This is a genomic window from Rathayibacter sp. AY1C4 (assembly GCF_002932195.1).
Lineage (GTDB): Bacteria > Actinomycetota > Actinomycetes > Actinomycetales > Microbacteriaceae > Rathayibacter.
Map to the genome: position 1 here is coordinate 1 of NZ_PSWE01000001.1, position 57041 is coordinate 57041.

A 57041-nucleotide genomic window follows, 5' to 3' on the forward strand; every position below is an offset into this window, starting at 1 on the left:
CGCCGCGCGCCCACTCCACGAGCCCGCCGTCGTCGACGAGCAGCGCCAGGGGCGGAGCGTCCGGGTCGCGCGTGGCCGCGATCGCGGCGTCCACCACCGCGGCCTGCTCCGAGTAGAGGGCGACGCCCTCCCCGGCCAGGATCACCGTGCCGGACATCGAGAGGTTGCCGATCGCGGCGATCATCGTCCCGAGCGCGTTGCCGGAGTCGGCGAGGATGCGCTCGGCACCGGGGTCGCCCGCGCGAGCGGCGGCGAAGCCCTCGGCCAGGGTCAGCTCGCGGCCGGTGGCGACGAAGAGCTGGCGGAGGAGCGAGGGCAGGCTGAGCATCGCGGTCGAGCAGCCGCGGTGGCCGGCCTCGCAGACGGGCCCGGTGGGATCCAGCGGGTAGTGGCCGCCCAGGCCGAGCCCCGCCTCCGGGGGCGCGACCACCCGGTCGTGCACCACCAGTCCGTAGCCCACGCCCGCGCCGACGGTGAGCACCGCGAAGTGCGGGATGCCGCGGCCTCGCCCGAACCAGTGCTCGGCTCCCGTGAGCGCGACCACGTCGTTCTCGAGGGCGACCGGCAGCCCGAGGGCAGCGGAGAGCGGAGCGGCGAGGTCGACGTCGCGCCAGCCGAGGAACGGCGCGCGGCTCACCCGGCCGTCGGCGGCGATGCTCCCGCCGAGCGTCACGCCCAGACCGGCGAAGGCGGAGGGGCCGCCGAGCTCGTCGACGACCGAGACGATCGCGGCGATCACGTCGGCGGGCTCCGTGCCCGGCAGCGGGCGGACCAGCTCCCGCTCGGTGCGCGCGCGTAGGTCGGTGCGGACGGCGAGGACCTCGGTGCCGGTGATCTTCACGCCCGCGAAGCTCAGCGCGTCGGCGCGGATGTCGAGCGGCCGGGCGGGGCGGCCGACTCCGGTGCTCTGCTCGGGGCCCTCGACGACCAGGCCGCCGTCGAGGAACGGGCGCGCGAGCCGGGTCAGGCTGGCGGGCGAGAGGCCGAGGCGGCGGCCGAGCTCGGCCCGCGAGACGGGACCGTGGATCAGGACCTCGCGCGCCAGGAGCTCGGAGGAGCTCCCGGAGGCGTCCTCGGCGACGATGGTGTCGGTCACGGGGCTCCTTCTTTCCGGCCTGGTAGAAAGCTACCGGTAGCGCGCCGCCCCAGGAACAGATCCGGCCACTCGCGCCGCTCTTGACACCCCTATTACTTCTGCTCTAGAAATAAGCCATGCACCGCAGCATCGCCCCCACGAACGACTCCGTGACCCTCTCCGGCCGGGAATCGCGCCTCTTCCACTTGCAGGACGGGGGCACCAGCGTCGTCGTCGACGCCCGCCTCGTCACCTTCCCCACTATCGTGCACTGGGGCGCCGCGCTCGGAGATCTTTCCGCCGCCGAACTATCCGCCCTGGCAGACGCCGCCCTCCCCCAGCGCGTCTCGGGCGGACTCGACGCCTTCGCGCCGTTCGGCCTCGTCGCCGTCGAGGCCGACGGCTGGCAGCACGCCCCCACCTTCGAGGGCACCCACGAGCGCGCGGCCGCGTCGGAGCGGTTCGAGGTCGAGAGCATCGAGGCGCTCGGCTCCGCCCTCCGGACCGTCGCCACCGGCGCGGGCGTCCGGCTGACGGTGGACCTCGAGGTCGATGCGGCCGGCCTGCTCACCCAGCGCGCCCGGGTCGAGAACCTCGACGCCCGCCCGTTCCGCCTCGAGCGCTTCGAGCTCGGCTTCCCGCTCCCCGCGACCGCGCGCGAGATCCTCGACACCACCGGGCACCACCTCCGCGAGCGCCACCCCCAGCGCCGCCCGCTGACCATCGGCGAGCACACCCGCCGCACCCGCCGCGGCCGCCCCGGCGCCGACGCGACCCTCCTCCTCGCCGCGGGCACGCCCGGCTTCGGCTGGGAGCGCGGGCTCGTGCACGGCGTCCACCTCGGCTGGAGCGGCGACAGCTCGCTCCGCGCCGAGCGCACCGTCGAGGGCGTCTCGCTCCTCGCGGCCGGCGAGCTGCTGCGGCCCGCCGAGATCGAGCTCGCGCAGGGCGAGAGCTACGAGACCCCGGTCGCCTACGGCTCCTGGGGCGACGGGCTCAGCGCTCTGCAGGCCCGGTTCCACGCGTCGCTCCGCGCCCGCCCGCAGCACCCCGTCGCTCCGCGGCCCGTCACCCTCAACACCTGGGAGGCCGTCTACTTCGACCACGACCTCGCTCGCCTCACCGCCCTCGCCGAGCGGGCCGCGCGGATCGGGGTCGAGCGCTTCGTGCTCGACGACGGCTGGTTCCTCGGCCGCCGCGACGACACCGCCGCGCTCGGCGACTGGACCGTCGATCCCGCGGTCTGGCCGGAGGGCCTCACCCCGCTGACGGACGTCGTCACCGGCCTGGGCATGCAGTTCGGCCTCTGGGTGGAGCCCGAGATGATCAGCCCCGACTCCGACCTGGCCCGCGCGCACCCGGAGTGGATCCTCGGCCCGGCCGGCCATCTCCCGGCCTCGGGGCGGCAGCAGCAGGTCCTCGACCTCTCGCAGCGCGGCGCGTTCGAGCACGTGCTCGGCGCCCTCGACGCGCTGCTGACCGAGTACCCGATCGCGTACCTCAAGTGGGACCACAACCGCGACGTGATCGAGGCGGTCTCGCCCGCCACCGGCCGCTCCGCCGTCCACGAGAACGTGCTCGCGCTCTACCGCCTGCTCGACGAGCTGCGCTCCCGGCATCCCGGCGTCGAGATCGAGTCGTGCGCCTCCGGGGGCGCCCGCGTCGACCTCGGGATCCTCGCCCGCACCGACCGCATCTGGACGAGCGACTGCATCGACCCGCTCGAGCGGCAGACCATCCAGCCCTTCACCCAGCTGGTGGTGCCGCCCGAGCTGATGGGGCAGCACATCGGAGGGCCGCGGTCGCACTCGACGCAGCGCACCCACTCGCTCGCCTTCCGCGCCGGCACCGCGCTGCCCGGCCACCTCGGCATCGAGTGGGACGTCTCGGATCTCGCCCCCGCCGTCGAGGAGGAGCTGACCGCCTGGGTCGCCTTCCACCGCGAGCACCGGGCGCTGCTGCACACCGGGACGGTCGTGCGCGCCGACCTCGCCGACGACGCCGCCTCGCTCTCCGGAGTCGTCGCCGCCGACCGCTCCGCCGCCCTCTTCACCTTCGCCCAGCTGCGCACCGGCGAGACCTACCCGCCCGGCCGGATCACGCTCCCGGGCCTGGATCCGGAGCGCACCTACTCCGTGGCGCTCGCCCCGGTCACGTCGCCGCTCGGCGGCCCCGGGCAGTCGCCGCTCGGCTGGGCCGAGCACGGGACCGCGCTCCGCGGCCGCGTGCTGGGCACCGTCGGGCTCCAGGCCCCCGTCCTCGATCCGGAGCAGCTCGTCGTGCTCGTGCTCACCGCCCTCTGACCCGCCCTCCCGGCTCCGGAGCCGACCCGCTCCACGGCCGCCGCACCTGCTCTCGCACCGCCCTCCGCGGTCGAGCGCGCCCTGAGACCTGTCCCCACGCGCAAGGAGGCGCCGCATGTCCGCTCATCCGCATCCCCCCGGGTTCTCCCGGCGGCTGTTCCTCTCGGTGCCGCTCGCCGCGGCGTCCGCCGCCGCCCTCGCCTCCTGCGCCTCCTCCGGCGCCGGCGACGGAGTGACCACGCTCGACTTCTTCCAGTTCAAGGCGGAGGCGGTGGAGGACTTCGCGCGGATCATCCGCGAGTTCGAGGCGGCCAACCCGGACATCCGGGTCATCGCCAACAACGTGCCCGACCCCGACACGGCCATCCGCACCCTGCTCGTCAAGGACAAGGTGCCGGACGTGCTGACCCTGAACGGCAGCGGCTACTACGCCGACCTCGCGAAGGCCGGCGTGTTCCACGACTTCACCGGCGACGAGCTGGTCGAGCGGGTGAACCCGGCGGCCCTCGACATCCTCGACGCCCTCGGCAGCTTCGAGGGGAAGGAGGTGAACGCGCTCGCCTTCGCGAACAACGCGGACGGGATCCTCTACAACCGCACGATCTTCGCCGAGAACGGGATCGAGGTGCCGACCACCTGGGACGAGCTGATCGCCGTCTGCGAGACGCTCACCGCCGCCGGGATCACTCCCTTCTACGGCGCCCTGCTCGACAACTGGACCGGCGCCCCCGCCTTCAACGCGCTCGGCGGGCAGCTGCAGCCGGACGGCTTCTTCGACGCGATGCGCGAGGAGGGAGCGGCGCTCGGCCCCGACTCCCCCGTCTCGTTCACGAAGGACTACGCGACGACGATGGAGCGGCTCGGGCAGCTCTTCTCGTACACGCAGGAGGGCTCGTTCGGCCGCGGCTACGACGACGGCAACCAGGCCTTCGCCGCGGGCGAGGCGGCCATGTACCCGCAGGGCATCTGGGCGATCAACCCGGTGCGCACGAACAACCCGGACATCGACCTCGGCGTCTTCCCCTACCCGGTGCTCGACGACCCGGCGGACACGCAGGTCACCTCGGGCGTCGACGTGGCCGTCGCCATCGGCCGCGGCACTCCGAAGCTCGACGCGGCCCGCCGCTTCGTCGACTTCCTGCTGACCCCCGGAGTCGTCGAGCCGTACGTCGCGAGCCAGGCCGCCTTCTCGCCGCTGGTCGGCGCCGCACCCAACTCGGACCCCACGCTGGCCGAGCTGCAGCCCTACTTCGAGCAGGGACGGCTGATCGGCTTCGTCGACCACCAGATCCCCGCGAGCATCCCGCTCAACCCCACGCTCCAGGCGTTCCTCGCCAGCGGGGACGCCGACGCGGCGCTCCGGACCCTCGACAGTGAGTGGCGCAAAGTCGCGGCACGCACGACCAGGAAGTGACCCCATGACCACGACCACGACGGCCGCCGCGCAGGCGGTGGCGACCACTCCTCCGCCGCCCGCGCGCCGCAAGCGCACCATCGGCCGCACCTCGAAGACCTTCTACTGGATGACGGTCCCCGCCGTCCTGCTCTTCTTCGTGCTCCACACGGTCCCGGTCCTCACCGGAATCTTCTTCAGCTTCACGGACTACGCGGGCTACGGCTCCTGGGACCTGATCGGCGCCTCGAACTACCTCGCGCTCCTCCAGGACGACCGCGTCTGGAAGGCCTACGGGTTCACCTTCGGCTTCGCGATCGTGGCGACCGTGCTGGTGAACGTGATCTCGCTCGCCATCGCCGTCGCCCTCAACGCGCGGATCAAGTTCCAGACGGCGTTCCGCGGGATCTACTTCATCCCCTACGTGCTCTCGACCCTGGTCATCGGCTACGTGTTCCAGTACCTCTTCGCGAACTCGCTGCCGCAGATCCTCGGCGCGATCCCGGTGATCGGCGAGAACATCCTCGCGAACGCCGACTGGGCGTGGGTGGCGATCGTGGTGCTGGCGGTCTGGCAGGCCTCGGCCTTCTCGATCATCATCTACCTCGCCGGACTCCAGACGATCCCGGGCGAGCTCTACGAGGCGACCTCGCTCGACGGAGCGGGGAGGTGGCGGCAGTTCACCTCGATCACGTTCCCGCTGATCGCCTCCTTCTTCACGATCAACATGGTCATCTCGATGAAGAACTTCCTCCAGGTGTTCGACCACATCATCGCCCTCACCAACGGCGGTCCCGGCACCTCGACGGAGTCGATCACGCTGCTGATCTACCGCGGCGGCTTCCAGGGCGGCGAGTACGCCTATCAGACGGCCAACGCCGTCCTCTACTTCCTCATCATCATCGTGGTCTCGCTGATCCAGTTCCGAGTCCTCAGCCGCAGAGAGGCGTCGTTCTGATGACATCGACCATCACCCCCACGACCGCGATCGCCCTCGGCGAGCCCGAGGGGCGGCGCCGGCCCTCCCGCGACACCTACCGGATCAACTGGTGGGCGACCGCGCTCATCGCGGTCTGCTCGCTGACGATCCTCCTGCCGCTCTACTTCGCCGTCGTGACCGCGCTGAAGACGCCCGACCAGCTCGGCGGAACCGGGTTCGAGCTGCCGACCTCGATCTCGTGGGGCAACTTCGCCGAGGCGTGGACGGCGACCCGCTTCCCGCAGGCCTTCGTGAACACCGCGCTGATCACGGTCGGAGCCGTCGTGCTGACGCTGTTCTCGAACTCGATGGTCGCCTACGCGGTCGCCCGGAACATGCACAGGCCGTTCTTCAAGGGCGTCTACTTCTACCTGCTCGCCGCGGTCTTCGTGCCGTTCCCGATCATCATGCTGCCGGTGGTGAAGGAGACGGCCCTGCTGGGCCTGGACAACCAGGCCGGGCTGATCCTGCTCTACGCCGTGTTCGGGCTCTCGATCAACACGTTCATCTACACGGCCTTCATCCGCTCGATCCCCATCGAGCTCGAGGAGGCGGCGCGCACCGACGGCGCCTCGACCTGGCGGACCTACTGGCAGGTGATCTTCCCGCTGCTCGGCCCGATGAACGCGACCGTCGGGATCCTGACCTGCGTGTGGGCGTGGAACGACTTCATCCTGCCGCTCGTGGTGCTCTCGGACCCGTCCGCCCGCACCCTGCCGCTGGCCGAGTACGTCTTCCAGGGGCAGTTCAACACGAACTACACCGTCGCCTTCGCGTCCTACCTGATGGCGATGGCGCCGCTGCTGATCGTGTACCTCTTCGCGCAGCGCTGGGTGGTCAGCGGAGTGATGCGCGGGTCGATCAAGTAGCGGTCGCGGCGAGCGCCGCCTCGAGCAGGTCCGTGAGCACGGTGCCTCGCGAGCCCGCGTCCTCCGGGTGCCACTGCACGCACCAGAGCGGCGCGGACTCGTGCTCGAGGGCCTCGACGGTGCCGTCGTCGGCGCGGCCGACCACGACGAGGCCCTCGCCGGGACGGTCGACGGCCTGGTGGTGGGAGCTGCGGACGTCGAGCTCGGCGGCGCCGAGGATGCGAGCGAGGGCGCTGCCCGGCTCGAGCGCCACGCGGTGGTCGACCATCCCGGACAGGTGCTCGCCGGGGACCGACCGGCCCACGTGACCGGCGCCGGGCAGGTGCTGCACGAGGTCGCCGCCGAGGGCGACGTTGACCAGCTGCATCCCGCGGCAGATCCCGACCAGCGGGGTCCGCGTCTCGACGGCACGGCGGACGAGCGCGATCTGCGCGCGGTCGGCCGCGGGGAAGGACTGGCCTCGGTGCGGGTCGTCGGACCGGCCGCCGTAGAGGGACGGGTCGACGTCCTCCCCTCCGGTGACCACGACGGCGTCGGCGGCGGCGAGCCGGCGCTCGAGCTCGGCGGCGCCGGCCTGCTCGGCAGGGACGCGGTCGACCACGAAGCCCGCGGCGGTGGCGGCCGAGACGACGCTCGCGGTCAGCAGCTGCAGCTCGATCTCGAACTCGGGATCCTCGCGGCCGCCGTCGGCGACGTCGACGACGAGCAGGACGGGGCGGTCGGAGGCCATGCGGACATCGTGCCACCCGGCCGGCTCCGGCAGAACGTCGGCGGAGAGCAGTGCCCCTCGGTCGAGAGGCGAGGAACCGCGCGTCCGGCCGGCGTTCTGCGCGAGCCCGCAGACCTCTCCCGGGGTCTGGTCAGGATCCGGTACCGCGATCTAGGATGTTCACTTTCACATCCCGTGCGAAGACGCACACCTCCGCGGCCCTGCGGATCGTGCCTCGACGCCGCACCCGATCACGAGGGCCTATCTGCATGAGACGATCACGATCGGCGGTGAGGACCGCTCTGGCGGTCGCGACCGTCGCCGCCACGGCGCTGCTCGGCGCCACGGTCCCCAGCTCCGCCTTCGGAGCCACCGAGACCCCGCTCCTCCACTACACGTTCGACACCGCCCCCACCGGCACCACGGTCGCCGACACCAGCGGCAACGGCTACAGCGCGACGCTGCGCGGCTCCGGGGCCCAGTTCCGCAACGGGCTCATCAGCCTCCCCGGCGGATCCGCCGCGGCCGCCCCCTACCTCGAGATCCCCACCGCCGGCCTCGTCGGCAAGAAGGACCTGACCTTCTCGACCTGGCTCGCCCACAAGGGCGGGACCGGCAACGTCGCCGCCGCGTTCGTCGGAGCGCCCGTCGCCTCCGGCGCCTCGTTCTCCTCCGGCTACTGGCTGCTCAACCCGAGCAACCTCTCCGGCTACACCAAGTCGGTCGTCACCAACTCGGTCAACGCGGGCGCTCCCTACAACACCGAGGTCGGAGCCGGAGCGACGGGCACCCCGACCGTCGGCGCGCGCACCCCCTCGGGCCTCTCGCTCTACACGACCGTCATCGACGGCTCGACCGGCAAGCTCACCGTGTACGTCAACGGCGCGCAGATCTCGCAGAGCACGATCGCCCGCGACGTCTCCTCGTTCGGCCCGTCGCTCGTCGCGTACATCGCGCGCTCGACCTACAACGACCCGGGCTGGAACGGCGAGATGGACGACTTCGCCGTCTACGACAGCGCCCTCAGCAGCAGCTCCGTGCAGGCGCTCTACTCCTCGCAGGCCCTCGACCGCGCCGTCGCGTCGGTCACGGTGCCCACGGAGGCGACCGCCGGCTTCACGGTGCCCACCACCGCCAGCGGCGTCGGCATCACCTGGACGTCGAACAGCGCGGCCGTGGCCATCACCGGCGGCACCGCGACCGTCACGCGCCCCGCCGCGGGGCAGCCGGACGCCACCGCCACCCTCACCGCCACCTACAGGGTCGGCACCGAGACCCGCTCGGTCGACTACGCGGTGCGCGTCGCCGCGCAGCTGGACGACGCGACGAAGGTCCAGCGCGACCTCGCCGCGATCGCCATCCCGAACGTCGGCGACATCCGGACGAACGTCTCGGTGCCCACCACCGGCACGCTCGGCTCGAGCATCGCCTGGAGCGTCGTCAGCCCGAGCGGAGCGACCGTCCGCGACGGCAGCGCCGCCGGCACCCGCACCATCGACGTCGACCGCCCCGCGACCGGGAGCCCCGCGATCGACGTGGTCGTCCGCGCGACCGCGACCAGCGGATCCACCACCCGGACCCGCGACTTCACCCTCCGGGTGCAGCCGCTCCCCGCCGGCACCGACGACACCGAGGCGTACGTCTGGGCGTTCTTCACCGGAGAGGGCGACGGCGCCGAGCGCATCAGCCTCGCCGCCTCGAAGGGCAACGACGCGCTGAGCTGGAACACGCTGAACGGCGGCAAGCCGGTCTTCACCTCGAACCTGGGGACGATGGGCCTGCGCGACCCGTTCATCATCCGCTCGCACGAGGGCGACAAGTTCTTCATGCTCGCCACCGACCTGAAGATCGACGGGCTCCCCGGCGGCTTCGACACCGCGCAGAAGTCGGGCTCGAAGTACATCGAGGTCTGGGAGTCGACCGACCTGGTGAACTGGTCCGCCCAGCGCCACGTCAAGGTCTCCACCGACTTCGCCGGCAACACCTGGGCCCCCGAGGCGTACTGGGACGACGAGCTCCAGACCTACGTCGTCTTCTGGGCCTCGAACATGTACCCGACCACGAACACGGCCGATCGCGCCTCCGTCACCTACAACCAGATGATGTACGCGACGACCGAGGACTTCACCTCCTTCTCGGAGGCGAAGCCGTGGATCGACGTCAAGCGCGGCGCCGGCAAGGGCACCATCGACTCGACGGTCGCGAAGGACGGCGACACCTACTACCGCTTCACCAAGGACGAGGCGTCGATGACCCTCCGCGAGGAGAAGAGCACCGACCTGCTGGCCACCGTCTCGGGCTCGCTGCCCGGCACCGGCGGACCGGCGGACGAGTGGTCGCTGGTCAAGGAGAAGGTGGCCTCGGGCCTGCCCAACGGCGAGCCCGGCAAGACCTTCACCAGCGGTGAGGGCCCCAACGTCTTCCCCGCCAACGAGGGCGACGTGAACGGCCTCGACTGGTTCCTCTTCATCGACCAGCCGAACTACCACGACGGGCCGAACCACTACATCCCGTTCGGCACCGACGACCTCGCGAACGGCGACTCCTGGCAGCCGCTCGGAGCGAAGCTCCGCACGGGCCTGCCGCAGAACGCCGACGGCGGCAAGCCGCGCCACGGCACGGTCATCCCGGTGACGCGCTCCGAGTACCAGAAGGTGCTCGAGGGCTACGCCCCCGGCCTGGCCGTCGCCTCGGTCGCTCCGCTGACCGCGACGACCGCGGCCGGCACCGCGCCGGTCCTGCCCCGCGCCACGATCACGACCGCCGCCGGCACCACCAGCACGGTCGACGTGGCCTGGGACGCCGTCGCTCCCGCCGCCTACGCCACGGCCGGGACCTTCACGGTCTCGGGCGTCGCGCAGGACGCGTCGCGCATGCCGGTGCAGGTCACGGTCACCGTGCAGTCCTCGCTGAAGGTGAGCGCGACCGCCACGTCGCGCTGCGTCGCCGGCAAGGTCGTGCTGACGGTCGTCGGCAGGAACGGCGACACGGTGCCGATGGACGTCTCGATCAGCACCCCGGAGGGCGTGAAGACGATCGCCGGCGTGAAGCCGGGCGCCTCCGGCTCCGCCGCGTTCACGGTGCGCTCGACGCAGCTCGCCGCGGGCGAGGCGACGGTCACCGGCACGGCCACGGTCGGCGGCAAGACCGTCACGGCCACGGCCACCGCGCCGTACAGCGCGCGCAGCTGCGGCTGACGCACGGCACTCCCCGGGAGCCCGTCGCACCTCACCGGTGCGGCGGGCTCCCGTCGTCGTGCGGGGGGAGCCGGGAAACCGCCCTGACGCCGAGACGCCGCCCCCTCGGCGACGCTTCGACGGACGGCGCGGCGCCTCGGTACGCGGGCGGACCCGGGACGGCCCGCCCGGCGTCATCCGGTGACGGCTGCCGGTCCGGCTTCGAGCAGGTCGCGGACGCTGCGCGGCTCGCGACCGAGGAGGCGCCCGAGCTCGGGGCCGGTGCCCGCGAAGAAGCCGTGCTCGGCCGCCCGGTGCATCCCGAGGGTGAAGCGCACGAGGAACTCGGGCCGACCCGCCGCGACGCGCGCGGCGACCCACTCGTCGTCGCCGAGGACGCGCAGCTCGACGGGCCGCCCGCCGACCTCGGCCGCGATCCCGGCGATCTCCTCGAACGTCGGAGCCTCCGTCGCGGTCAGCGTGATCGGCCCGTCGTGCGGGCTCCCCGAGAGGAGGAGCCGGGCGGCCGCCTCCGACTCGTCCTCGCGGGCCGTCCACGAGACGCGACCGTCCGAGGGGACCTCGATCACTCCGGTCTCCCGCCACGGTCCGAGGAAGAGGCCCAGGCTGTGCGCGTAGAAGCCGTTGCGGAGCGACGTCCAGGCGAGCCCGGACTCGGCGAGCAGGCGCTCGGTCGCCGCGTGGTCACGGCCCGGGCCGAAGGGGGTGTCGGCGGCGGCTCCCTGGTGGCTCGTGTAGAGGACCCGTCCGACTCCGGCCGCGACGGCCGCCTCGACGGCGGTGCGGTGCAGGGCGACGGCGTCGGCCCGCGGATCGCTCGAGGAGACGAGGAGCAGCTGATCCGCTCCGTCGAAGGCGGCCGGGAGGGAGGCGGGGTCGGCGTAGTCGCCGACGCGCACCTCCACTCCGCGCTCCGCGAAGCGGGCGGCCTTCGAGGCGTCGCGGGCGACGACGGCGATCCCGGAGGCGGGGACGGAGTCGAGGAGGTGGTCGACGGTGGCGCCGTTCAGAGCGCCGGTGGCACCGGTCACGATGATCATGGGGAGAGCCTTCCGATGAGGGGTATCAGCGATACCACGACGAAGATAACCACGGAATTCCCTTGATAGCAACCGTGCGCTACCGTCGATACGTGACCAGCTCCACTCCTCCGACCGACACGCGCCTGCGCATCGTCGAGGCGGCCGCCGGCCTCCTCCGCGACGAGGGCCACGCCGCCGTCACCACGCGAGCGGTCGCCCAGGCGGCCGGGCTGCAGGCCCCGGCGATCTACCGCCTCTTCGGCGACAAGGACGGCCTGCTCGAGGCGGTCGCGGAGCACGTGCTGGCCACCTGGGTCGACTCCAAGGCGCGGACGGTCGAGGCGGCCGTCGCCGGGGGCGTCGACCCGGTCGAGGACCTGCGCGCGGGCTGGGCCGCGCAGGTGGAGTTCGGCCTCGCCAACCCCGCGCTCTTCCGCCTCCTCAGCGATCCGGGCCGCGCCTCCGGATCACCGGCCGCCCTCTCCGGGCGGCGGGTCCTCGCCGCCCGCGTGCAGCGCGTGGCCGCCGAGGGCCGCCTCCGAGTGCCGGAGGAGCGCGCCGTCGGCCTCATCCAGGCGGCGGGCACCGGCGTGGTCACCACCCTGCTCTCCACCCCCGCCGCCGACCGCGACCCCGGTCTCGCCGACGCCGCGCTCGACAGCGTGCTCGCGGGGATCCTCACCGACCCGCCCTCCCCCGGCGACGGCGGGCGGCTCACCGCCCTCGTCGGCGTCCGGGCCCTCGCACCGGAGCTCGCCGGTCTCACCCCCGCGGAGCGCCTGCTGCTCGCGGACTGGCTCGACCGCGCCCTCGCGGCGGCCGCGCAGGAGTGACGGGCACGCAGGAGTGACGGGCGCGCTTCCACCACAGGAGCGACGAGCGCCGTCCCGCCGCGGAAACGAAGGCGCCTCCGTCCCGCAGAGACGCGGGCTTCGCGGCTAGGCGCGCTTGCCGTCGGGCGGGAGGATCGACGCCTGGATGAGCGGCACGGGGAAAGGAGGGCATGTTGAAGCTGTGGAGCGCGTCGAACGCGTTCCTCTACCTCGGCAGCGTCAAGGAGAACGACTTCCTGCAGAACGTCTCCGAGCTCGTCGGTGACTACGACCGCGAAACGACCTCCGCCAGCTATAACAAGGGCGTCCGCTCAACCTCGACCGCCTTGAAGCGCGAACGGATCCTGACCGTGGACGAGCTCGGAGCGATGCCCCGCGGCCGCGCCGTGATGCTCTCCACCGGATCCCGCGCCGCGCTGCTGCGCACCGTTCCCTGGTACGAGGGCACGAAGGAGAAAGTCGCAGCGATCAAGGCATCCATCGCCGCCCACGACCCCGCGACCGCCCCAGAACATGGCGCCGAGCCGACTCCCGTCGCGGCGACGTCGGCGCAGCCGGTCGTGACCGGCGCCGAGCCGGTCGGCGCGTCCGTCGAGCCGGACCCGGCGATTGATCTCGCGGCGTCGATGCGGGCTCTGATGGAGAACGAGGACGCCAAGCGAGCGGAGGCGCAGCGTGACTGACGACGATCCGCTCGCGGGCGGAGACGTGCAAGAGGCTGCGGGCCTCTCAGCCGCCGTCGACGGAGAGGGCGACACCGCGGCCGCATCGATGCTCGGCGCGTTCGACGTCGACGCGATCGCCGCGAGAGAGGTCGCGGACGTCATCACCGGGATCATCGCCGGGATGACGAAGGAAGCCTTGGAACGAGCACTGACGCCCGAGCGGGTCGAGCTGATGCAGGCCCGCGCCGAAGCGGCCGTGCAGCGCTCGTTCGAAGAGGACTCCGCCCGGACCCTCGTCTACGGCTCAGCGGACGAGTGGCTGCGGAAGTACTGGCGCTACACGTACCGCCGCCGCGTCTCCGCCAAAGGTCAGGGAACCGGACGCTGGCGCGCCGACTGGTGGACCGTCGATGAGGCCGTGCAACGCATCGAAGCGCTCTGGCGCAGCTGGGAAGCATCCCGCCTCGACGCAGGACTCGGGATCAGCGCCTGGTGGATCAACCACGCCGAACCACACATGGCCGCCCTGCTATCCACAGACGGACCGTTCACGGGAGCGACAGACGAGAACCTGCCGGGCGAACCGTTGCCTTACAGGACCCCGCCCGTCGGAATGTTCGACACCGATATTCAGATCTAGTAGAAGCGGTTCCAGCCCCTCCCCGAAGGGCATCGATCTTGGCAATCTGCTCACTTCCGGGCCGGTTCCGGCGCGGGGTGAGCGGGCGCGGCCTGCGCGACGTATCGGAGGCTCACGGCTACCGGACCAGCCACCTCGACATGCATGCGAAGGTGCTGCTCTCCATACGGATCCGTTCGCGACGTCACCGGCCAGTCCTCGCGCCGGGTCGCTGCGCCGGTGGGGCGTCGGTCAGTGGACGGGGCACGCCGAGCGGTGTGCGCTCGGAGACGTGTTCTCGGGCGCGGACCGGCTCGTCGCTGACGAATGTGCTTGTGCTACGCGCTGCGGCGGGAGATGAGCGAGTGCTCGACGACGATCTCGCTCGGGTGCGCCGGAGGGCCGTTCCGGATGCGCTGAGCGAGGAGGTCGACGGCCGTCTTGGCGATCTGGCGGCTGCCGGGATCGATCGTGGTGAGGGCGGGTATCGCGTAGGCGGCGGCGGTGACGTTGTCGAAGCCGACGACGGCGATGTCCTCCGGTACGCGGATGCCGCGAACGTGCAGTGCGTGCAGTGCCCCGAAGGCCAGGGTGTCGTTGAAGCAGAAGACGGCGTCCAGAGGGACGCGGGAGTCGAGCAGCTGCGTCATCGCGACGGCGCCGTCGGCGTGGTGCCACTCGGTGGCGACCGCGACGAGGGCGGGGTCGAACGGGATCGCGTTCGCCTCGAGGGCACCGCGGTATCCGTCCAAGCGGAGTGCTGCGGCGCTGACGGATCCGCCGGCGGGGTTGCTGCCGATCGCGGCGATGCGCCGGTGTTGGCGGTCGATCAGGTACTGCGTGGCGGTGGCCGCGGCGGCTGTGTTCGCCATGGTCACGTGATCGACCGGGCCGTCGAAGATCCTGTCGCCCAGGAGAACGAGTGGGCGGTCCCCGACGAGTACTTTCTCGTCTCCGGGGCCGAGTGCGTGGGGCTGGAAGATCAGTCCGTCCGACAGCTGGCGGCTGGAGCCGGAGAGGACGGCGATCTCGGCGTCTCGGCGCGCTCCGGTCTGCTGGATGATCACGGTCCAGCTGTGCCGCTCGGCCTCCGACATGATGACCGTCGCGAGCTGGCCGAAGTACTCGATCGCGAGATCCGGGATCGCGAGGGTGATGAGCCCGGTCTGGCCGGTGCGCAGTCCGCGCGCGGAGACGTTGAGTTGGTATCCGAGATCGCGGACTGCCTTGAGGACGAGATCGCGGGTCTCGGGTCTGACGTTGGCGTTGCCGCTGAGCACGTTGGAGACCGTGCGAGCGGTGACGCCTGCAGCAGCGCCGACATCGGCCATGGTCACCGGGCGGGTTCGCGATCGCGGCATCGGCATCATCCCTCCCATGAGCGTTCCCCGATCATCCCAGGTCGACGGTCGGCGAGAGGCGCACGGTCACCCAGGCGATGGCGGGGATCCGGAGCGAGAGGACGCCGTCGGTCAGCGCTACGGCGAGGGGCCGCGGAGTGACGGTGTCGGGGAGCTCCGCCGAGTTCGTCGCGAAGGGGTCCTCGTGTCGGAGGATCAGTGCCTCTGTCACCGTGAGGGTGGGGAACGACGTGAGGTCGACCGTGGTGTCCGTGACGCCGTCGGTCGCGCGGTTAACGATCATCAGGTCGAGCGAGCCGTCGGCGTGCGCCGCTGCGGCGAAGGCGAGGACGGGAGCGGAGTCATCGCCCGCTCCCGTGCTGTCCGCCTCGACGACGGTCCGGAGCGCGGTGGCGCCGGCGGAGCGCCGTGCCTGGGCGAACGGCCAGAAGGTGCTCTGCCGCCAGGCGGGGCCGTCCGGCTCGGTCATGATCGGACCGATGACGTTCACCAGCTGAGCCATGCTCGCTGCCCGGACGATGTCGGCTCTGTTGATCATGCTGATGAGCATGTCGCCCACGACGACGGCGTCCGCTGCCGTGTAGCGGTCCTCGAGGAGTCGGGGCGCCTCCTCCCATTCGAGCCCTCCGGCGACTCGTTCATCGTGTGCGACGAAGTCCCACACGTTCCACTCGTCGAAGGAGATGGCGATCGGACGCTCTGATCGCCTCTGTGCTCGGACCTGTCCGATCGTGTCGGCGATGGCGGTGATGAAGCGGTCCATGGCGACGCCGGAGGCGAGGAACGCGGAGAGGTCGCCGTCGTAGCGGAAGTACTGGTGGCACGAGACGAAGTCGACGTGCTCGACCGTGTGCAGCAGCACCTCCTGCTCCCAGGCTCCGAAGGTGGCCATCCGGTCGTTCGAGCTGCCGCAGACGATCAGTTCGAGGTCGGGGTCGAGTGCGCGCATGGCGGCGGCGGTGCGGGCGGCGAGACGCCCGTACTCGCCGGCGCTGAGATGGCCGATCTGCCACGGCCCGTCCATCTCGTTGCCGATACACCAGAGCCGGATGTCGTGCGCCTCGTCGGCGCCGTTCGCGCGCCGCTCGTCCGAGAGCGTCGTGCCGCCGGGGTGGTTCGCGTACTCCAGCAGGTGCAGGGCCGAGCGGATTCCGTCGGTCCCGAGATTCAGCGCCATCATCGGCTCGACGCGCGCCGCCCGGCACCAGCGGACGAACTCGTCGATCCCGAAGCGATTCGGCTCGACGGTGTGCCAGGCCGGATCGAGCCGGACGGGACGATTCTCGACCGGACCGATGCCGTCGCGCCAGTCGTACGCCGAGACGAAGTTGCCGCCCGGGTAGCGGACGGTCGTGACTCCGAGCTCCTCGACGAGCGCGAGGACGTCGGTGCGGAATCCGTCGGCGTCGGCGCTCTCGTGCGAAGGATCGAGCAAGCCGCCGTAGACGCCTCGGCCCAGGTGCTCCACGAACGATCCGAAGAGCCGCGAATCGATCGTCCCGACCGTGAAGGCGGGGTGCACGATGCCGTGCGCTCGGTGGACGGGGTGCGAGGTCATGGCCGTTCCGTTTCATCGATGAACTGGTGCGCACAGTATGCACGCCTCGACCAGCGCACCGCGATATGACCGGGTGAATCGCGGATATTGACGGAGGCCGCCCGGCGGCTCTACTATCGCCGACAGCGGTCCTCGATTTCATCGATGAAATACCTGGCACCAGGTGGCCGAGTCAATGAAGACAGTGAAAGCGAGGCACGTCGTGAGGCGTCACAGCACCCGGATCAGCATTGTCGCAGCGGTCACAGCCGCCACTGCGGCCCTTCTCCTCAGCGGTTGCACGCCGTCGTCCGCAGGAGGCGCCTCGGCCGGGAACGGCGGCGACACCCTGACCGTCTGGCATTACTACTCCGTCGACGGCCAGACCGCCGGACTCGAGGAGCTCGCGTCGGACTTCGAGTCGACGCACGAGGGGGTCGCAGTCGAGAACGTCTACGTTCCGTTCGACCAGCTGACGAACAAGCTCGTGCAGGCCGCGGGAACGGGCACCGGCCCCGATGTGGTCGTCTACAACGCCGCCGACACCTTCACCCTCACCGAGGCGAAGGCCATCGAGCCGATGAACGAGTGGTGGGACCAGTACGCCGACGCCGGGCAGTTCCCCGACGCCGTCGTGCAGAAGGTCGGTGACGACGTCATGGGCGTGCAGGGCTTCGTGAACCTGATCGGCCTCTGGTACAACCAGGACATCCTCACCGAGCTGGGTGTCGAGGCTCCCACCTCGTTCGAGGAGCTCGAGGCGGATCTCGCGTTGGCCACGGCCGCCGGGAAGGACGGCATCACGCTGACCGGCAAGGCGAACTCCGAGGGAGAGTGGCAGGCGTTCCCGTGGCTCTCGCGTGCCGGGTGGGACTACGCCGCACCCGAGCAGCAGCCGCTGCAGGACGCGTTCGCGATGGTGCAGGACTGGACCGAGAAGGGCTATCTGACCAAGGAGGCGGCGACGTGGGACCAGACGGTCCCCTTCCAGCAGTTCGCCGCGGGGAACACGGCCTTCGCCGTGAACGGCAACTGGCAGATCACCTCGGCCGAGAAGGACGCCGCGTTCGAGTACGGGGTCGTGCCGATCCCCGTCGGTGAAGACGGCTCCGTCTACCTCGGCGGTGAGGTGCAGAACGTGGGCGCCTTCTCCGAGAACAAGGAGCTCGCGCAGGAGTACCTCGAGCAGGAGTTCTTCTCGAAGCAGGGGCAGCTGACGCTGCTCGACGCCTTCGGCTCGATCCCCGCCCGCGCCGACGCGGCTGCCGACGACAAGGTCGGCAGCGACCCGATCCTTTCCCAGTTCGCGGCGATCCTCCAGGACGACGGCCACACCTCGCCCGACCCGGCGATCCCGTCCGAGAACGTCGCGAAGGTGCTGCAGACCGTCGGTGAGTCCTGGAGCGCGGCGGTCGCCGGCAGTGGGACCCCCGAGCAGCTCTCGAGCGACCTGATGACGACCCTGACGCCGCTGCTCCAGCAGTAGCAGACCCCGACGAGAGAATGGAGCGACCGTGAGCAGCACCTCGACCACGACCCGGAGACGATCCGGCGTCGGCGGCGGCCGACTGGGCTTCGCCGCACCGGGAGGAGTGCTGCTCGCGGCGCTGTCGCTCTACCCCATCTACCTGCTGATGAGGATGAGCGTCAGCGAGGTCAGCTCCGGAACCCTCAACGGGGACTGGCCGTTCGTCGGCGTCCAGAACTTCCTCGCGCTGCTCGAGGGCTCCGACCTCGGCGGCGCCACGCTGCGCACCGGGGCCTTCGTGGTCCTGGTCACGGTCGTCGGGGTCGTCGGAGGACTCGGAGCGGCGATCGCCCTCCGGTCCTCCCGACTGGGCAGTGCCTTCCTCCTCGGGATGATGGTGTTCATCTGGGCCATGCCGCCCGTGGTGAACGGCAGCATCTGGAAGTTCCTCCTCGCCGATCAGGGTCTGGTCAACACGCTCGTGCGGGCGACCGGCCTCTCGGCGGAGGGCGTCCCCTTCCTCTACGACGCGAGGTTCGCGCTGCTCTCGGTCGCGATTGTGAACGCCTGGGCCGTCATCCCCTTCAATGCGCTGGTCTTCCGGTCGGCTCTGCTGGGCATCGACCCCGAGATCCTCGAGGCGGCCTCGGTCGACGGCGCGAGCCGCTGGCAGGAGATCCGGAGCATCCTCATCCCCGCGGCGCGGCCGACCGCCGTCATCCTGGCGATCCTGACCGTCGTCTACGCCTTCCGCAGCTTCGACTTCATCTACGTGATGACCGCCGGCGGCCCCGGAGACGCGACGTCCACGCTGCCCTACCTCAGCTACTCCCAGGCCTTCGTCCAGCACGACTACGGACTTGGTTCCGCGACGGGCATCATCGCCCTCGCCATCGTGGCGGTCCTCGCCGTCGTCTACGTCCGATCGACCAGGAGCGAGTCCTGATGAGCACCCTCACCGCCCCCCTGACCCGCCTGCGAGGCGGCGCTGCGACCCGCGTCGCGCGACCGTCCCGCACCCGGGAGCCGGTCGCCTTCACCGTACGCGTGGTGCTCTACGTCCTGTACGGGCTGCCCCTTGTCTGGATCGTGCTCACCTCCCTCAAGCGCCAGGGCGACGTGGTCGGCGGAGCGATCCTCTCGGCGCCCTCCTTCGACGCCTATGCGGAGGCGCTCGCGAACCCCGCCCTCGCGACGGCGCTCGCCCAGTCGGCGCAGATCGCCCTCGGGACCACTGCACTGGTGCTCGCGCTCGGCGTCCCGTTCGCCTACGCGCTGCGCCGCGTCGACGGCGTCGTCGCCGGTCTCGTCCTCGGGCTGCTGATCTTCCTGCAGATGGTGCCGCAGACGGCGAGCATCATCCCTCTGTTCGCGATCTTCAGCAGGCTCGGTCTTCTGGACACCACCGCCGGTCTCGTCCTCGCCGATACGGCGATGTTGCTGCCGTGGGCCGTGCTGCTGCTGCGACCGTTCTTCGCCGCGGTGCCCGACGCCATCGAAGAGGCCGCCTCCATCGACGGGGCCGGTCGGCTGCGCACCTTCTTCGCCGTCGTCGTCCCGATCGTTCGAAACGGCATGGCGACGGTCGGCTCGCTGATCTTCCTCGTCGCCTGGGGCGAGTTCCTCTTCGCGATCAACCTCTTCCTCTCTCCGGTCAACTACCCGATCAGCGCTCTCATCGCGCAGCAGACGTCGGGGTACGGAATCGACTGGCCCGGGCTGATGGCTCTCGCGGTCATCTCCTCGCTGCCGCTGCTGGCCGTCTACGTGCTGTCGTTCCGGCTGCTGCGTGAGGGCCTCGCCGTCGGCAGCGTCAAGTAGCAGTCGTCCTTCCTCTCGTCCCGCGCCACTCGTGAAAGATCCCGTCATGACCTTCTCCCCAGCCCTGCCCGTTGACCCGGCCGCCGGGACCCTGACACCCCTCGCCATCGACCGGGTCCAGCTGGACCCGGAGGGGTTCTGGGGACGTCGGGTCGCCGTCAACGCGACCGCCACCTTCGAGCACAACCTCGGCTGGCTGGAGCGCGCCGGATGGCTGCGCAATTTCGAGCTCGCCGTCGGGGGCGGACTCGCCGAAGGCCGTCGCGGACGCGAGTTCGCCGACTCCGAGGTCTACAAGACCCTCGAAGGGCTCTGCTGGCACACCGCCGGACGTGAGGACCCGGAGACCGAATCGATCATCCGCGCTCTCACCGCCCGCATCGTCAGTGCGCAGGAGAGCGACGGCTATCTCGGCACCCGCTTCGGCCGGCACGGTCAGGCTGAGCGTTACAGCGACCTCGAGTGGGGCCATGAGCTGTACAACGCCGGACACCTCCTCCAGGCCGCGGTCGCGCGACTGCGTACCCACGGTGAGGACGGGTTCACGCAGGCCGCGCGCCGTCTCGCCGACCACATCTGCTCGGAGTTCGGGGCGGACGGCCGCCAGACGGTCTGCGGACATCCGGAGATCGAGGTCGCGCTCACGGAGTTCGCCCGCGCCACGGGGGAGGAGCGCTACCTCGAGCAAGCCCGCGTGTTCTTGGACCGCCGCGGTCACCAGAGCCTGGAAGACGTCGAGTTCGGTCGCGCCTACTTCCAGGACGACGTCCCGATCCGCGAGGCCAAGGTCCTCCGCGGACACGCGGTGCGCGCCCTCTACCTCACGTCCGCGGTGGTCGACGTCGCCGTGGACACTGATGACGCCGAGCTGCTCGCGATCGTCGAGCGGCAGTGGGAGGCCACAGTCGCACGCCGGACCTACATCACCGGTGGAATGGGCTCGCATCACCAGGACGAGGCGTTCGGCGCCGACTTCGAGCTACCCAACGACCGCGCGTACTGCGAGACCTGCGCCGGCGTGGGCTCGATCATGCTCTCGTGGAGGTTGCTGCTCGCCACCGGCCGCCCGCGCTACGCGGACCTGATCGAACGCACTCTGCACAACATCATCGCCACCGCCGTGTCCGAGGACGGCCGCTCCTTCTTCTACGCGAACACCCTCCACCGGCGCGAGCCGGGCGTCGCGTCCTCCCCGGAGGAGCAGTCCAAGCGCGCGGACTCCAGTCAGCGGGCGGCGTGGTTCGACGTCGCCTGCTGCCCCAACAACCTCGCCCGCACCTTCGCCTCGCTGTCCGGCTACCTCGCCACCACCGATGCGAAGGGTGTGCAGCTGCACCAGTACGCGTCCGCCACGATCTCCGCCGCTCTCCTCCAGGGAGACGTCTCGATGGAGGTCTCCAGCGACCTGCCGGAGCGGGGGCGAGTCGCCGTGACCATCACGCGCACACCCGTCGAGCCGTGGACTCTGACGCTGCGGATCCCGACCTGGGCGACGAACGCGGACGTCGTCGTCGTCTCCGCCGACGGGGATGCTGCCGAGACGCCGACCGGACCGTTCCACGGCACGCTCCACCTCGAACGGCGTTTCCGCGTCGGCGACCGGATCGAACTCGACCTCCCCTTCGAACCCGTCCTCGTGCAGCCCGACGAGAGGATCGATGCCACCCGCGGCACCGTCGCCGTCCAGCACGGACCGGACATCCTCTGCCTCGAGTCCGTCGACCTCCCCGCCGGCGCCCACGTCGACGACATCGCCCTGGACGCCGGAGCGGTCCCGATCGCACGAGAGGGGCGTGTGACGCTCGCCGGCAGCGTCGCCGAACGCGACGAGCACGAATGGCCCTTCTCCAGAATCCCTCGAACCCCGCACCGACGGCCGTTGACCGTGGCGCTCACCCCGTACCGGTCGTGGGGATCCCGAGGTCCCGTGTCGATGCGCATCTGGCTTCCCGTGAACCACTCCTGATTCCCGGGCGAGCTCCCACCGCCGGGCGGATCCTCGCTCCTCTGCGGCGGCCGCCGGTCACCGCATCCGCACTTCGACGAAGAAGGCAGGACATGTCCCTCCTCTCACGCAGAGCCTCTCGGCTGCTCGCGGCGCTCACGATCGGCGTCATCGCCGCAGCAGGATCGGTGGTGGTCGGCCAGACCGCCGACGCCGCCACCAGCTACCCCTACACGCTCGCCTCCGACAAGATCCGCGCGAGCTTCGCCGCGGACGGGTCGATGCAGTCGCTCAAGATCGTCGGCGACCTACACGACACCGACTACCTGATGAACCCGGACAGCGCTCCGGAGCAGGCCCGCGAGACGAACAGCAAGTACCGCCAGTGGTTCGGGAACCTGATGTTCTCCTACGCGAACGGCACGGGAGCAGTGTCGACCACCGGTGTCGGCGCGAACCCCTGGAAGACCGCGTGGACCTCCCAGTCGGCCGACGGCCGCACCGTCTCGGCGACGTCGAGCAGTGTGACGGTCACCCACCAGAACTCCACCAACGCGGAAGGCGTGAAGGGCTTCACCGTCACCGAGACGTACTCTCTCGCCTCCGACGGCTCCCTGGTCTGGAAGCAGGACGTCAAGAACACCGCGGCCACGCAGCTCGTCATCGGCGACTGGGGTGTCCCCGTTCCCGGCAACGAGCTATGGAGGCAGGGCGACTCGATCTACGAGACCCGGGTCCTCACACACTCCTACGTGGGTAAGAACGGCTCCTACGTCACTCTCGAGCGTCCCAGCGGCCAGGGCCCGTTCATCGCCATGACCGCCGACACCGCATCCGGCTCCGGCTTCGAGTACCAGGACCGCTGGCGCACCGAGGAAGTCGGCAACACCTCCTGGGCCTGGAACTCGGCGAACGAGAGCTCGAACATCAAGGGCCTCAACATCTACTACCCGCACTCCACCGCGATCCAGAAGACCAACCGCGGCTACCTCAGCTCCACCAGTGTCGCCATCGCGCCGGGCGCGACGAAGAGCTACACCTATCGCATCGGCAAGGTCGATGACGACGCAGCACTCAAGCAGACGATGTTCGATCGAGGGCTGCTCGACACCACGGTCGTCCCCGGACTCATCGTGCCCATCGACCGGCGCGCAGAGATGGCGTTCCGGATCAAGGGCACCATCACGTCAGTCACCGCGCGCAACCGCAACGACCTCAAGGGGTCAGCGCCCACGAACCCCGTCGTGACGTTCTCCCGGAGCAACGGCGACTACCGGATCTACGGGATGACCTTCGACCGCACGCAGCTGGGCGCCAACGACGTCACCGTCTCGTACACGGACCAGACCGGCGCCGCGCGGCAGTCCGTCCTCCAGTTCTCCGTGATCGACAGTGTCGCGGGACTCCTCGACACGCATGCGAAGTTCATGGTCGAGAAGACCCAGTGGAAGCCGTCCGACGGGCTCTCCGCGAGCGACATCCGCAACTACACCTTCGACGACTGGATGATGAACGCCCCCGACGGCAGCCTCGCCACCACGACGAACGCCCCTCAGGGCCGCCGCAACGAGTACGCCGGCTACTACGGGCTCGGCGACGACTGGGGACTCCCGCACGGCCAGTTCCTCGCGGAGAAGCTCGTCGCCCTGCCCGACGCCACCCAGATCAAGGCCCTCGACGACTACCTCCAGAAGGCCGTCTGGGAGAACCTGATGGGGAACACGTCGCCCAGCGCCGCGCCGAAGTACACCGTCTACGACTTCTGGGAGCAGGGGAAGCCCGGCAGCCTGAACACCACGCCCGGCTACCGCGGCTACGCCTACCCGCACGTCTACAACACGTTCTTCGGCATGTACAACATCGCCAAGCAGAACCCCTCCGCGATCGCCTACGCCCACCCCGCTCAGTGGTACCTGACGACGGCCTACGGGATCTTCAAGGAGCTCTACGAGGGACCCGTCGCCTACAACTGGGAGACCGGACTCATGGGTGAGCTCTCGACACCCGATCTCATCGCCGCATTGCGCGCCGAGGGACTGGACACGCAGGCCAACGACATCGAAGCGAAGATGGCGATCAAGTACGCCAACTTCTCCTCCAACGCCTACCCCTACGGCTCCGAGTACAGCTACGACAACACGGGGGAGGAGGCGGTCTACACCCTCGCCAAGCTCAATGTGAACGACGACAAGACGAACGCCCTGCGCGTCATGCGCGACATCGTCGCCAAGACGGAGGCCGCCCGCGGACGCATGCCCGTCTGGTACTGGTACTCCGACCCCACCACCATCACGGGCGAGAACTGGTGGCAGTTCCAGTACAGCGCCTCCCTCGCCGGCTACACGATGGACGACTACATCAACCACACCGCAGCACTCGAGACCGGAACCACGGCCATCACCGCCGCGCGCCGCGCCGAGCTGCAGCGCCTGAACTACGCCGGCAAGGTCGCAGGACTCGCGACCATCAACTCCGGCCAGATCAGCAACGCGCCGGCCAACATCGGAGCCGCATCGTGGTCGTACCAGGCCGAGCGCGGCAACCTCGGCACCCTCGGGGTCGGCGGAGGCGCGAACGTCAAGCTGAACAACGGCTGGCGGGGCATGACCGGCGAGAGCGATCTCGGACTGTGGGGCACCCTGCAGACCCTCAGCGCCGACGTCGTCACCGATGACCCGATCTTCGGAGTCGTCGGATACGGAGCGGACGTCTCGCGGGACGCCTACTCCACCACCGTCATCCCGAAGGACGGCCTGCAGCGCCGCCTCAACCTGGTGACCCAGCAGCTGTCGGTCGACCTCGAGAACGACGCCTACTCGCAGGCGATCGTCGGCTCGAACAGCGCCGACCTGCGCCTGGACATGCTCAACCGCACCGGCACCGCACACTCCGGCATCGCGGAGGTCAGCGGCCTCGCGCAGGGCAGCTACGCGGTCATCGTGAACGGCGTGCGCCAGCGCACCGTCAACGTCTACCGGCCCGCCTCTCTCGCGGGAACGCTTCCCGCGCCGGTCCGCGTCCCGTTCGATGCGCCCGCCGGCAGCACGTACATCGTCCACCTGGTCTCGACCGCCCCGGGCGCGAATGCGGCGCCGACCGTCAACGCCGGACCCGACCAGGCCGGGCTGTCCCTCGGACTCGATCCGATCCAGCTCAGCGGATCCGCCTCCGACGACGGACTCGGCTCGCCGAACGGAACCCTGACGACGCAGTGGAGCGTGCAGTCTGCTCCTGCCGGTGCCACCGCGACCTTCGCGTCGCCGACTGCTCGCCGCACGTCTGCGTCGGTGAGTACCGCCGGCAGCTACGTGTTCGCACTCCGGGCAAGCGACGGCGTCCTTGCGACCACCGACACGGTGTCCGTGACCGTTCAAGCCCTGCAGCCGCTCCCGGCCGACTGGGTGACCTACACCTTCGACTCATCGTCGAACGGCACCGTCCCCGACGCCTCCGGCAACGGCAACGCGCTCGCGCTCAAGGGGACGGCGGCAACCGCCACCGACGGCACGGCGAGCGTGCTGCGGCTGAACGGAAGCGACGGGGCCTTCGCCCAGCTGCCGTCGGACATCCTGTCACGCTCGAAGGACCTGACCATCTCGATGAGGGTGAAGGTCGATTCGATCTCCACCTTCAGCCGGCTGTTCGACTTCGGCAGCAGCACCCAGAAGTACGTGTTCCTCACGCCGAAGTCGACTGACGGGAAGCTAGGGCTCGCCCTCACGACCTCCGGTAATGGAGCGGAGACACGGATCTCGACGAACTTCACGATGCCCGCTGGGCAGTGGACCGACATCAAGGTGACCTTCAAGGCGAATACGAACGGCACGACGACGGGAACGATCTTCGCCAACGGAGTGCAGGTCGGGCAGAACACCGCCATGCCGCTCGCTCCGAAGGACCTAGGCCGCACCAGCGGCAACTTCCTCGGCAAGTCACAGTTCCCCGACCCGTACCTCGCCGGCAGCTTCGACAGCTTCGAGATCGACGGAGTCGTGCGCTGACGACACCCGAAAGACCAGCGCTGAACCGCTCGTCGCCCCCTCCTCACGCGGCGACGAGCGGTTCAGCACCTCTTCCCGCGCACAACTTCTGCGCATCAGCCCTCGCCCGCTGGCGCCACCGAGGGGCGAGCTGGTTGAGGTTGCTCGAGACGTACCCGATCGTGCTGCGGATGTTCATCAGATCCGCGGCAACTGACTTGAACTCCGCGTCCGTGATGACCGCGTCCTCGGCCGTCGCGGACTCGAACGGGGAAGTGCGACGCCCGCAGCGGGTCGAGCAGGCTGTCGCCGGCGACTACTCGCCGTCCTTCGCCCTCGCGCTGATGCAGAAGGACGCGGGGCTGATCCAGGCCTACGCGAACAGCGTCGGCGCGCCCGTCCCCGGCGTCGCGACGGCCCGCCACTACATCGACGAGGCGATGGCCGCCGGCTTCGGCGGGGAGAACGCCTCGGCGCTGATCAAGGCGATCGCCGCGGAGGCCGACGTCGACCTGACCCGGCGCTGACCCTCCGCCCCGGGGTGCCCCTGCCCGGCCGTGACGGCCGCCGCAGGGGCTCCCCCGGCACCCTCCCCGTCCCGGCCGCGCCGCGTGCTTCACTGGAGGGATGACCACGCGTGACGACCACATCGCCGACTTCGCCGAGTTCCTGACCGCCTCCCCCTCCTCGTACCACGCGGCCGCCGAGGCGGCACGGCGCCTCGAGGGAGCCGGATTCACGGGGCTGGACGAGACGCAGGCGTGGCCCGCGGGGCCCGGCCGGTACTACGTCGTCCGCGACGGCGCGATCATCGCCTGGCACCTGCCCGAGGGCTCCGGGGCGACCACGCCCTTCCGCATCCTGGGCGCCCACACCGACTCCCCCGGCTTCATGCTCAAGCCCCGGCCGACGATCGGCTCGAAGGGCTGGCTGCAGGCCGGCGTCGAGATCTACGGCGGCCCGCTGCTCAACTCCTGGCTCGACCGCGAGCTCGAGCTGGCCGGGCGCGTGGTCACCCGCGACGGCTCGACGCGCCTGCTCCGGACCGGCCCGCTGCTGCGGATCCCGCAGCTCGCGATCCACCTCGACCGCACGGCGAACGAGGGACTCACCCTCGACCGCCAGAAGCACACCGTCCCCGTGTTTGGCGTCGGCGACGCCTCCGAGGTCGACCTGCTCCAGCTGCTCGCCGCGCACGCCGGGCTCGACGACGCCTCCGACATCGCCGGCTACGACCTGCTCACCGCCGACACGCAGGAGCCGCGCCGCTTCGGCCTCGACGAGATGTTCCTCGCCGCCGGGCGGATGGACGACCTCAGCTCCGTGCACGCCGGCCTCGTCGCGCTCCTCGCGGCGAGCGCCGATCCCGCGGCGCCGCCCGCGCACATCAGCGTGCTCGCCGCCTTCGACCACGAGGAGCTCGGCTCGGCGAGCCGGTCCGGAGCGAGCGGGCCGTTCCTCGAGGACGTCCTCTCGCGCATCGGCACGGCCCTCGGCGCCGGTGTCGACGAGCGCGCCCGGGCGATCGCCGCCTCCTGGTGCCTCTCGGCCGACGCCGGCCACTCCGTGCACCCCAACTACTCCGAGAAGCACGACCCGTCGAACCAGCCGGTCGCCGGGAAGGGGCCGCTGCTCAAGATCAACGCGACGCAGCGCTACGCGACGGATGCGCGCGGTGCGGCGCTGTGGGCGGGCGTCTGCGAGCGCGCCGGGGTCGGGTACCAGGAGTTCGTCTCGAACAACTCGGTGCCGTGCGGATCCACGATCGGCCCGCTGACCGCGACCCGGCTCGGCATCTCCACGGTCGACGTGGGAGTGCCGCTGCTCTCGATGCACTCGGCGCGCGAGCTCGCCCACGTGGACGACCTGGTCGCCCTGACCGCGGCGATCGAGGCGTTCTTCACTCCCTGAGCCGGGTCCGGCGCGACCGGGGCACCGCGGCCTGGAGCACCCGCCGGACGAGCCCCTGCGGCTCCGCTCAGTCGCCGGGCGGCCGCCGGCGTTGCTGCTTCGTCTCGGAGCGCTGCTGCTTCGCGGCGAGCCGCCGGCGGGTGGAGCCGCGCGTGGGCCGGGTCGGGCGCCGCGGGGCGGAGGGAGGCGCGAGGGCCGCGGTGATGATCCCGCGGAGCATCTCGAGGGCCGTCTCGCGGTTGCGCAGCTGCGAGCGCTCCTGCGCCACCGTGACGGTGACCGCCCCGGAGACGAGCCGCCTCCCGAGGCGCTCGAGCAGGCGCGAGCGCTGCTCGTCCGAGAGGGCCGTCGACTCCTCGACGCTCCAGGTGAGCTGCACGCGGCTGTCGGAGGTGTTCACGTGCTGCCCGCCGGGCCCGGAGGAGCGCGAGAACCGCCACTGCAGCTCCGATGCGGGGACGACGAGCCCCGGCCGCACCTCGAGATCCATGCGGCAAGCCTGGCACGCGCCCGCCTCCGAGCGGGAGCGCCGGCGATCCGCTCCCGGGTGCGGTGTCCTCTTGCGGACGTGTCCGCTACAGGCTCTTGTCCCCGCCGTGGTCACGTCCCGACACTGGAGAGGTGCCCGGGCGGGCGCATCGGCCGACTCCTCAGGGCCACCCGAAGGCGTCGAGGGGTCGGCCGCACGGCTCGGTCCCGCGGGGGCTCAATCGCGCGGCACCGTCTCGGCGAGGTCGATCTCGCCGTCGTCCAGCGCTCCCGGCTCGAGCGCCTCCGGATCGACGAGCACCGACTCGCCGGCACCGGCGTCGCCGTCGCGGGTGCGCGAGTCCGCCGCCCACGCCGTGCCGAGCGCGAAGAGCGTCGCCACTCCGTAGTGCTCCATCGCGGCGGCCACGCGGCGGCGGCCGGTCCGAGGGTTCATGCCGAGCCGGTGCGACGCGGTCTCGAGCGTGACGCCCTGGCGCATCAGCCGGAGCAGCGGCAGCCAGCTCTGGTCGACGGCGCCGATCGGAGCGGCCTGCCGCCACAGGACCTCGAAGTACGACTCGACCAGCCCGGCCAGCGCCGCATGGCGCACGCCGAGCACGCTGGTCGGCTTCGTCTCGCCCCACTCGAACGGGACGGCGAGGTGGTCGCCGTCGACCCAGAACCAGCTCGGCGGGCTCTCGAGGAGCCGGTACTCGACGCCCGCCGCCTGGTACGCCTTCACCCGGGCGAGCACCCGCGGGTCGCGCGCGCCGGCGGCCGGCATGATGACGCGCACCCGGTCCTTCGCCGCGAGCGCGTGCCCGAAGCGGATCGCCCGCTCCGTCGGCGGGTCGAGGAAACGCTCCACGTTCGGGAGCACCGCCACGAGCGAGCCGGAGTCGCGGCGGACGAGGTCGAACCAGAGGTCCTCGGACGCGTGCGGACCGTGGCGGAGGAGGGTCGGCACGGGATCCGACGTGTCCTCGCCGACCCGCCAGGCGCCGAGCAGCATCGGCAGGCCCGCGACGACGCGCTCGATCCCGTCCAGGGACTCCCTGCCCGCCCGCCGCGCCGACTCGGTGTGCCGGGCGATGGCCGCGGCCGCCCACTCCATCGGCGCCGGGAAGTCGAGCTGCTCGCCCTCGCCGCCCATGAGCCCCCGGCCGCGGAGCCGCTCGATCGCCGCGGCGACCTCGGCCTCGTCGATGTGGGTCAGCTCCGCCGCGTCGGCCAGCGTCGCCGGCCGTCCCCGCAGCAGCGCAGCCAGGAGTCCGTCGTCGTCCATGCGTCTCCTTCGCCGTGGGCCGTCACCCGAGGGTGCCGTCTCCGCGGTCGAGGAGCAAGGGACGCGCGGCGGACGGCGGGGAGCGGCCAGGCGGGGGCGGGGGATGAACTCGTGACGAGCACGGACCTCGGCTCACCTGAGGAGACCGTCCGGAAGATCAGGGCCGTCCCTGGTTCTCCGTCTTGATGCCTCCCCAGGCCTACTGTTCTGCGACGTCCCGTACGCGACCGGACTCCGAGCCCTTGAGAGAGGAGACGTCTGGTCGACTTCAGACGCTCGGGCTCCCGTCGTCGAGGTCCTCGTGGTGGCGGTCGACGTATCCAGCCATGCCGGGGACCGTGAAGGCGATCTGGCCGTGCTCGGGTGAGTAGACCAGTCCTTTGCTGATGAGCGCGGCACGGTAGGGCCCGAGGCTGGTTGTCGGGATACCCATTCGCTGCGTGACGAGAGCGGTGGAGGAGGGTCCCTCACCGTCGGCTGCCATGGCGCGGAGCATTCGTCGCTCTGAGCGCGTGGCTCGCTGCCATCGTGAGCGGAAGAATCCGGCATCGAGCTGTTCGGTCCCGTACTGCACTGCTGCCGTGGCGTCGGCCAGAGTGACAAGACGACTGGAGAGGTTCCATGCGGCCTGCCCGTACTCCTGAATGAAGTACGGGTAGCCGCCTGCGGCTTCGAGGAGAATCTCGAGCGCATCGGGAGCGAACTCAGCGCCGAGCCGCTCCGCGGGCTCTCGGAGAGCGTGCGCCGCATCGTCGCGAGAGAAGGTGCCTATCTGTCGGTAGTTGAAGAGGCGCTCGGCGTACGAACGCGTCTCGGTGAGGACACGGGGGAGATTCGGGAGGCCGGCGGCGATGATGTAGAACGGCCACTCCCGCTGGTTCGCCGCATGCTGAGCGGCGATGAGCGCACCCATCGTCTCCGCATCGAGGTCCTGCATCTCATCGACGAACACACCGAAGGCACGACGACGCTCCCCCAGAGCGGTGGAAACGTCTTCGACGAGCTCGAGGAGGTCGACTTCAGCGTCGCCGGAGTCGGCACGTCCGTCGTTGAGTGCGACTCCGAGTTCGATCCCCGTTGCACCGACCTTCGCATTGAACGAGGAGATCGTGCCGAGTGCTTCTCGCATCAGCGCCGTCGGCTTCGAGCGGGTGAGCTTGCGAGCGGACACGACGAGCTCTCGAGCCAGGGCACGCCGTACGGCCCGCGCGCCGCCTTCATCCCGACGCGCCTCGAGGCGCACCGTGAGCCACTCGAACGACTCCGCCATGCGGTGCATCTCGTTCAACAGCACCGTCTTGCCGACGCCGCGGAGGCCCGTGAGGACGATGCCGCGATCGCTCATTCCATGCGTGACACGAGCGCGGATCGTGTCGAACGCTTCGAGCTCGCCAGTCCGACCAACGAGCTCGGGCGGCCGCCGACCGGATCCAGGGCTGTAGGGGTTCTGCTCAGGCAACATCTAGCCGATGATAGTCACCTCTAGCCGAAACCTAATTCATCGCTATCGACTGCAATCGTCCGCGCCGGCGCCACGTGGTGGCGACCATGCGATGCTGCGAACCCCCGTTCCAGCTTCCCTTCGAGTCGCCGCCGGGCAGCGCATCGGACCCTGCACGCTGAAGGGCGAGCGCGAGCCATGTCCGCTCCGACCGAGGATCGGCTCGCGCCGTCGATCCGGGTTCGGCCGGGCGCATGCTGCTGCGGTCACTCGGACAGCAGCGGGATCGAGCGGCCCACGCGCCTGCCGTACTCGGCGATGGCGCGGCCGACGGGGAGCCGCTCGGCCTCGTAGCGCTCGAGCGCCTCGTCGACCGGGTGCCGCGCGAGGGAGGCGGCGAGGGCCAGCGCGTCGCCCGCCGCCTTGGCCGCGCCCATGGCCGTGTGCGGCCGCACCGTCACGGCGGCGTCACCGAGGAGGGCGACCCGGCCGCGCACCGTCCGCGGCGGGACGTAGTCGACGATCGCCTGCAGGAAGGGCTGCGACTCGGCCAGGACGGCAGCCGCGAAGGGCGGCGGCAGGCGGTCGACCGCGTCCTCCTCGAGCCGGCGGCGGAGATCGTGGGCGAGATCGCCGGGCGCGAGGGACACGCTCTCCGGCGGACGGCCGGACGCCGTCATCACTCCGCGGAGGGCGTCCTCGGAGAGGGGCCGGTACCAGACCCAGTTGTAGCGCCGTCGGCCGGGCTCCACCTCGCCGGCTGGTCCGGGGACGAGGTAGCCGAGCATGTGCTCGCCGGGCGCGGTGTAGAAGGCGAAGCGTCCGAGCAGAGTCGCCGCGGCCTCGGCGGGGAGCGCCGACTCCGGGATCAGCCCGCGCCAGGTCGAGTAGCCGGCGTAGCGGTTCCCCGGCGCCTCGGGCGCGACCGCCGCGCGCATGACGGATCCGAGGCCGTCGGCTCCGATGACGACGTCGAACTCCAGGCCGCTCCCGTCGCGCAGCTCGACGACGACCGGGTCCGTCCCGACCGAGGGGCGCACCCCGGCGACGGCGTGGCCGAGGAGGTAGCAGTCGGCGGGGAGCCGCGAGCGGAGCGTGTCGTAGAGGTGGTCCCACGACACCTGCGTCTGCGGGGAGGGGTCGCGGCCGATCACGCGCCCGGAGCGGTCGAGGGTGATCCGCTCGTGCGCGACGACGCCGACCCGCGCCTCGTCGTCGCGGCCGATCGCGTGCAGGAGGTCGATCAGGTCCTGCTGAGCCACCAGCCCGGCGCCCCGCCGCGACAGGCCCGTCGCCGACCGCTCGAGGACCGTCACGCGGTGCCCGTCGCGGACGAGCAGGGCCGCGGCGAACAGTCCGCCGATCGAGCCGCCGACGATCCCGACGTCGAGCGGGCGCACCGCTCCTCCTGCTGCCATGAGCGCGACCGTACCGGCGAGCGCGCGGCGCCCGTTCCTACAGACGGCGGAACAGCGCGGCCTCAGGTGCGGTCGTCCGCGCGTAGCGACCGGATCATCCCGCGGAGCAGGCGCGCCGCCGCCTGCCGCTCCTCCTCCGTGAGCCCCTCCAGCATCCGCAGCTCCACCCCGCGGACGGCGGCGGACGCCTCGGCCAGGCTCCGGCGTCCGCGCTCGGTGAGCCGGGCGGGGAGCGCCTTGCCGACCGGAGCCGCGTCGGGGCGGATGACGACGCCGTCGCGCTCGAGGGTCTGCAGCAGGACGTTCATCGACTGCCGGGTGACGAAGGCGCCCCGCGCGAGCTCCGAGTTCGAGAGGCCCGGCCGCTGGGCGAGGAGCTCGAGGCAGGAGTAGTGGGTGACCGTCATCCCGAGCGGGCGGAGCACGGCCTCCATCGCCGCGCGCAGGGCGCTCGACGCCTCCTTGAGGAGGTAGCCGAGCGAGGTCTCGAGGTCGATGCCGTCTTGACTCATGTCAGTATTCTGACATACGCTCCTGTGTGTCAGAAAGCTGACACAACTGAGGAGGAACCCCATGCCCGTCACCGGCCCCGACTTCGTCTCGCTCCAGGTCCGCGACCTCGCGGCGTCCCAGGCGTTCTACGAGCAGTACCTCGGCCTGGTCCGCTCGCCCGCCGGCCCGCCGCACGCCGTCGTCTTCGCGACGACTCCGATCGCCTTCGCCCTGCGCGACCTCGCGCCCGGCACCGACCTCGACTCCGCCTCCCGCCCCGGCGTGGGCGCCGCGATCTGGCTGCACGCGACCGGCGTGCAGGAGATCCACGACGCGCTCGTCGCCGACGGGCACCCCGTCGTCGCGGCTCCGATCGACGGCCCGTTCGGGCGCACCTTCACCTTCGCCGACCCGGACGGCTACCACGTCACCCTGCACGACCGCGCCTGAGCGGGACGGTGCGGACCGCGCCTGAGCTGAGCGGGCAGAGCGGGACGGGACGGGGCAGAGCGCCTCAGCCCATCGCGCGCAGCTGGGCGGCGAAGAGGTGCAGCGACCGGTCGACCTCGGGCAGCGCCGGCGTCCGGTTGAGGTGCCCGTGGGGCATGCCGGCGGCCAGGTGCCCGGTCACGGCGACGCCCGCCTCCGCGAGCTGGCGCAGGAGCAGCTCCGCTGACCCGCGCAGCTCGTCGTACTCGTTCACGACAACCGTGACCGGAGGCAGACCCGCCAGCGGCGCGGAGCCGGGCAGCGCCTCGACGGGGAGGTCGGAGATCCGCCCGAGGTAGGTGCGCACCATGCCCTCGATGCTCGACGGAGGGAAGCGGAGGACCGGCGGCAGCTCGCGCAGCTCGGCCGCGATCGCGTCGTCGACGGCGGGGTTGGGGAAGTGGGCGAAGGGGTAGGCCAGGAGCACGTGCTCCGGCAGCCGCGCACCGGCGTCGCGCTCGCGGAGGACCGCACCGAGGGCCAGGGCCGCTCCCGCGCTCGCGCCGCCGATCGCGACGGGCGTGGATCCGGACTCCGTGCTGCGGAGGTGCCGCCAGGCGGCGTGCACGTCGTCGAGCGGGACGGGGTAGCGGACGTCGGGGCCGGCGAGCCGGTAGTCGACGGAGACGACCCGGGCCCGCGCCCGGTGGGCGAGCTCCGCCGCGACGACGTGCGACTCGCGCATGTCGACGCTGCCGGCGGCGAATCCTCCTCCGTGCACCCAGAGCAGAGCGCGCTCGGGCGCGGCGGGCGAGTACACGCGCAGCGGGACCGGTCCGTGCGGGCCGGACGCCGTCTCCGTGACGACGTCGATCCCCTCGGGCAGCGACCAGGGCCCCGGATCCTCCTCGAACGCGGCCATGCGGGCGGTCTGCTCGGCGTCGAGCGGATACGCGAGGCCGGCCAGGAGGGGCAGCCGGGCGGCGAGGTACGGATCGAGCGGCATCGGCGCCTCCTGCGGGGTCGGGGTCGCGGACCACGCTAGCCCGGCCGCGGGTCCTCGAGCGGCGCCTGCTCAGCCGCGTCGCTGCAGGAGCAGCACGCCGTCCAGGAGCACGGCTGCCGTGCCGTCGGGAGCGGTCACGGCGCGCTCCCTCGTCTCGACGAGCTCCGCGGTCCACTCGGCGGGGTCGAGGGCCAGCTCGGCGAGCTCCTCCTCGGGGCCGACGAGGTGCATCGCTCCGTGGCGGTGGTCGTCGCCGCTCGCCCACGGCGGGGGCGCGGCGTGCGAGACGACGGCGAGGCGGCCGCCGGGAGCGACGACGGAGGCCGCCCGCCGCAGCACGTCGATCCGCGGGAACTCGGCCATCGAGTGCAGGAAGCTCGCCGTCACCAGATCGAACTCCCCCACGACCGGCCAGTCCTCGGCGAGGTCGGCCTGCACGAAGTCCACGTCGGCGCCCCGCTCGGCCGCGGCCGCGCGCGCCCGGCCCAGCGCCGTCTCGGAGAGGTCGAGCCCGGTCACGCGCCAGCCGAGCGACGCCAGCCACAGCGCGTCCGCCCCCTCGCCGGCGCCGAGGTCGAGGGCGCGGCCCGGCGGCAGCGAGCCGACCAGCCCGACCAGCGTCGCGTTCGGCCGGCCCGACCAGATCCGATCGGAGTCGGCGTAGCGCGCCTCCCACTGCTCGCGTGCGGTGCGCATGCTGCTCCTCGTCCCCGGGCGCAGGGGCACCCGCGTCGAGGATGCCGCGCCGCCGCTCCGGCCGCCAGCGCTCGTGCCGAAGCGGCACGGGCACCCGTCCCCGCGGACGACACGGCCGGACGGAGCCGCGGCGCCGCGCGGACCCGCCGGACGTACTTCCCCGACACGCCCCACGCCGATTAGCGTCGGTGCATGGCCCTCCGACTCGAAGAGATCATCGTCGACTGCACCGACTTCCGGACCCTCGGGCACTGGTGGCAGGAGGCGCTCGGCTGGGACGTCGTCGACGAGGACGAGGACGGCATCGAGTTGCTCGCCCCATCGGGCCGCGGGCCGAGCCTGCTCTTCCTCGACGTGCCCGAGCGCAAGACCGTGAAGAACCGCCTGCACCTGGATTTCGTGCCGGACGACCAGGAGGCGGAGGTCGCGCGGCTGGTCGGCCTGGGGGCGACGCGGTCCGACGTCGGGCAGGGCGAGCAGTCCTGGGTCGTGCTCGCCGACCCGGAGGGCAACGAGTTCTGCATCCTCTCGGCGCGGGAGTGAGAGCGCTTCCACTTTCCGGGACGGTTGTCGGGAAAGCGCTTCCATGCGCACGCATCGAAAAAGAATCTGAGAAGTCAAGGGTAGAACGATCGTTCTCGACTCCCTAGCATCGCCTCCGACGCGTTTCCCGACCGGGAGCGCGCGGAGCCGAGGAGTCACCGTGACCACCTACGACAGACCCGTCGCCGCCGTCGGCATGACGCAGTCGCAGCAGCAGGGCGAGCTGCTCGCAGGCCGCGCCCTCGAGAACCGCGCCTTCGGCCTCTACGCGTACGCCTACCGCCTCACGCTGTCGGACTCCGCGGCGAGCGCCGCCCTCCGCCACGCGGCGGTCACCGTCCGCAGCGGACGGCCGCAGGGACTCGACGACACGGGCGCCCTCGACCTGATGCGCTCCGAGGTCGGGCGCGCGAGCGTGCAGCGCGGCGGCTCCGCGATGGAGCGCGCCGAGCAGGCCCCCGCGGCGATCCGCGAGGACGACCTGCTGCGCTCGGGCTTCCACCGCCGCCTGCACGCCCTGCCGACGCTCGAGCGCCAGGCCTGGCTGCTCCGGCACACCGGCGGCCACGACGTCGACGCGATCGCGGCGATGCTGCAGGAGCCGGCGGAGCGCATCCGCTCGGCCCTCGCCTCGGCCGCCCGCACGCTGGTCGAGGGCGAGCTGGCCGAGAGCGAGTCCGCGGAGTAGCGCGGCACGAGGTGCCCGAGAGACGCCGGGTCGAGCCGGCGGCGCCCCTCAGGCGTCTGGGACCCGGCCGCGACTCGGCGCGACCGGGAGGACGGGGTCAGTCGAGGTAGTCGATGTCGTCCCACGGCTGGTGGACGTCACCGGTGTCGCGGTCGTCGTCCGGCACCTCGAGCTCCTCGAAGATCACCGGAACACCCGTCGAGATCAGGACGCTGACCTGGCGGTTGCCCACGATCACGAAGTCGACGAGGCCTCCTCCGGCCTGCGTCGCCTCGGTCGCCGACCGCTTCAGCTCGGCGACGTCGGTCCCCTGGGACAGCCCGTAGGTCTTGCCCTCGATGGTGACGGTGGTGCGGATCATGTGGCGCTGCTGCTCCTCGGCTCGATGGGTTCAGCGTACGAATCGCGACAGAGCGCTGCCAGGCCTTGCGGTGGACGCCCGCGGCTGCCACGGGTGAAGTGGCCGGCTGAGGCGAGCGGCGTCCGGAGCCGAGGTCGGAAGCAGCGTGACGGGCCGCTCGGGCGGATCCGCCGCTCCTGACCTCGGTTCCGGACACCGGGCGGCGGAGTCAACCGGGCGCGCTCCACGGAGCTCCCGCCGTAGCGTGGAACCTGTCCGCACGTTCCGCATCCAGCGACAAGGAGGATCCGATGACCGAGAAGAACACTCCCGAGGACCCGCAGACCACCGACCCCGAGCACGTCGACCCCGAGACGGCCACCGACCCCGAGGGCGACCCGGTCGAGAACCCGTCGGGCTGACGCCCGCACCGGAACGGCCCGCGGCCACCGGGACACCGCTGAGAAGGCGGAGTCCCGGGGGTCGCGGGCCGTTCCCGTGTCCGGCGCCGCCATACTGACGGAGTGCAGGCCGAGGACGACGAGCGCAGGGATCTCGAGCGGATCCTGTCGGCCCGACCCCGCGACGACGGCGCCGACCGGGACGAGCGGCGCGAAGCGCTGCGACGGCTCGGCGAGCTGGAGGCGGAGGACGCGCCTCCCGGAGTGACGCGGTCCGGCGCGCAGACCGGCGCCGCGCCGTCCGGAGCGCAGCCGGGCGCGGCGCATCCCGGGACGGCGACCGACTCGCGTCTCCCCCTGCCCGCGACCGCACTCCCGCTGTCGGCGACCGCCGGCTCCGAGACTGCGGAGGCGCCCGCCGAGCACCCCGACCGGCCGGCCCCGCGGACGCCGCACCCGCGCCGCCGCCGCCTCGTGCTCGCTGCCGCGATCGTCGGCGGAGCCGCGGTCGGCGCGATCGTCCCCACCGCGCTCCTCCTCCCTCCGCCCGCGGACCCCGTCGCCCCGCCGACCGCCTCCGCGGATCCCGCCGACCGCTTCGCCGCGCTCGTCGAGGGCTGGGAGCCGACCACCGACGTCCCGCCGGGCCTCGCCCTGCTCGCCGGGGAGGCCGTCGTCTACGGCTCCGGGTTCGACACCGCCGAGAACGACCGCCTGCTGATCACCGAGCCGAACGGCACCACGGTGTGCCTCGCCGTGCAGCGCCCGGACGCGTCCTTCTTCGCCGGCTGCACCGGCTCGGAGGCGTTCTTCGCCGGGGAGCCCCTCCGGGTCAGCGGCACGACGCTCCGCGGCGGCGCCCCGGTGTACACGCAGATCCTGCTCCGCCCGGACGGGACGATCGAGGGCGGCTACCAGCTGGTGCCGGAGCCGCCGCAGCCCGAGGCGGAGGAGTCCGGAACGGTGGAGTCCGGGTCACCGGACCCCGCGACCAGCGAGCCCTGAACCGCCGGGCCCGCGACCAGCGAGCCGTGAGCCTGCGACCAGCGAGCCGCTAGGCGCGCGTCGCCTCCGCCGCGTCCGCGATCACCTCGGCCGCGGACGCCGTCCGCTCCCACACCGCGCGCTGCCGCTCGGCGCCCGTGCCCCGCGCCAGGACCCGCTCGACGCCGCACGCCGCGACCTCCTCGTCGCCCGACTCCGCCAGCGCCCGACCCGCGTGGTCGAGCAGGCGCGCCAGTACCGCGGAGGCGGGGGCCGGGCAGCCGTCGACCGGATCGATGAGGTCGCCGGTCGTGCCGTGGCGGCTCGCCAGCCAGGAGGAGACGGCGATCACCGGAGTCGGCAGCGGCACGGGCGGGACCCCGGCGCCCGCGTCGCGCACGGCCGTCTCGGCGAGCGCCCGGATCAGGACGGCGATCAGCGCCGAGTCCTCGGCGTGCAGCGGGACGTCGGCGATGCGCACCTCGACGGTCGGGTGAGCGCGGGAGAGACGGGCGTCGAAGTAGAGCATGCCCTCGTCCAGCAGCACGCCGCAGGAGGTGAGGGAGGCGACGACGCTCCGGTACTGCTCGAGGTCGCCCCAGATCCCGACCGGGCCGGCGGTGGGCCAGCGCCCCCAGGACTGGTAGCGCCAGCTGGCGAAGCCGGTGTCGACGCCGGCACTCAGCGGGGAGTTGGTGCTCAGGGCGAGGAGGGCGGGCAGCCAGCCGCGCAGCCGGTCGAGGACCGCGATCCCCTCCTCCGGCGACCCGATCCCGACATGGACGTGCAGGCCGCAGGTGAACTGCTCGCGGGCGACGAGGCCGAAGCGCTCGGCCATCCGGTCGTAGCGCTCGTCGGCCGAGAGGTGCGGCTCGAACGCGGCGGGGCTGGTCGCGACCGCGACGGCGCGGGCACCGACCTCGCGGGCGGAGTCGTCGGCCAGGCGGCGGCCCTCGCGCAGTCCGGCCAGCAGCGCGTCGTACGTGCGGGCGGGCGAGCCGACCGCCTCGATCTGCTCCGCCTTGAGCTCGGCGGCCAGGGCGACCGCCACGGAGCCGCGCACGGAGCCGAGCAGCAGCGGCGCCGCGGGCGTCGGGAGGAACGTACCGGCGTCGACGAGGAGGTACTCCTCCTCCACCCCGAAGGTGCGGGCACTCACCGGAGCGCCTTCCGCTCGAGTCCCCCGCCGCAGCCCACCCGGTCATCCCACCGTGCCGGGCGCCCGCCGGGCAACCGTCCTCGGCCGATGTTCAGCGTCGGGACGCCCGCGACGCCGGTCCGCGGGCGGGCTGTCAAGGCCGGGTGCAGCGGGGCGCGGAGCGGCAGGATCGGAGCACACCCAGAACCGGAGGTCCCCGTGCCCGACAGCACTCCCGAGCAGGCCGAGTACGACGTCGCCGTCATCGGCGCAGGACCCGCGGGGACGGCCGCCGCCCTCCGCGCCGCGGAGCTGGGAGCGCGCGTCGTCGTGCTCGAGGCCGCGCGCGTCGGCGGCACCTGCGTCAACACCGGATGCGTGCCCACCCGCGTCCTCGCGAAGACGGCGCGGATGATGCGCGAGACCCGCTCCGCCGGCGACTACGGGATCGAGATCGGCACTCCCGTCCTCGACTGGGCCGCGACCGTGCGCCACGTGCACGAGCGCGTCGACCTGGTGCGCTCGATCAAGCGCGAGGCGCAGCGGTTCGAGGAGGCGGGGGTCGACCTGATCCACGAGGGGCGCGCCCGCTTCGTCGACGAGAGCACCCTCGTGCTCGACAGCGGGCGGCGGATCCGCGCGCGCTCGATCATGGTCTGCGTCGGCGGGCACTCGCGGCGGCTGCCGATCCCGGGCGCCGAGCTCGCGACCGTGCCGGAGGACGTGCTCGGGCTGACCGAGCTGCCGCGCCGCGTCGCCGTGATCGGCGGCGGCAACACGGGCGCCCAGCTCGTCACCGTCTTCAACGCCTTCGGCTCGGAGGTGACGCTCTTCGACGTCGCCCCGCGGATCCTGATGACCTCCGACTCCAGCATCTCCGAGCACGTCGCGTCCGCCTTCGAGCGCCAGGGCGTCCGCGTCCGCACCGGGATCGAGACGGTGTCGGGCATCGAGCGGCAGGACGACGGCTCGCTCGCGATCGCGTGGCGCGAGGGCGGCGAGGACCGGACGGCCGAGGTCGACGTGGTGATCATGGCCACCGGCTGGCCCGCCGACGTCGAGGACCTCGGACTCGAGAACGCGGGCATCGAGGTCGTCCGCTCCGCGATCCCCGCCGATCAGTACTTCCGCACGGTGGTGCCGCACATCTTCGCGGTCGGCGACGCGAACGGGCGCGACATGCTCGTGCAGGCGGCGCAGTTCGAGGCGGAGGCCGCCGCCGAGAACGCGGTGCTCGGCGCGAACCGGCGCACGCCTCAGTTCCTCCTGCCCGCGGGCGGATTCACGGACCCTGACTACGCGGGCGTCGGCTTCACGCAGGAGCAGGCCCGCGAGCGCGACCCGCAGTGCGTCGTCGCCTCGGTGCCGTTCTCCAATTTGGACCGCGCCGTCATCGACGACCGCGAGAACGGGTTCCTCACGCTGATCGCCGACCGGCGCCGCGAGCTGCTGCTCGGCGCGCACGCGGTCGGCGAGAACGCGATCGAGGTCGTGCAGTCGGTGACCACGGCGATGGCGGCCGGAGTCGACCTCGCGACCCTCGCGAACGTCCGCTTCGCCTACCCCACCTACAGCGCGGTGATCGGGATGGCGGCGCGCGCCCTGCTGGCCGAGCCGGCGCGCCCGACCGAGCTGGACTGACGCGCTACCCGATCCTCGGAGGCGGCGCCAGCCCCGAACCGGCGGCCCGCCGCCTCCGAACAACTGGAGACGGGCACTCCGCCCGCCCCGCCGAGAGGAACCCCTGTGCCGATCCCCGCTGTCGACTACAACCACGTCCGACTCACCGTCCGCGACATCGCCGTCTCGCGCCCCTTCTACGACTCCGTCTTCGGCTTCGACGTCGCCTTCGAGGCGCCGCCGGCCGACGCGTCGCCGGAGGAGAAGGAGCAGCTGGCGTTCGTGTTCGGCGGCGTGATCTACCAGTTCCCGGGCGGACTGCTCGGCCTGCGCCCCGTCGCGCCCGGCGACGACCGCTTCGACGAGGACCGGGTCGGGCTCGACCACGTCAGCTTCACCGTCCCCGACCTCGACGCGCTGAAGGCCGCCGCGGCCGTGCTCGACGACCTCGGCATCGCCCACGAGCCGATCAAGGACGCCGGCGGCATGAGCCTCCTCGAGTTCCGCGACCCCGACAACATCGCGCTCGAGATCACGTCCCCGAGCTGATCGGAGCAGCGCGCGCACGATCGGGCGGGTCTCACCAGGCCTCCACGCTGATCGAGTAGCGCGCGTATCGAGATCCCCCACGCTCGAAGGGGCGGGTCTCGATCCGCCGTTGCGCCGCTACTCGACCAGCAAGGGTCCCCGCCGTGCTGATCGAGTAGCGCGCTCAGCGCGCGTATCGAGATCCCCGCGCACGCACGGAGAGCGGACTACGGATGCCGCCGTCGGTACGGAGTCGTCGTCGACACCCGGACCAGGCCCGCGCGCTCCAGGATGGGCCGCGAGTACTCGGTCGAGTCGCTGTGCACGAGGGTCTTCCCGAGGGCTCGAGCGGAGGCGGCGCGGGCGGCCGTGACCAGGCCGTAGAGCCCGCGTCCGCGGTACTCCGGCAGCGTCGCTCCGCCCCAGATGCCGGCGAAGGCGGTGCCCGGGACGGGCTCGAGCCGGCCGCCGGACGCCATGCGCCCGTCGACCTCGGCGACCCACAGCTCCATGCCGTCGCCGCGCGCCAGGCGGGCGACGAGCGAATCGGCGATCGACACGTCGACCTCCTCCTCGAAGGCGGCGTCGATCATGGCGCTGAACGCGCGGACGTCCGGCTCGTCGACGACCCGCCGCAGCACGACCCCCTCCGGGACCGGCCGGTCCGAGAGCAGCGCCTCGACCGGGCCGATCATGATCGATTCGGCCTCGTCCGGCGCGAAACCGTTCGCGACGAGCGCGTCGTGCAGGCCGGGGGCCTCGTCGTGGCCGCGGGTCTTCCACTCGACGCGGGTGATGCCGGGATCGGCGTCGAAGTGCGCGCAGGCCGCGGCGACCAGGCGGGCGATCTCCGCGGAGGAGGCGCCGGCGAGGTCGCGGTAGGTGACGAAGCCGCGTCCGCCGGCGAAGGTCACCAGACGCAGAGGCCCCTCGCGCGTCACGGAGACGGCGCTCGGGGTCTCGGCGTCGGAGCGGAGCTGGTCGTCGTAGGCGCGGAGGTAGTCGGAGCTCATCGCCCCGACGCTACCCCCGGACCCGGGCGATCAGGTCCTGGATGAAGGGGATGACGTCCTTCGCCTGGTCGACGCTGGCGAATCCGGTCGCGACGAGCGGCCAGATCGAGCCGATGAGCGTCGCGATGACGGCGGCCACTGCGGCGACCCAGGCGAGGGCCGCGTTGCGGGAGAGGAACGCGACGGCGAGGCAGGCCAGGCCGACCGCGTAGCTGAGGACGATCGAGAGGACGATCGCGCCGACCGGGACGTCGAGCGCCCCGGCCGTGGTGCCGTCGGCCGCGCCGATCAGCCCGAGGACGGGCAGCAGCACGGCGACGACGACCACGAACGAGAGCACGACGCCCGTGCCGAGCGCGATCCAGGCCGCGCGCGGCTTGCGTCGCGCGCCGTACGAGCGGGTGCGCACGGGACTACTCCCGACCGGCGGCGGACGACGCGCGGTCGTCCTCGGAGCGGTGGGCGTCGTCGGACGCGGCGTCGCGATCGGCCGCGGCCTCGTCGCGCTCGACGTGCTCGGACTCCTCCGCAGGAGCGACCTCGACGGTCGCGGTGCGGGGGTCGCCGTCGTCGTCGACCGGCTCGACCTGGACGCGGACCACGAACTCCGCGGTCTCGACGACGGCCGGAGCCGCGTGCGTCTCGACGCGGGGGTCGTCCTCGTCGCGCTCGGCGGCGCGCTCGTCGTCGGCCGTCTTCTGGGCGGCTGCGCGCTCGTCGCGCTCGTCGCGCTCGTCGCGCTCGTCAGCCGCGCGGTCCATCGCGTCAGCGGCGTCGTCGGCGGCGTCCGCCAGACGTCCGCGGGCGGAGTCGACGGCACCGGAGACGGCGTCGCGAGCGTTCCCGGCGGCCTCCACGGCGGAGTCGCGGGCGTCGGACACGGCGCGCTTGGCGGTGTCGACGAGCGGCTCCTCGTCCTCCTCCGGCTTCTCGATCGGGTCGAACGGGCCGTGTACGTCGGTCGCCTCGACGTTGACGACGACGTGGCCGCCGGCGACCGGCTCCGCCACGCGCTGCACCTGATCGCGCACGGCGTCCAGGACCTCGCGGACGGGGTGGGGGTACTCGACGACGAGGTCGATGTCGACGGTGGTGACGCCGTCGGCCTTCGAGACCGTGACTCCGGGGACGGTGCTGGTGCCCAGCACGCGGCGGGAGGCGCGGTCGAGGCCGCGGGCGACGGCTCCACCGAGGTGGTGGACGCCGGCCACGCGCTGGGCGCTCTCGCCGGCGGCGGTCGCGACCCGGCTCTCGGTCGACTCGGGCTCGGACGGCTTCCCGTCGCGGCGGGCGGACTCGCGCCGGCTCTGCTGGTTCGGGGTCGGCTGCTCATCGGTGCGGATGCGCTCGACGGTGCCGGGCTCCATCGGATCGGACATGGGGTGCTCCTTCAGAAAGACTTCCATCCCGCCTGAGCGGGGCTCTCCGGCCCTCCCGATCGGGAGGGCCGGACGGTGGTGCCGGCGGCTACTGCACGCGGGCGGTGCCGCTCATCTTCGTCCGCAGACCGCTGACGATCTGGATGACGACGGGCGTCTCCTCGCCGAGGAGGGCGTCCCACTGGCGGACGGCCTGGTCGACCGTCTGCCGGGTGCGGGCGGGCGAGGCGCCGCGGCGGGTATGCGCGGTGACGCGCAGCACCTTCTGGTGCTTGATCTCGAACGCGGTCACGTCGACCGCGACGATGGACGGCTCCTGCGACAGTGCCTCCTCGAGGACCTGCTCGGCGACCTTCGCGTCGATGGTGACGGAGCCGCCGGTGGGCGTCCCCGCTCCCTCTCCGGAGCCGACGCGCAGCAGCGTGGCGGTGCGGCCTCGGCCCTGGCGCACGATGAAGCGCACCAGCAGCAGGATGAGGACGAGCGCGACGACCGCGATGACCCAGAGGATCCACGGGGTGCCGCCCGATAGGGCCTGGCTCGTGGGGTCGGCCGCGTCCTGCGCGGCGGTGGACACGTTCTCCTGCACCTGCGGGAGCAGCGACCCCACCGCGACGGCGCCGCCGGCGAGGAGGAGGACGAGGCCCACGACGAACAGGAGCAGCCGGTTGAGGAATCGGTTCGTGGTGGTCATCAGCGGACCGTTCCCTTCTCGGACAGGCGCACCTTGGAGCGCAGGCGCGGGGTGCAGTCGAACGTGGCGAGCTCGGCGTCGACGGCCTCGCGGATCGGCGTGACGTCGATGCTGCGGCCGGAGGTGCGGGAGACCGTCACGTCGACGACGCGGGATCCGACCGACACCGACACGTTGTCGGGGTCGACGTCACCGGCGTAGCCGGCGGTGCGGGCGACGGCCTGCGCGATGACGCGGTCGTCGACGATGGCCGCGGTGCGGTCGGTGCTGACGGCGCGACGGCCGCGCCGGCCGGGCTTGAGCGACACGACGATCAGGACGAGCCCGATCAGCGCGAGCACGGCGCCGGCGGCGGCGGTCAGCGCGATGGGCGCTGCGGCCGCGTTGAGGAGCGAGGACGCTCCGTCCTGCGGGGCCACGAGCAGCGCGGGCTGGCCGAGGACGGCGAGGACCGCCTCCGTGCCCAGCCACGCGAACAGGAGGATGAGCAGGACGGCGAGGACGATCGCCGATCCGGAGCGGGACGAGTGCGTCTCGCGCCGCACCAGGCGCGGGTAGAGCGCCCGGCCGACAGTGGTGGGAGTCGTCACGACACCCTCCTTCGTTCTCGGAGGTCGGCACCGGTGATCCGGAGGTCGACCCGGCCGATCGTGGAGCCCGTCAGTTCGAGGCAGCGCGAGCGGATGGTCGTCTGCGCCCGGCTGAGTCGGTCCAGCAGCGTCCCGGAGGAGCGGCGGCCCGTCTCGCCCAGGGGCGTGACGTGGATGGGGGCGTGCGCGACGACGTGGAGGCGTCCTCCCTCGTCGTCGAGCTCGACGGACACGTCGGACGAGTTCACGTCCAGCGCCTCCGCGGTGACGGCCGACACGACTCGGCGCACGGCGCGCGAGCTGATCGTCGTGCGGCCGTGGCTGGCCTCGTCGGCCATCACCGCCGCGGTCACGAGGACCGCCGCCCGCGGAGGGTGTCGCCGAGGGAGCGCAGGTCGAGCTTGCCCTCGACGACCCGCCCGACGCCGTAGCCGATCGCCATGGCGAGGGCGACCCAGAGGAGCGCCCAGAAGCCGAAGACGAGGGCGGTCAGCGCGAGGACCGCGCCGAGCACCAGGCCGATGTGGGACGGAGTCACTTGACGCGGCTCTCGGTCTCGTCGTCCTTGTCGTCCGAGGGGATGAAGACGTCGGAGATGGTGACGTTCACCTCGGCGACCTCCATGCCGACGACCGAGGAGATGGCCTCGGAGACGGCGGAGCGGATGCTGTCGGCGAGCTTCTGCAGCGCGACGGGGTACTCGGCGACGACGGTGATGTCGGCGGCGACCTGCTTCTCGCCGACCTCGACGGAGATGCCCTGGCCGCGGTCCTGCGCGTTGATCGCGTTGCGGATGGCGCCGATGGCGCGGGCGGCGCCGTTGCCCAGGTCGTGCACGCCGGGGACCTCGCGGGCCGCGATGCCGGCGACCTTCTCGACGACGCCGTCGGCGATCGTGTTCTTGCCGGCCGAGGTGGCGGTGCCGTGCTTGGCCGAGGAGGCGTTGGCGAGGCTGGTGGGGGTGACGTTGGTCATGATCTTCTCCAGATGGTCAGAGGTCGTGGCCGGGGCCGCGGTGCTCACGATCCGTGGCACATGATGAAGACGTGGTCCGGGGCTCGGACGTCCCGGTGGCTCAGCCAAGGTGCAGGGAACGTCGAGCGGAGATGCGTTTCGCGGCCACCGGCGTCCACAGGCTCCTTCGGCGCACTCGCTGAGCGGCCAGCGGAGTGCACAGCCGCGTCAGGCCGCGGTCGCCGTCCCCGCGGGGAGCCGGCGGTCGCGCCGGCGGGTGAGGGCGCGGCGCCAGGCGGGGCTCCACCGCTCCTCGGCGACCGCGTTGAGGCCCCAGGACAGCAGGAGGACGACGACGAAGGCGACGAGTCCTGCTCCGTCGCGGCCGATCAGCGGCCAGAGCGCGCTGACGATCGCGCTGCCCACGACCAGATGGAGGATGTAGAGCGAGTAGCTGATCCGCCCGAGCCAGAGCAGCGGCGCCCATCGCAGCACGGCGGTCCGGCGCCGCATCGCGACGACCGCGACGGCCGCGCAGACGCCGAGGACGACCGCTCCGTCCGGCCCGCCGTGGAGGAGCTGGGCGTTCAGGGCCGCGATCAGAGCCGCCGGCACGGCGAGGAGCTCGAAGCGCCCCTGGCGTCGCGAGAGGAACAGCAGCATCCCGACGCAGAAGAGCGGTCCGTACTCGGCCAGCGTCAGGTTCGCCAGGACCCGGACGGCGACCGGCGCCGAGACGACGTCGACGCCTCCCGAGGCGAGGTGAGCGGCGACGGAGGCGGTCGCGGCGACGCCGAGCCAGACGACCACCAGCACGCGGACCAGCCGATCCGTGAACCGGCACTTCGTGAGGACGAGCACGAGCAGCACCAGCAGGTAGAACTGCATCTCGACGGCCAGCGTCCAGAACGCGCCGTTCACGTTGGGCACCAGCAGCAGCCGCTGCACCATCGTGAAGTTGAGCAGCAGCTCCAGCGGCGTGAGCTCGGTGCCGGGGACGCGGGCGAGAGCGCCGACGACGATCGAGACGACCACCGCGATCCAGTAGGCCGGGTAGAGGCGGCTGACGCGGGAGATCGCGAAGTCCGACGGCCGCCGCGCGCGGTCCGCGGACATCAGGATCACGAAACCGCTGATGACGAAGAAGAGCTGGACGCCGAACTCGCCGAACGGGAGCGCGAAGGATCCCGGCGGTGCACCCGGATGATCGAGCGAGAACGCGGTGGTGAAGTGGTAGACGACCACGCCGAGGGCGGCGAGGCCGCGCAGACCGTCGAGCTCGACGAAGCGTGACGCCACGGCTCCCCCGCTCCGGAGCCCCCGCCCCTCGCTCGAGTGTTCCAGAGCGCTCCGGCCGCCCGCGCGTCGGCCGTCCGTCGTTCCGCGCCGCGCCCGGCACCCGCCTCGACCCGCATCCCACCGGCGGAGGCGCGGGGAGGGCGGCGCTACGCTCCCGGGATGGATGCGGAGCGCGCGGGCGAGGGTATGCCGACCTGACCGAGCGGTTCGTCGCGGATGCGATCGCGTCGGCCTCGCGCATGACCGAGCGCGGACTCCTCCCCGCGGAGGAGCAGCGCGTCAGGCCGAGTGCAGGTGGCGATCGAGCGTCATCCAGTTCTCGCGGCTGAGGCGGGCGGCACCGTCCGTGTCGCCCGCGCGGAGGGACTCCACGATCGCGCGGTGCTGCTCCACGGATCCACGGGCCGCGAGGGAGGCGAAGCGCTGGCGCTCGGCACGGCGGATGAGCGGAGTGGCCTGCTCGAGCACGTCCTCGATCATCCCGTTGCCGCTGAGCCCGGTGAGCACCGCGTGGAACGCGTCGTCGGAGCGCAGCGCCAGCTCGACGTCGCCGTCCGCCAGCGCCCGCGCGAAGTCGTCGTTCGCCGACTCCATTGCGGCGAGCGCCTCCGGAGTGACGGCCGGGCCGGCGAGGCGCGTGGCGAGCTCGTGCATGGCGGCGGCGATCTGCTGGGCGTCGCTGATGCTCTCGGCCGTGGCGGGGGTCACGATCGTCGCCCGGCCGGGCTTTGCCGAGACGAGGCCGACGCGGGCCAGCCGGAGCAGCGCCTCCCGGATCGGCGTCCGGCTGACCCCGAGCCAGGCCTCGAGCTCCTGGTCGCGGAGGCGCTCCCAGTAGGCGCGCGAACCTGATGCCCCCACCGGCGCCGGAGAAGCCTCGCGCTCCTCGATGAGCGAGAGGACATAAGCTCCCACACGTGGCAGCCGGCGCAGTGATGTACAACTTCGCGATACAGCTGGCTGATGTGGACCGCGGCGTCTACGAGGACATCACCTTGCGAGCCGCTCGGCACCCCTCCGAGACCGACGCGTACATGATGACGCGCGTGCTCGCGTACTGCCTCGAATACGTGGAGGGCATCACCTTCAGCGAGGGGATCTCGTCGACGGCGACCGAGCCGGCGGTGCTGGTCCGCGATCTCACCGGCAGGCTGACCACGTGGATCGAGGTGGGCGCGCCAGATGCCGAGCGACTGCACTTCGGGAGCAGACTGGCCGACCGCACGACGGTCTACACGCATCGCAACCCGGAGAAGGTGATCGCGGCGTGGTCCGGCAAGCGCGTCCACCAGCTCGAGCAGATCACCGTGCAGAGCTTCGACCAGGGGTTCCTGGATGCCGCGGTCGCGGTACTCGAGCGCCGCAACACGCTGACCGTGTCGGTCGTCGAGGGGCAGCTGTATCTCGAATTCAACGGCGTGACGTCGAGCAGCGACATCCACGTGCATCAGCCGGGCTGAGCCGGCGCCGAGTGTCACGAGGTCCGTGTCCGGAAGACCGGTCGGAGGACACGATGGAGCAAGACGGCAGAGCACTCGCCGCCGACGAGACCGATGTGCATCACCGGCCCTCACCTGTCGCGAGCGTGCACGTCGGGGCGGTGGTGACCTGGCTGGCGATCTCTCCTCTGGTCACCATCGGGATGACAGTGCCGGCCCTCGTCGCGGACGAGTGGCCTCCTGTTCTGCGGGCCTTCGTCCTGACCGCCGTCGTGGTGCCGCTCGCCGTCTACCAGGTCGTGCCGCGGCTGCTCCTCCTGCACGGCCGGATCGTCGCCTTCCGCGGACGTCGCCGAGCGGCCCGAGGCTGAAGTCGGACGCTGACGACCCTGGGCGCCCAGGGGCTCGAGGCCGCTCCTCGTCGAGTGGGGTCCCGGAAACCAGTCGCGGGCGATGGTCGCGGGGGATGCCTGCTCCTCGACGCTGCGGGTGTTGAGTCCGAGGAGTCCCTCGGGGGGTGAGTTCGGCGCTGATCGAGTCGATGATCCTTCGCTAACGCCGAGGGCCGCTTCCCTGAGGAAGCAGCGTGAGTGGCGGCGGAGTACCGGGCGCTGTGCCGCGGGTGAATGAGACGCTGCGACGACTGGCCGACCAGTGATCCCCAACGTCACGTACGGCGGGGACATGGGCGGTCTCGTGCGCTACCTCGCGGGCGAGGGGCGCGCGAACGAGCACACCGAGCAGCACTTGATCGCGGGGAACCCGGCGATCATGGCGATCATGGCGATGCACGGTGAGAGCGTCCTCGACCAAGCCGAGGCCGCCGCGATCGCGGCAGAGTTGAACGAGTACAAGAACTTCTTCGGCGTCGAGGTGACCCGCCACGAGAAGGTGTTCGACAAGGACTCCGGCGAGTAGATCGGCAGCAAGCGCGTCGCCGCTGACGTCTGGCACTGCTCCCTCTCGCTGCGTGCGGAGGAGGGGCAGCTCACCGATGAGCAGTGGGGACGGATCGCGACCGATTTCGTGGACCGGATGTGGTCCGCCGGCGAGTCCTCCGCAAAGGCGGACTGCCGGTGGATCGCCGTGCGGCACGGGTTGTCGAAGAACGGCAACGACCACATCCACATCGCTGTCTCCGCGGTGCGCGCCGACGGGACGAAGGCGCACGTCGCGTACGACAAGGCGCTCTCGCAGAGAGTCAGCCGGCAGTTGGAGAAGGAGTACGGTCTCGAACCGTTGCACGCGCCCGAGCGTGAGCTGGGGGAGCGCGGCGTGCAGCCCGGCGCGCGCGAGTCAGCGCAGCGCCGCGGCGCTGTCGAGGTCGACGCTCACCGGCTCGTGCGCGCGGTCCGCTCGTCGGCATCAGCGTCAGCGGACGAGGAGGAGTTCGTGCGCCGGATGCGCCAGGCCGGCGTGCTCATCCGCCCGCGCTACGCGGCGGGCCGCGACGACGTCGTCGCCGGCTACTCGGTCGCCTTGCGTCCCGAGAAGGGCACGCCCGTGGTGTGGCACGGCGGCGGGAAGCTCGCCCGAGATCTCACCCTCCCGGAGCTACGGAAGGGCTGGCCGGACTCACCGCAGTCCGCGCAGACAGCGGTCGATGAGTGGCGCGCGACAGCGAAGAACCCTTGGCGCTACCAGCCCGTCGCGCCCGGCCGCGAAGCGACCGAACTCTCCAGCGACCTCTACTCCTCCTACGCCGAGGACATGGGGCGGCTGCACGACTACCTGAGTCGAGTGGACCCCTCCGATCGCGCGACCTGGGCACACGCAGCCCGCGAAGCATCCGGAGCCTACGCCGCATGGTCGAGGCGCCTCGAGTCGACACCCGGGCCGCTGGCCGAAGCGTCACGGACCCTCGCCCGCTCCGCGCATCTGCGCGCGCACGAGTCGACGCCGCGGCCGGCAGGGATGCCGTCGACGGCCGGGACGACGATGCTGATCCTCGCGACAGCCGGAAAGCGAAACAAGGCCGCCAAGGAGGCCATGCTGCTGCGCCAGATCGTGCGCACCACGCGAGCGATCATGGACGCCCACAAGGCCGCCGGCGACGCCCGCCGTACGCGCGAGCTCGCCGGGACGATCCAGAACCAGCTGAAGACGGTCCACGAGGGGTACAGCGCGCAGATCCAGAAGAACGCCTGGGACGCCCTTCCCGAGGACACCCGCCGCGCGCGCGAGACGGTGCAGGCGAGCTTCGCGACCGGGACTCCCGTCCCGACGAAGCTCACGAAGGCTGAGCCGAACGTCACCACGACCGCTGCCCCACAGCGCGGCACCGAGCCGCGCGAGCGCGACGGCCACAACCGCCAGACCGACACCAGTGAAGGGGAGGAATCACTATGACTGACGACGACGGAGGAGTGGAGGAGTCCATCAACTCGTCCGCACGGATCGCGCTCACCATCGCGATCCAGCTCGGCGAGAAGCTGGCCCGCGCATACCAGGAAGCGATGCGCGAAGCGCAGCAGCGCAGCGCCATCGAAGCACGCGAGCTCGCGACCCGCTACGAGGGCGAGCGAGCGTCCGCGCGACAGACGGTGTCCGTCGTCAACGATCCCCAGTGGTGGAATCAGGCGAGCGTGCGCGACGTCGCCCGCGTCGCGGAGACGGCGACCGCGTGGAAGCACGCGGACCCGCAGATCGCGTCCGCCAGTGCCTTGATCGCGTCGGAGGAGAAGGAGCGGTACGGCGTCGACGTCGCCACGCTGCAGGTCATCGCACGCGACACCCCGACCGAGCTGGACCTCGCGAAGCAGTGGGCATCCGCCTCGGCGCCCGAGGGGTACCACCGCCACGACGACAACCGGCTCACGATGCCCGTCGGCGACATCCGCGAGCCCAACCCTTCGGCGGAACGAGCGCTCATCGCGGACTACCGCGCGGCGGTCGCCGGCGACGTCCCCGCGCTCGAGCTGAGTGTCGCGGAGGAGTGGAAGCGCGCCAACGATCCGGTCGGCTACCAGGACTACCGCGTTTGAGACAGCCGTCGCCTTCGATGACCATGGCCGCGCGCGGCCGGCGGAACCAGCGGTGGCTGAAGCCGCGCGCGCGGCTCTCGTGCAGGACTGGCGCACCGACCATAGTCGTGCCATCTCCCGCCACAATAAGACATGAAAACAAAGCCATACACCAGTTGCTACCGCGGCAGGTAGCAACGCTGCAAGCGAGGCCAGAAAACTGCTGGCCGCAACAATCATGATACGACGGGTGAGATCCGGACGCTGTTGGACTATTTCTTGAGACCGCCGTAGATGCGCTCGGAATCTTCCTTGCGCTATCTACTCTTGCGTACTCATTACCTGCACTTTGGGACGGGATGAGATCTACGTCGACTGCAGGCCTGAGCTTGCTTGCTCTCGCCGTGAACACAATCGAAGCCGCAATTTACTTTGTGGGAGGCATTGGCGGTGGGGGCATTGTTCCAGCTGGGCAGGTGGTTCCCGTGTATATCGTTTTTGGTGCGATCGCCGCTCTATCCAATTTTCCACGTTTTCTTAGGGTCGCCTTGCGCCGAGTTCGGAAGCTCGACGGAGGTTGACAGGCTTGACTGTCATCCTCAAGACGCAGGTATTGGTGAGCTATTTGAGGTTCTCAATGACCTCGCGTGTGTAGCCGTTGGGTGCCTCGCCCGTCCACTTCGTCGCGACCAAAGTTAGACCGCGCACGAAGTAGCTTTCGCCGAGTTCGGTGTCGACTCCGTACGCAGCCTGCTCTGCGGGGATGATTTCCGTGAAGTAGTATCTTGTGCCTTCCAAAAACTGTTCGCTCTCGAACTGTGGACTTGAGAAGATGCCCTGCACGGTTGCCATTTCGTCAGGGGTCAACTCGGAGATTTGAGTTCCAATACCGTTGTGCACGCCATCGGAGAACCAGCGGCACTGAAGGTCGTCGCCATGGGCGTCCAAAATCGCTCGCAGTCCGTCGTCTCTGACGCCGATTCCCTCGAATGTGCTCATCGGTACTCCGTCGGGCGGGACGTTCAATTGCAGTCCTAGGACTTCCATCTGAGTGGTCATTTCCGGGCCGTACAGACCTTGGCATGCCGAGGCCTTGAGGGTCAGGATCGCGGAGGCCACGATGGAGGCGGCACGCTCATCGGCCCAAGCGGTAGGCAGCATTAAGGCGAGCGTTGTCAGATGACTAGGCGCACAGGATGACAACGGTGCCACTGCGGTGTTTGCGGCTGACGCCCAATTCTCGAATTGCCAGAGTTCCTTTGATGTCTCGGTGAACTCGTCCTGCAGAGCGAGGTTGCGGTAGAGCTTGTCCGAGTCAGCTGACGTGTCCGTACAGGTGGGAGTCCACGTTCCCAGGGGCTTAGTTGCACCACGTCCTGACACGGACCACGCAAGCGGCCCGACGACCGAGTTCGCGAACTGGTCCGACGCGTAGAAGGCGACGTCGGCAAATTTGAGAATCTTGAACGCTGATGCGACCGACCGAGCGGCACGGTTCAGCTGGATCGCGGCGGCCTGACTGGCGCTGGCCTTCGCAATCATCTGCCGAGACAGCGATTCGAATCGGGCTCCAAATTCGCTATCTGGTCGAAGGGCCTCGTCGGCGCAGCCGCCGATCGTATCCACAACCGCCCGTGTCTGTTCCGCTGTGGTTCTGGGCGTGGCCAACACGAGTTGCTTGCCTCCGCACTCAAACAGGACCTGAATCAGCGCATCGAGGGCCGGGTTGTTGGTTCCGCCAATGCTTAGGGAGTCGAAGCTGAGTGCTAGAACGTCCGCGAGGATCGACTGCCAGCCGACGCTCGACGAGCCCATCACCATGCTCGACCCAGGCGCCGTCGGCCGACCAATTCCGACAGCTTGGGTCGAGAGAGGCGGCAACACCATCGTGTCGCCGTCGTCCAACACAGCGTGCGCGGCGTTGTACACGACCGCGGTGATGTCGTACTTCTCGTCTCCGTTCCATCTCCACGCGAAGTCGTCCGCCGCGTCGTCGAGCTGCATGACCTGCGCGAAGGAGCGATTGTTGCCTACTCGCACCGTGACGATGCTGTCGCGGCTGTCCGGCTCAAAACACACTCGCACGGCGGCATTCGGTTCGTTCTCGTCGGGATCCACAGTGTTGTCGACCCAGTCCGGAAGCACGTCGCCCGTGCACTCCGGCTCGTCGATTCGCTTGCCGGTCAGTTCACCGACCTTCTGCGCGAGGATGCTCGTCCATGCGACGGTGGAGAACTCTTGCACCTGCACCGAGGCGACGCCGTCTGCGACCGTGACAATCTCCTCGCTTGGCTGCCAAACGCGTAGCTCTTCATCCCAACGCACGAGGCTCAGATGCTTCTGTGGCTCCTCGAGGTCGCTGATGTCCCACGTGATAGTCAGCGGCTTGGACAAGTCCACGGTGTGATCGACCTGGACCGGCTCGCTGAACAGCTCGGTGGCGTACTCGTTCTCGACCTGGCCAATCTCGTCGCCGATCTCGACCTTGAGCTCGGAGCCGTCAGGAGTCGCCTCGACCGGCACCGACACTCGCACACCGCCATGTTCGACGGTGCCTCCCTCGACCGACAATGAGGTCGATCCCGAGCTGAATTGAGGCGCCGGATCCACCTCCGTGCTCTGCGCCGCTGACTGCTCTCCTGGCACGCACCCTGCGAGGCAGAGCAGGACTACTAACGCAGCGCTCAGATTGCGTGGGACGGAACTAGTGGAACGCATGTCGGCCTCGCTTCGGGTCGGCGACCAAGCTGTCGTGCTGCCAACCTAGGACACGGCGACTCAACCTGGGGCAGTTGCCAGCACATCTGGAACCGTTGCTTGGTGCGACGGCCTGGCATAACCGAGATCTGTCCGTGCCGCGGGAGCGTGCTGAGACTGCACGATTGCGTCGCAGGTGCAGAGGGATCACGGGATGTATGGGTGCTGTGTGTGGCTGCCCACGGTCCGCGACTGCTGGTTAGGCGCTCGAGTCGCGAGGCTTTTTCGGTGGGCGCTGCGTGTAGAGCGGCGGTTGCAGATCGGGCGGGAACGCACCCGCGGCCGGTGCTTCGTAGGGCCGATTCACCGATTCGGTTCTCGTCCGCGGAGTACGCGAACGGCCCGTCCGGGGAGAGCAGGACACTCATGTGCGGGTCGCAGTGGTTGATCCACCATGCGCTCATACCGGCCTTCGGGTCGGCGCGTGCGGCCTCCCAGGCCCGCCACAGCGCCTCGATGCCCTGCTGCGCTTCCTTGGACTCCCACCAGGCCGCTTTCCACCGCAGACCACCACCGGAGCCCCGCGACATGACTCGGCGCCGGTAAGTGCTGATGAGCTGCTTGCGCACGAACTCATCCGCCGATCCGAAGTGCGTCGTCAGCTCCTCCTCCGCGTCGACGTCAAAGCTCACCGCCGCGGTGGCGGGCTCGTCAGCGCCGAACGGGTCGTCATCGTCGTAGCTGCTCATGCGTGAGGTCGTGTCCCTGCTCGGAAGCCTGCGTCGGCGCCGGCGTTGCACCTGGGCGGTGGTTCGCGACAGAAGTGTTGATCGCGGCGACGAGCGGCTTGGGGCCGTCGAACCATGGGACTGTGCGCAGGATGGCGGCACGGGAGCCGGAGGACATCAGGATCGCGCGTCCGATCTTGCGTCCCTTCTTCGGGGCGGGGAGGTTCGCCAGCTCGGCCACGTCGAGGATCAGTTCGCGCTTCAACGCGCTGGTGGTGGAGCGCACGCCCTTGTTCATGCTCGCAGAGGCGGCGAGAGCGACCGCCGATCAGCGAGCGTGCAGCCGCGAGGGGATTTGGTGCGATCGGAAAGAGGTCGTCAGTAGTAGATCGTCTCGACTCCGACGTACTCGACCGGCTCGTTCTCGGGGCGGACACCGACGCGCAGGTAGCCGTCGGGATCCTCCGTTAGGAACAGCCAGTCGAGAAGCCTCGTGTCGACGTCGTCGATCGGGTCCGACCACAGCACGTCGTACTCGCCGTCCGTCCGCCTGCAGCCGCCGGCCCAGGTCTCGAATCCCTCCGGCGGGAAGGGGCCCGCCCCTGTGGAGAACGCGCAACTCGAGCCGTCCAGGAGGCGGAGCCGGAACGGTCGCAGGTCGGGCGACTCGAAGTCGTACTCGCTCCTCTCGACCCGGGCGCGGCTCCAGCTTTGCACGTCGACCGACGGGCAGAGCGCCTCGGCGCCGTCGGGCGACGCGATGCACTTCGCGCTCGTTGCGCACGAGAGGGCTTCGGGATGGAGGGTCGACTCGGCGCTGCACCCGGTGATGAAGCTCTCGGTCGGGCCGGCCTCGGCAACGATCCGGGGGTCCGACCACGGATCGAGCCGCACGAGCGCGGTCGATCCGACGAAGTCGGGAACCTCGCGAGCGCGTGCATCGATGTCGTCGATCACGTAGCTCTGCATGGCGACGACGAGCTTCTGGGTGCGCATCAGCGCGCCGTGGAAGCACGGCGATGAAGTCGCCGTATCGCTCACGACGCCTGCCAGCTCGAAGAGGTTGCGGCCCGCTTCGTCCTTCGTGATGAGCCTCATGCCAGTGAGGAGGTCCTCCCCGATCCCGTGCACCGCGCTCATGGTGTACCGGCAGCGCGCGTAGTCCTGCGTCGTCGAGCCGTCCGTTGCCGAGTCATCGCCCACGACGAGGTCGCCCATGCGGACGTCCTCGGAGCTGAACGAGAGTCCGAGGAAGCCTGCGCGGGGGATGGTCAGCGCGGTGTCGCCAGCCAGCGCATGAACCGGCAGGCCCTCGGGCCACGGCGCGAGTGCCTGCAGCTGTGCGGAGCCCGACTGCAGGGCCAGGTGAGCGCGTCGAAGTGACGGCCCAGGGAGCGCTCTCCGCTGTGCGGTGACGTACATGGGGTACTCCCCCGCGTCCGTGGGGAGAAGGATGCGCATCGTGAACGCGCCATCACCGTCTCGGATGGTCGTAGCGCCTGTGATGCTCATGCAGGGCACGCTCGCAGGGTCCAACGTCCTGTAGGCCACTACTGGCCCGCGAACGGGTAGAGCTCGCCGATCCAGGTGTCGTAGGCGAGCGTTGCCCGGCAGAACGCCACCACTGCTTCCGTCGCTATCGCGACGGCTCCACCCACCAAACACGGTTCTGGGGACGGCGCTGCATCGACCGGATGTACGCCCTCGAGGGTCGGCGTCGGCGATGAGGGTCTGGTGCTGAGGAGAGGTGAGGCGATCTTCGGTGACTCGTTCTCGTGTGGCGCCTCATCTGGCGACGTCGATGAGCAACCGCTCACGAGGAGGCCGGAGCGGCTGGGCGGCCTCAGACCGTGCGGGCCGTGCCGCCGTCGGCCACCATCTCCGCGCCCGGGACCGAGGCGGCGGCATCCGAAACGAGGAGGCCGATGACCTCGGCGGCCTTCTCGGACGCGGCCGGTCGGCCGAGCGGCACGAACGCCCGGCTAGCCGTGGAACCGGTTTCCGAAACGGCCCCTCGGGACGCACCCGGAGACGACGAGGGCCCGGCACCGCCGTGAGACGGTCCGGGCCCTCGGGCACGCAGGGGCTGCGCGTCAGCGGCGCAGCGTGTGGCTCGGC

The 57041-nt window shown here is 71.1% G+C and carries 56 protein-coding genes (1 of these 56 running past the window's edge); 26 read left to right on the top strand and 30 right to left on the bottom strand.

The genetic code is table 11. From position 1 onward, the window contains the following. Positions 1-1096: ROK family transcriptional regulator (locus C5C99_RS00005; RefSeq protein WP_104339377.1), on the bottom strand; the 1096-nt coding region annotated here is incomplete at its 3' end. A gap of 116 nt (positions 1097-1212) precedes the next feature. Here C5C99_RS00005 and C5C99_RS00010 point away from each other — a divergent pair. The 4 genes from C5C99_RS00010 to C5C99_RS00025 all read left to right on the top strand — a co-directional run bounded on the left by C5C99_RS00010 (position 1213) and on the right by C5C99_RS00025 (position 6619). Next, the gene (locus C5C99_RS00010) at positions 1213-3378 is read left to right on the top strand and encodes an alpha-galactosidase (RefSeq protein ID WP_104339378.1); all 2166 of its coding nucleotides are present in this window, start codon (positions 1213-1215) and stop codon (positions 3376-3378) included. Positions 3379-3493: 115 nt separating this feature from the next. Next, positions 3494-4792: an ABC transporter substrate-binding protein gene (locus C5C99_RS00015; RefSeq protein ID WP_104339379.1), complete on the top strand. Its 1299-nt coding sequence runs from the start codon at positions 3494-3496 to the stop codon at positions 4790-4792. A gap of 4 nt (positions 4793-4796) precedes the next feature. Beyond that, entirely contained in the window at positions 4797-5729 is a 933-nt protein-coding gene (locus C5C99_RS00020) for a carbohydrate ABC transporter permease (protein WP_104225874.1), read from the top strand. Continuing rightward, positions 5729-6619, top strand: coding sequence for a carbohydrate ABC transporter permease (locus C5C99_RS00025; RefSeq protein ID WP_347877594.1), 891 nt, complete (start codon positions 5729-5731; stop codon positions 6617-6619). The genes C5C99_RS00020 and C5C99_RS00025 overlap by 1 nt, the downstream gene beginning before the upstream one ends. Here C5C99_RS00025 and C5C99_RS00030 read toward each other — a convergent pair. After that, positions 6612-7349 carry a gamma-glutamyl-gamma-aminobutyrate hydrolase family protein gene (locus C5C99_RS00030; RefSeq protein ID WP_104260516.1) on the bottom strand — a complete coding sequence of 246 codons (738 nt, stop codon included), beginning with the start codon at positions 7347-7349 and terminating at the stop codon, positions 6612-6614. The two genes, C5C99_RS00025 and C5C99_RS00030, sit on opposite strands and share 8 nt — an antisense overlap. 269 nt (positions 7350-7618) lie before the next feature. Between C5C99_RS00030 and C5C99_RS00035 the strand changes: the two genes are divergently transcribed. After that, positions 7619-10525, top strand: coding sequence for an immunoglobulin-like domain-containing protein (locus C5C99_RS00035; RefSeq protein WP_181074507.1), 2907 nt, complete (start codon positions 7619-7621; stop codon positions 10523-10525). Between the two features lie 173 nt (positions 10526-10698). On the opposite strand, the gene C5C99_RS00040 is transcribed toward C5C99_RS00035, so the two are convergent. Next, positions 10699-11565 (bottom strand): NAD(P)H-binding protein, encoded by an 867-nt coding sequence (locus C5C99_RS00040; RefSeq protein WP_104339381.1) that lies wholly within the window; start codon positions 11563-11565, stop codon positions 10699-10701. A gap of 92 nt (positions 11566-11657) precedes the next feature. Between C5C99_RS00040 and C5C99_RS00045 the strand changes: the two genes are divergently transcribed. The 3 genes from C5C99_RS00045 to C5C99_RS17290 all read left to right on the top strand — a co-directional run bounded on the left by C5C99_RS00045 (position 11658) and on the right by C5C99_RS17290 (position 13685). Next, positions 11658-12380, top strand: a complete 723-nt coding sequence (locus C5C99_RS00045; RefSeq protein ID WP_219813585.1) for a TetR/AcrR family transcriptional regulator — start codon at positions 11658-11660, stop codon at positions 12378-12380. Between the two features lie 170 nt (positions 12381-12550). Further along, entirely contained in the window at positions 12551-13063 is a 513-nt protein-coding gene (locus tag C5C99_RS00050) for a TraM recognition domain-containing protein (protein WP_104339383.1), read from the top strand. Continuing rightward, on the top strand, positions 13056-13685 hold the full coding sequence (locus C5C99_RS17290; RefSeq protein ID WP_219813586.1) for a DUF4913 domain-containing protein: 630 nt from the start codon (positions 13056-13058) through the stop codon (positions 13683-13685). The genes C5C99_RS00050 and C5C99_RS17290 overlap by 8 nt, the downstream gene beginning before the upstream one ends. A 317-nt stretch (positions 13686-14002) precedes the next feature. Here the strand turns inward: C5C99_RS17290 and C5C99_RS00060 are convergent, their stop codons facing one another. Together C5C99_RS00060 and C5C99_RS00065 are read right to left on the bottom strand one after the other, a co-directional pair. Beyond that, positions 14003-15025, bottom strand: a complete 1023-nt coding sequence (locus C5C99_RS00060) for a LacI family DNA-binding transcriptional regulator (RefSeq protein ID WP_104257515.1) — start codon at positions 15023-15025, stop codon at positions 14003-14005. 31 nt (positions 15026-15056) lie between these two features. Continuing rightward, complete coding sequence (locus tag C5C99_RS00065; RefSeq protein WP_104260521.1) at positions 15057-16583, bottom strand: alpha-N-arabinofuranosidase; 1527 nt, start codon at positions 16581-16583, stop codon at positions 15057-15059. Positions 16584-16785: 202 nt separating this feature from the next. On the opposite strand from C5C99_RS00065, the gene C5C99_RS00070 reads away from it, so the two are divergent. The 7 genes from C5C99_RS00070 to C5C99_RS00100 all read left to right on the top strand — a co-directional run bounded on the left by C5C99_RS00070 (position 16786) and on the right by C5C99_RS00100 (position 27687). Next, positions 16786-18048 carry an extracellular solute-binding protein gene (locus tag C5C99_RS00070; protein ID WP_181074508.1) on the top strand — a complete coding sequence of 421 codons (1263 nt, stop codon included), beginning with the start codon at positions 16786-16788 and terminating at the stop codon, positions 18046-18048. Positions 18049-18076: 28 nt separating this feature from the next. Beyond that, entirely contained in the window at positions 18077-18976 is a 900-nt protein-coding gene (locus C5C99_RS00075) for a carbohydrate ABC transporter permease (RefSeq protein WP_104269559.1), read from the top strand. Further along, on the top strand, positions 18976-19851 hold the full coding sequence (locus tag C5C99_RS00080) for a carbohydrate ABC transporter permease (RefSeq protein WP_104224039.1): 876 nt from the start codon (positions 18976-18978) through the stop codon (positions 19849-19851). Before C5C99_RS00075 ends, C5C99_RS00080 begins: the two co-directional genes overlap by 1 nt. A 46-nt stretch (positions 19852-19897) precedes the next feature. After that, positions 19898-21817 carry a glycoside hydrolase family 127 protein gene (locus tag C5C99_RS00085; RefSeq protein ID WP_104225865.1) on the top strand — a complete coding sequence of 640 codons (1920 nt, stop codon included), beginning with the start codon at positions 19898-19900 and terminating at the stop codon, positions 21815-21817. Between the two features lie 92 nt (positions 21818-21909). Further along, complete coding sequence (locus C5C99_RS00090; protein WP_104339385.1) at positions 21910-25797, top strand: DUF5695 domain-containing protein; 3888 nt, start codon at positions 21910-21912, stop codon at positions 25795-25797. A 254-nt stretch (positions 25798-26051) separates the two neighbouring features. Then, a complete protein-coding gene (locus C5C99_RS00095; protein WP_181074509.1) occupies positions 26052-26303 on the top strand; it encodes an NAD-binding protein in 252 nt (83 codons plus the stop codon). Positions 26304-26403: 100 nt separating this feature from the next. After that, positions 26404-27687 carry a M18 family aminopeptidase gene (locus C5C99_RS00100; protein ID WP_104339387.1) on the top strand — a complete coding sequence of 428 codons (1284 nt, stop codon included), beginning with the start codon at positions 26404-26406 and terminating at the stop codon, positions 27685-27687. Between the two features lie 67 nt (positions 27688-27754). Here C5C99_RS00100 and arfB read toward each other — a convergent pair whose 3' ends face one another. From arfB to C5C99_RS00125, 5 genes are all read right to left on the bottom strand, one after another. Next, the gene (gene arfB, locus C5C99_RS00105; protein ID WP_104257473.1) at positions 27755-28177 is read right to left on the bottom strand and encodes an alternative ribosome rescue aminoacyl-tRNA hydrolase ArfB; all 423 of its coding nucleotides are present in this window, start codon (positions 28175-28177) and stop codon (positions 27755-27757) included. A gap of 216 nt (positions 28178-28393) precedes the next feature. Further along, entirely contained in the window at positions 28394-29443 is a 1050-nt protein-coding gene (locus C5C99_RS00110) for a hypothetical protein (protein ID WP_104339388.1), read from the bottom strand. 268 nt (positions 29444-29711) lie between these two features. Then, entirely contained in the window at positions 29712-30905 is a 1194-nt protein-coding gene (locus tag C5C99_RS00115) for an ATP-binding protein (RefSeq protein ID WP_104225860.1), read from the bottom strand. Positions 30906-31150: 245 nt separating this feature from the next. Next, positions 31151-32302, bottom strand: a complete 1152-nt coding sequence (locus C5C99_RS00120) for an FAD-dependent monooxygenase (protein ID WP_219813588.1) — start codon at positions 32300-32302, stop codon at positions 31151-31153. A gap of 62 nt (positions 32303-32364) precedes the next feature. Beyond that, positions 32365-32814 carry a MarR family winged helix-turn-helix transcriptional regulator gene (locus C5C99_RS00125; RefSeq protein WP_104339390.1) on the bottom strand — a complete coding sequence of 150 codons (450 nt, stop codon included), beginning with the start codon at positions 32812-32814 and terminating at the stop codon, positions 32365-32367. A gap of 61 nt (positions 32815-32875) precedes the next feature. Here C5C99_RS00125 and C5C99_RS00130 point away from each other — a divergent pair, with 61 nt between their 5' ends. Then, positions 32876-33244, top strand: coding sequence for a VOC family protein (locus C5C99_RS00130; protein WP_104238135.1), 369 nt, complete (start codon positions 32876-32878; stop codon positions 33242-33244). A gap of 64 nt (positions 33245-33308) precedes the next feature. Here C5C99_RS00130 and C5C99_RS00135 read toward each other — a convergent pair whose 3' ends face one another. Next, positions 33309-34229: an alpha/beta hydrolase fold domain-containing protein gene (locus tag C5C99_RS00135; protein WP_104339391.1), complete on the bottom strand. Its 921-nt coding sequence runs from the start codon at positions 34227-34229 to the stop codon at positions 33309-33311. Positions 34230-34298: 69 nt separating this feature from the next. Further along, positions 34299-34925, bottom strand: a complete 627-nt coding sequence (locus tag C5C99_RS00140; protein ID WP_104339392.1) for a class I SAM-dependent methyltransferase — start codon at positions 34923-34925, stop codon at positions 34299-34301. 192 nt (positions 34926-35117) lie between these two features. Between C5C99_RS00140 and C5C99_RS00145 the strand changes: the two genes are divergently transcribed. After that, complete coding sequence (locus C5C99_RS00145; RefSeq protein WP_104224051.1) at positions 35118-35468, top strand: VOC family protein; 351 nt, start codon at positions 35118-35120, stop codon at positions 35466-35468. A gap of 160 nt (positions 35469-35628) precedes the next feature. After that, positions 35629-36156, top strand: a complete 528-nt coding sequence (locus tag C5C99_RS00150) for a hypothetical protein (RefSeq protein WP_104232920.1) — start codon at positions 35629-35631, stop codon at positions 36154-36156. A 97-nt stretch (positions 36157-36253) separates the two neighbouring features. On the opposite strand, the gene C5C99_RS00155 is transcribed toward C5C99_RS00150, so the two are convergent. Continuing rightward, on the bottom strand, positions 36254-36517 hold the full coding sequence (locus C5C99_RS00155; RefSeq protein WP_104224053.1) for a hypothetical protein: 264 nt from the start codon (positions 36515-36517) through the stop codon (positions 36254-36256). Between the two features lie 503 nt (positions 36518-37020). On the opposite strand from C5C99_RS00155, the gene C5C99_RS00160 reads away from it, so the two are divergent. Continuing rightward, entirely contained in the window at positions 37021-37902 is an 882-nt protein-coding gene (locus C5C99_RS00160) for a hypothetical protein (protein WP_104339393.1), read from the top strand. A gap of 49 nt (positions 37903-37951) precedes the next feature. Here the strand turns inward: C5C99_RS00160 and C5C99_RS00165 are convergent, their stop codons facing one another. After that, positions 37952-39040 (bottom strand): glutamate--cysteine ligase, encoded by a 1089-nt coding sequence (locus C5C99_RS00165; RefSeq protein ID WP_181074510.1) that lies wholly within the window; start codon positions 39038-39040, stop codon positions 37952-37954. A 198-nt stretch (positions 39041-39238) separates the two neighbouring features. Between C5C99_RS00165 and C5C99_RS00170 the strand changes: the two genes are divergently transcribed. After that, complete coding sequence (locus tag C5C99_RS00170; RefSeq protein ID WP_258063570.1) at positions 39239-40660, top strand: NAD(P)/FAD-dependent oxidoreductase; 1422 nt, start codon at positions 39239-39241, stop codon at positions 40658-40660. 105 nt (positions 40661-40765) lie between these two features. Further along, positions 40766-41188 (top strand): VOC family protein, encoded by a 423-nt coding sequence (locus tag C5C99_RS00175; protein ID WP_104223996.1) that lies wholly within the window; start codon positions 40766-40768, stop codon positions 41186-41188. Positions 41189-41394: 206 nt separating this feature from the next. Here C5C99_RS00175 and C5C99_RS00180 read toward each other — a convergent pair whose 3' ends face one another. The 10 genes from C5C99_RS00180 to C5C99_RS00225 form a co-directional block, all read right to left on the bottom strand. Then, on the bottom strand, positions 41395-42180 hold the full coding sequence (locus C5C99_RS00180) for a GNAT family N-acetyltransferase (protein ID WP_104339396.1): 786 nt from the start codon (positions 42178-42180) through the stop codon (positions 41395-41397). A gap of 10 nt (positions 42181-42190) precedes the next feature. Continuing rightward, positions 42191-42589, bottom strand: a complete 399-nt coding sequence (locus tag C5C99_RS00185; RefSeq protein ID WP_104223994.1) for a hypothetical protein — start codon at positions 42587-42589, stop codon at positions 42191-42193. Positions 42590-42593: 4 nt separating this feature from the next. Further along, positions 42594-43559, bottom strand: a complete 966-nt coding sequence (locus C5C99_RS00190; protein WP_181074511.1) for an Asp23/Gls24 family envelope stress response protein — start codon at positions 43557-43559, stop codon at positions 42594-42596. Between the two features lie 88 nt (positions 43560-43647). After that, entirely contained in the window at positions 43648-44253 is a 606-nt protein-coding gene (locus C5C99_RS00195; RefSeq protein WP_104232926.1) for a hypothetical protein, read from the bottom strand. After that, positions 44253-44843 carry a DUF6286 domain-containing protein gene (locus tag C5C99_RS00200; protein ID WP_104266518.1) on the bottom strand — a complete coding sequence of 197 codons (591 nt, stop codon included), beginning with the start codon at positions 44841-44843 and terminating at the stop codon, positions 44253-44255. Before C5C99_RS00200 ends, C5C99_RS00195 begins: the two co-directional genes overlap by 1 nt. Beyond that, on the bottom strand, positions 44840-45196 hold the full coding sequence (locus C5C99_RS00205) for a hypothetical protein (protein WP_244230558.1): 357 nt from the start codon (positions 45194-45196) through the stop codon (positions 44840-44842). Before C5C99_RS00205 ends, C5C99_RS00200 begins: the two co-directional genes overlap by 4 nt. After that, a complete protein-coding gene (locus C5C99_RS00210; protein WP_104223990.1) occupies positions 45193-45381 on the bottom strand; it encodes a DUF2273 domain-containing protein in 189 nt (62 codons plus the stop codon). The genes C5C99_RS00205 and C5C99_RS00210 overlap by 4 nt, the downstream gene beginning before the upstream one ends. Continuing rightward, positions 45378-45818, bottom strand: a complete 441-nt coding sequence (locus C5C99_RS00215) for an Asp23/Gls24 family envelope stress response protein (RefSeq protein WP_104223989.1) — start codon at positions 45816-45818, stop codon at positions 45378-45380. Before C5C99_RS00215 ends, C5C99_RS00210 begins: the two co-directional genes overlap by 4 nt. Before the next feature lie 207 nt (positions 45819-46025). Beyond that, entirely contained in the window at positions 46026-47096 is a 1071-nt protein-coding gene (locus C5C99_RS00220; protein WP_181074512.1) for an acyltransferase, read from the bottom strand. Between the two features lie 279 nt (positions 47097-47375). Then, complete coding sequence (locus C5C99_RS00225) at positions 47376-47957, bottom strand: GntR family transcriptional regulator (protein ID WP_104339399.1); 582 nt, start codon at positions 47955-47957, stop codon at positions 47376-47378. A gap of 56 nt (positions 47958-48013) precedes the next feature. Between C5C99_RS00225 and C5C99_RS00230 the strand changes: the two genes are divergently transcribed. From C5C99_RS00230 to C5C99_RS00250, 5 genes are all read left to right on the top strand, one after another. Continuing rightward, positions 48014-48556 (top strand): YaeQ family protein, encoded by a 543-nt coding sequence (locus C5C99_RS00230; RefSeq protein ID WP_104266521.1) that lies wholly within the window; start codon positions 48014-48016, stop codon positions 48554-48556. Positions 48557-48609: 53 nt separating this feature from the next. Beyond that, positions 48610-48906, top strand: a complete 297-nt coding sequence (locus C5C99_RS17370; protein WP_104339400.1) for a hypothetical protein — start codon at positions 48610-48612, stop codon at positions 48904-48906. Positions 48907-49219: 313 nt separating this feature from the next. After that, positions 49220-49453 (top strand): hypothetical protein, encoded by a 234-nt coding sequence (locus tag C5C99_RS00240; protein WP_146085441.1) that lies wholly within the window; start codon positions 49220-49222, stop codon positions 49451-49453. Then, complete coding sequence (locus C5C99_RS00245; RefSeq protein ID WP_374953718.1) at positions 49454-50884, top strand: relaxase/mobilization nuclease domain-containing protein; 1431 nt, start codon at positions 49454-49456, stop codon at positions 50882-50884. Next, the gene (locus tag C5C99_RS00250) at positions 50881-51519 is read left to right on the top strand and encodes a hypothetical protein (RefSeq protein WP_104339403.1); all 639 of its coding nucleotides are present in this window, start codon (positions 50881-50883) and stop codon (positions 51517-51519) included. The genes C5C99_RS00245 and C5C99_RS00250 overlap by 4 nt, the downstream gene beginning before the upstream one ends. Before the next feature lie 600 nt (positions 51520-52119). Here C5C99_RS00250 and C5C99_RS00255 read toward each other — a convergent pair. The 6 genes from C5C99_RS00255 to C5C99_RS00270 form a co-directional block, all read right to left on the bottom strand. Continuing rightward, positions 52120-54144, bottom strand: a complete 2025-nt coding sequence (locus C5C99_RS00255; protein ID WP_146085443.1) for a hypothetical protein — start codon at positions 54142-54144, stop codon at positions 52120-52122. A gap of 38 nt (positions 54145-54182) precedes the next feature. After that, positions 54183-54944: a DUF4913 domain-containing protein gene (locus C5C99_RS17650; RefSeq protein ID WP_104339405.1), complete on the bottom strand. Its 762-nt coding sequence runs from the start codon at positions 54942-54944 to the stop codon at positions 54183-54185. After that, positions 54925-55221 (bottom strand): hypothetical protein, encoded by a 297-nt coding sequence (locus C5C99_RS16690; protein WP_146085444.1) that lies wholly within the window; start codon positions 55219-55221, stop codon positions 54925-54927. Before C5C99_RS16690 ends, C5C99_RS17650 begins: the two co-directional genes overlap by 20 nt. A gap of 80 nt (positions 55222-55301) precedes the next feature. Next, the gene (locus C5C99_RS00265; protein WP_146085445.1) at positions 55302-56345 is read right to left on the bottom strand and encodes a hypothetical protein; all 1044 of its coding nucleotides are present in this window, start codon (positions 56343-56345) and stop codon (positions 55302-55304) included. A gap of 421 nt (positions 56346-56766) precedes the next feature. Next, entirely contained in the window at positions 56767-56895 is a 129-nt protein-coding gene (locus tag C5C99_RS17375) for a hypothetical protein (protein WP_258063571.1), read from the bottom strand. Between the two features lie 121 nt (positions 56896-57016). Continuing rightward, positions 57017-57041: the final stretch of a helix-turn-helix transcriptional regulator gene (locus tag C5C99_RS00270; RefSeq protein ID WP_104247226.1), read on the bottom strand. 965 nt of this gene lie beyond the right edge of the window; only the last 25 of its 990 coding nucleotides appear in the window; its start codon lies off the right edge, out of view — the gene reads right to left on this strand; it ends in the stop codon at positions 57017-57019.

Coding starts and splice junctions, on each gene's coding strand:
- C5C99_RS17370 (WP_104339400.1), top strand. CDS start 48,610: ATGGAGCAAGACGGCAGAGCACTCGCCGCCGACGAGACCGATGTGCAT.
- C5C99_RS00100 (WP_104339387.1), top strand. CDS start 26,404: ATGACCACGCGTGACGACCACATCGCCGACTTCGCCGAGTTCCTGACC.
- C5C99_RS00020 (WP_104225874.1), top strand. CDS start 4,797: ATGACCACGACCACGACGGCCGCCGCGCAGGCGGTGGCGACCACTCCT.
- C5C99_RS00085 (WP_104225865.1), top strand. CDS start 19,898: ATGACCTTCTCCCCAGCCCTGCCCGTTGACCCGGCCGCCGGGACCCTG.
- C5C99_RS16690 (WP_146085444.1), bottom strand. CDS start 55,221: ATGAACAAGGGCGTGCGCTCCACCACCAGCGCGTTGAAGCGCGAACTG.
- C5C99_RS00130 (WP_104238135.1), top strand. CDS start 32,876: ATGCCCGTCACCGGCCCCGACTTCGTCTCGCTCCAGGTCCGCGACCTC.
- C5C99_RS00180 (WP_104339396.1), bottom strand. CDS start 42,180: ATGAGCTCCGACTACCTCCGCGCCTACGACGACCAGCTCCGCTCCGAC.
- C5C99_RS00050 (WP_104339383.1), top strand. CDS start 12,551: ATGTTGAAGCTGTGGAGCGCGTCGAACGCGTTCCTCTACCTCGGCAGC.
- C5C99_RS00190 (WP_181074511.1), bottom strand. CDS start 43,559: ATGTCCGATCCGATGGAGCCCGGCACCGTCGAGCGCATCCGCACCGAT.
- C5C99_RS00215 (WP_104223989.1), bottom strand. CDS start 45,818: ATGACCAACGTCACCCCCACCAGCCTCGCCAACGCCTCCTCGGCCAAG.
- C5C99_RS00265 (WP_146085445.1), bottom strand. CDS start 56,345: ATGTACGTCACCGCACAGCGGAGAGCGCTCCCTGGGCCGTCACTTCGA.
- C5C99_RS00060 (WP_104257515.1), bottom strand. CDS start 15,025: ATGCCGCGATCGCGAACCCGCCCGGTGACCATGGCCGATGTCGGCGCT.
- C5C99_RS00040 (WP_104339381.1), bottom strand. CDS start 11,565: ATGATCATCGTGACCGGTGCCACCGGCGCTCTGAACGGCGCCACCGTC.
- C5C99_RS00115 (WP_104225860.1), bottom strand. CDS start 30,905: ATGTTGCCTGAGCAGAACCCCTACAGCCCTGGATCCGGTCGGCGGCCG.
- C5C99_RS00010 (WP_104339378.1), top strand. CDS start 1,213: ATGCACCGCAGCATCGCCCCCACGAACGACTCCGTGACCCTCTCCGGC.
- C5C99_RS00065 (WP_104260521.1), bottom strand. CDS start 16,583: ATGACCTCGCACCCCGTCCACCGAGCGCACGGCATCGTGCACCCCGCC.
- C5C99_RS00140 (WP_104339392.1), bottom strand. CDS start 34,925: ATGCGCACCGCACGCGAGCAGTGGGAGGCGCGCTACGCCGACTCCGAT.
- C5C99_RS17650 (WP_104339405.1), bottom strand. CDS start 54,944: ATGAGCAGCTACGACGATGACGACCCGTTCGGCGCTGACGAGCCCGCC.
- C5C99_RS00025 (WP_347877594.1), top strand. CDS start 5,729: ATGACATCGACCATCACCCCCACGACCGCGATCGCCCTCGGCGAGCCC.
- C5C99_RS00145 (WP_104224051.1), top strand. CDS start 35,118: ATGGCCCTCCGACTCGAAGAGATCATCGTCGACTGCACCGACTTCCGG.
- C5C99_RS00090 (WP_104339385.1), top strand. CDS start 21,910: ATGTCCCTCCTCTCACGCAGAGCCTCTCGGCTGCTCGCGGCGCTCACG.
- C5C99_RS00080 (WP_104224039.1), top strand. CDS start 18,976: ATGAGCACCCTCACCGCCCCCCTGACCCGCCTGCGAGGCGGCGCTGCG.
- C5C99_RS00110 (WP_104339388.1), bottom strand. CDS start 29,443: ATGGACGACGACGGACTCCTGGCTGCGCTGCTGCGGGGACGGCCGGCG.
- C5C99_RS00030 (WP_104260516.1), bottom strand. CDS start 7,349: ATGGCCTCCGACCGCCCCGTCCTGCTCGTCGTCGACGTCGCCGACGGC.
- C5C99_RS00015 (WP_104339379.1), top strand. CDS start 3,494: ATGTCCGCTCATCCGCATCCCCCCGGGTTCTCCCGGCGGCTGTTCCTC.
- arfB (WP_104257473.1), bottom strand. CDS start 28,177: ATGGATCTCGAGGTGCGGCCGGGGCTCGTCGTCCCCGCATCGGAGCTG.
- C5C99_RS00120 (WP_219813588.1), bottom strand. CDS start 32,302: ATGGCAGCAGGAGGAGCGGTGCGCCCGCTCGACGTCGGGATCGTCGGC.
- C5C99_RS00155 (WP_104224053.1), bottom strand. CDS start 36,517: ATGATCCGCACCACCGTCACCATCGAGGGCAAGACCTACGGGCTGTCC.
- C5C99_RS00135 (WP_104339391.1), bottom strand. CDS start 34,229: ATGCCGCTCGATCCGTACCTCGCCGCCCGGCTGCCCCTCCTGGCCGGC.
- C5C99_RS00195 (WP_104232926.1), bottom strand. CDS start 44,253: ATGACCACCACGAACCGATTCCTCAACCGGCTGCTCCTGTTCGTCGTG.
- C5C99_RS00240 (WP_146085441.1), top strand. CDS start 49,220: ATGGGCGGTCTCGTGCGCTACCTCGCGGGCGAGGGGCGCGCGAACGAG.
- C5C99_RS00250 (WP_104339403.1), top strand. CDS start 50,881: ATGACTGACGACGACGGAGGAGTGGAGGAGTCCATCAACTCGTCCGCA.
- C5C99_RS00125 (WP_104339390.1), bottom strand. CDS start 32,814: ATGAGTCAAGACGGCATCGACCTCGAGACCTCGCTCGGCTACCTCCTC.